Origin of the sequence: Parabacteroides sp. Marseille-P3160 (assembly GCF_900162725.1) — a bacterium.
Lineage (GTDB): Bacteria > Bacteroidota > Bacteroidia > Bacteroidales > Tannerellaceae > Marseille-P3160.
In genome coordinates this window covers 2,472,629-2,530,299 of the sequence record NZ_LT799418.1, presented here as the reverse complement: position 1 = coordinate 2,530,299, position 57,671 = coordinate 2,472,629, and the positions used below count along the sequence as shown (strand labels likewise).

The window sequence follows — 57,671 nt, the reverse complement described above, 5'->3', positions numbered from 1 at the left end:
TCTCATTTATATTATAATCAATTAAATGATAATGTCTATCTTTGGATGGAGTTCTCATAAAAGATCCATTACCCCGTAAATCGCTGATAATAGGATTAAGTGAACATCCAACATTTGGTCTCAAAAATAAAACACATCTATTATTTTTGATAACATACCCTATTTGAAACGAAAGATTGTCCTTGTTAGGGCCAATAATATTACTGTTAATTAAAGTCACTTTATTTCCATTAAACTTCAGGTCCAATTCAACCGAACATTCATCCGAAAGATCAAGTCTTAACATACTAAGTGAAGAAGAAGCTATTAACGCACCCAAGGCATGCCATTCTACATCAAAATAATTCTGACTCATAAAAACCAAATCATCATTCACCTTATTCCTTATTCCCTGCAAGAGAGAAGCGTCATAAGGGTTCAACAGGTAAGGCCTTTTTACCACATTATTTATAAAAGTAAAATCTTCCTTCGTATCATCGCTTATAATTAAGGGATTAACATCAAATATCTCATAGCCTACCTTCGTCGTTTCAAATATTGAGTTGGATATTCTAACCTGAAAAGGTACCGTAGACTCATTATCTTTATGAATAAAAGAACTTCCGAAATTTTCTAAATATGAAAAATGAATATTTTTATCTATTATGAGAGTAGGGCTTTTGTCAGACGATACAACAATTGACTTGTCTACTGTATCGAAATATATTTCATGCAGGATAAAAAAGCCACTACTTTCAATTCTAATTCCTTCAGTAGAGAGGAAATTATTTGAATTAAGGTTAAGTCCTCCTGTTGTAACTTGAGCAAGTATATGAACATTATTCAAAATATGACCTGCAGATTTAGTAACTATAGCATACTTCGTACCATAGATAAATGTATTGGAGATTTTTATATCATGGCAAGAGTGATCAATATATATCCCATAAACTTCTTCATTAGATGATATACCTTGTATTGTTACATTATCTATTTTCGTATCGGAGCTGCCGGTTCCTTTAAAATCATCAGTTACATGAATCCTGATATGGGTTTTATGACCTTTAAACAAGCTGATAGATCTTAATGAGACCAACTGCTTTAAACCATTAACAATTATTCCATTGTCTGCATTGGAACAATCAAACATACCACCTTCAATATAAGAAAAACGTCTATAGCTCCTATCCGGAGTACTCATCTCAGAATAACCTATTTTCAACAAAGCTTCTAGTTGTTTATCGCTTTTGATTAATGCATTTTTATCAAAGATTATATTGACATTTTTGGTATAATCATAAGGTAATATTATCGCTTCGGAAAGGTTATAAGTCCCTGCAGGGAAATAGAGCGTCTTACCAAAAGATTTTCTAACTAGATTATTTAATTCTGGTCCAATAATCGAACCATCATTTTTTACTCCAAATTTTACTACAGAAATAATAGTATTTGTTTTATCGTCATTCTGTGCATACAACAAAAACAATAAAGGAGCAAAATATAAAACGAATATGCAATAATATATTTTTTTTACCATACTATATAATTTTTCCCAATCAAAGCCTGATCGGATAACTAATTAAAAAATAAGCAGATTATTATATAAGAAATTTACGTTTGAGGCATTAAACGCACTTTTATCAAAGTCCTTTCTTTAGCTCCAAGAGTAAAAGTAAAACCGACTCGCAAAGTTCCATCATTGCGTTCATCATAATAATATTCCGGTTCATTAGACCATATATGCATTTTTATATTTTTAGGAGCATCAACAATAAGATGTAAAATTTTTCCATTCTGTGACAATTCAATAATATTTTCCTTCAATACTTTTGCAGAAGCAGGAGTACACATTGTCCATTGTATAAAAAGATGATGCCTTTTGAAAAACATACAAATACATTTTCTCCAGGCATCACCTCATATTTTCTAATTATTCCATCCTGTTGTTTGAATAATATTTGAATTCATTTCACACTCAGTAGCAGGTATTGGCCATGTAGCAACGTAATCACCTAAATATAAATAGGAATAAACCAATGTACCCCATACTTCTTTTAATCCGCCACTTTCAGTAAATTTCTTTTCTTTCCATGTACCCCACCTTATTTCATCAAAATAAGTAACGCCTTCAGCCGCAAATTCCCATCTTCTTTCATTTTGAATACGTTCTCTTAAATTGGCTTGATCAGCAACAAGAGTATAGGAATTACTATTTAGTAAGGCAACGCCTGCTCTCTGTCGAACCAGATTCACATATTGAATAGCTTCACTGGTCTTTCCTTCCTCATTCAAAGCTTCTGCTAAGCCAAGAAGAACATCCGCATAACGAATAATTGGAATATCAATTGGCGAACGATCGCGTGCTGGCATTTCGGAAATACCTTCTGCAACAAATTTTCTAAACAGATAATGGTATTTAGTATTTGTATCCGAGCGCAAATCATACGGTTCAGCAGCATCAGATCCTCTATACGGCCATCTTAAGGTATAAATATGTTCCACTCCGGAAGGTGCTCCTAAATAAGTAGAATACGGTGTAATAATAGTTGCTGCCAAACGAGGGTCACGTCCATTATAAGCAGCTAAAATACGTTCTTCATTTCCTCCTGATAAATATTTATCCATATCAGAACCATAAACTTTCATTTTTGTGATTTCACTTTCTGATAGACCATCTCTTAAGAAATATACTGATCGAGCAACAGGTGTCATTTCATTATAACCAGGAATCAGATTATTCCAATCAAACGGTCTCCCGTCTTTCCATTCATAAGTATCAACAAAATCCGTGCTGGGATAATAGTCATTCCAGCAAGACCCAAATGTAGTTCTTGATCCCATTTTGAAACTCAAGTTATTCCCATATCCCGACTGATCTGTACATTGGACCGAAAAGATCATTTCCTTAGACTGTTCATTTTCTTCTTTAAACAGAGCCTTGTAATCCCCTTCAAAAAGAGAAAATCCGAAGTCGCCTACACGTTTAAAATCATCGGTTGCCTTACTGTAATTCTTTTGCCATAAATACACTTTACCTCTTAATGCATAGGCTGCACCTTTGGTAATACGTCCAAAACTTGAATTGCCCGATTCATAACGTTCAGGAAGATTCGCTTCATTTACACAATCTGTCAAATCAGAAAGTACACTTTCCCATATTTTTTCCTCGGTTTCACGTCCTTTTGTACATTCATCCAATTCTACCGGTTCAAGATAGAGAGGTACTCCCCTATATAACATGTTCAATTTATAATAAAAAAATGCACGCAAAAATTTACATTCTGCAATCAATCTTTTCTTCTTTCCCTCATCCATATTGGGAACATCCGACAGATGAGCAATAGCATCGTTTGCCCTATGTATACCTTCATAGTGTTGTTTCCAACAATCTGAATACATCGTCGAACTAGGGGTTGCATTTCCTATCAAATTCGGCCATGTGGAACTCCAATTACCTCTCGAATCTGTAGAGGTTGCCATACAATCATAATCATTTGGATTAAAGGCTACATATTCATAATGTAACGCATTATATACTCCTAAAACACCCATGTCCGCTAAACTTTCCGAGGTCCACATACTACCTGAACTTACAGAGTCATACGGTATCGTATCTAATAAATCTCCACGACAGCTATTTAGGGAGATCAATGAAATTATGATCCAACAGATATTTATTAATCGTTTCATCTTACAAGTTTTAATTAAAATGTGATATTGGCACCAAATGAAATTTGTTTAATCGAGGTATACCCTGGAGATGCTCCTAATTCCGGATCTTGTCCGGGGAAAGACGTTATTGTAAATAAATTCTCTCCAGAAAAATAAAGTCGTATAGACTGCGTAAGGACTCTTTTAGCAATAACTGAAGGAAGTGTATAACCTACTGTTAAATTCTTCAATTTCAAATAATCCCCGCTATATAAAAATAAACTACTTTGTTGTGCATTTTGTGACGAACTCTCATTACAGGTCAAACGCGGATATTTTGCATACAGATTTGTTCTTTCATCATTTGGATTGGCCGGATCATAAAAATAATGATTATAGGCCACGTCTTTCATTAGTCCATACCCAATACGCGTTCCGGTAGAATTATATCCAACTACTGGTCCCCAAAGTAAATCAAAGCCAGCAGCTCCGGCCCAATTCATAGAGACATCTATATTCTTATAGCTTGCGCCCATTTGCAAACCGAAATTAAACTTGGGGAGACTGGATGAGCCCATAAAATTGCTATCATATGAGTTTCCATAAATGCCATCGCCATTTGAATCCGCATAAATATAATCTCCATACCAAATTTTACTTTTATTGATTGTTTGATTCGGATAAAAATTATAACCTGCAGCAACCATTGCAGTTAACCAACTCATATCTTCTTCTGTTCGTATCATACCATCTTTAGGACCTCCAGCAATATTAACTGAACCATCCGCATTAAAATGAGATCCATTCCCGCTATATGGCTTTAATAAATAATATTCATTCATCGTTTTTCCTTCTACTACACGTGTCGCACTTCCTGTAGAAACATCACCAATATTTGTTTTGTAGGTTTTTTCTCCATTTTCGCCAACAACCCAACCTGCCTCATAAGTACCTTTATACTTTGAAACCTCATTCTTGTTATAAGCTAAATTCCCTTTTATAAAATAATCAACAGCTCCCTTTCTGTCACTCCAACCTATTGTAGTTTCAATTCCTCTATTTTTCACTTCCGCTATATTTTTGTATGGCGCAGTTTTAACACCCATTGTTAAATAAATAGAAGGTTGATATAATATTCCATCAGTAAGCTTGTGATAAGCATCTAATTCTACAGTTAATCTATTATGTAACATTAACATGTCTAACCCTATATTCGTAATGGCTGTGGATTCCCACTGAAGTAGAGAATTCGCAATAGAATTAGCTGCTAATGCAGAAACGGCTGTTCCTCCCAAGGAATAATTAACGGAATTGTATGTTGCCTGATAAGCATAATTTCCAACACTGTTATTTCCTAATTTTCCCCATGAAGCACGCAGTTTTAAATTATCTAGCCAAGAACGGCTTCCATCCATAAATGCTTCTTCAGAAATACGCCATGCACCTGAGAAAGAAGGGAAAACGCCAAAGCGATTAGACTTATCAAAGCGAGAAGAACCGTCATATCTCAAATTTGCTTCAAATAAGTAACGTTGCTTGTATGCATAATTTAATCTGCCAAAAAACGAACGGGTAGAATAATCAGATGCACTACCACCAATCGAAACCATTTCTGTAGCTGCATTAGGGACTGTAAGAGAAGGATCGATCAGTCCTTTCTTGGTAGCATTATTGCTATACGAGTAGTAATAAAATTCTTCGTGACCCGCTAATGCCTCAAACGAATGATCCTCATTTAATAATTTACTATAATTTACTAAATTTTGAATTGTCCAAGACCAATTTCCATTTGTGGAAAAAGAAGTGGTTAAATTCGCAGGNGGAGATCAATGAAATTATGATCCAACAGATATTTATTAATCGTTTCATCTTACAAGTTTTAATTAAAATGTGATATTGGCACCAAATGAAATTTGTTTAATCGAGGTATACCCTGGAGATGCTCCTAATTCCGGATCTTGTCCGGGGAAAGACGTTATTGTAAATAAATTCTCTCCAGAAAAATAAAGTCGTATAGACTGCGTAAGGACTCTTTTAGCAATAACTGAAGGAAGTGTATAACCTACTGTTAAATTCTTCAATTTCAAATAATCCCCGCTATATAAAAATAAACTACTTTGTTGTGCATTTTGTGACGAACTCTCATTACAGGTCAAACGCGGATATTTTGCATACAGATTTGTTCTTTCATCATTTGGATTGGCCGGATCATAAAAATAATGATTATAGGCCACGTCTTTCATTAGTCCATACCCAATACGCGTTCCGGTAGAATTATATCCAACTACTGGTCCCCAAAGTAAATCAAAGCCAGCAGCTCCGGCCCAATTCATAGAGACATCTATATTCTTATAGCTTGCGCCCATTTGCAAACCGAAATTAAACTTGGGGAGACTGGATGAGCCCATAAAATTGCTATCATATGAGTTTCCATAAATGCCATCGCCATTTGAATCCGCATAAATATAATCTCCATACCAAATTTTACTTTTATTGATTGTTTGATTCGGATAAAAATTATAACCTGCAGCAACCATTGCAGTTAACCAACTCATATCTTCTTCTGTTCGTATCATACCATCTTTAGGACCTCCAGCAATATTAACTGAACCATCCGCATTAAAATGAGATCCATTCCCGCTATATGGCTTTAATAAATAATATTCATTCATCGTTTTTCCTTCTACTACACGTGTCGCACTTCCTGTAGAAACATCACCAATATTTGTTTTGTAGGTTTTTTCTCCATTTTCGCCAACAACCCAACCTGCCTCATAAGTACCTTTATACTTTGAAACCTCATTCTTGTTATAAGCTAAATTCCCTTTTATAAAATAATCAACAGCTCCCTTTCTGTCACTCCAACCTATTGTAGTTTCAATTCCTCTATTTTTCACTTCCGCTATATTTTTGTATGGCGCAGTTTTAACACCCATTGTTAAATAAATAGAAGGTTGATATAATATTCCATCAGTAAGCTTGTGATAAGCATCTAATTCTACAGTTAATCTATTATGTAACATTAACATGTCTAACCCTATATTCGTAATGGCTGTGGATTCCCACTGAAGTAGAGAATTCGCAATAGAATTAGCTGCTAATGCAGAAACGGCTGTTCCTCCCAAGGAATAATTAACGGAATTGTATGTTGCCTGATAAGCATAATTTCCAACACTGTTATTTCCTAATTTTCCCCATGAAGCACGCAGTTTTAAATTATCTAGCCAAGAACGGCTTCCATCCATAAATGCTTCTTCAGAAATACGCCATGCACCTGAGAAAGAAGGGAAAACGCCAAAGCGATTAGACTTATCAAAGCGAGAAGAACCGTCATATCTCAAATTTGCTTCAAATAAGTAACGTTGCTTGTATGCATAATTTAATCTGCCAAAAAACGAACGGGTAGAATAATCAGATGCACTACCACCAATCGAAACCATTTCTGTAGCTGCATTAGGGACTGTAAGAGAAGGATCGATCAGTCCTTTCTTGGTAGCATTATTGCTATACGAGTAGTAATAAAATTCTTCGTGACCCGCTAATGCCTCAAACGAATGATCCTCATTTAATAATTTACTATAATTTACTAAATTTTGAATTGTCCAAGACCAATTTCCATTTGTGGAAAAAGAAGTGGTTAAATTCGCAGGAAGAGTTGCAGGGCTTTTTACAGTTCCATCACTAAAACTCACCCGATCAGCGGGAGTAGACCAACTCCTCTTTTCAATCCATTGGCGGTTATAATTTAAATTAAAGCTATAAGTAAAATCATTCAAGAATTTCATCTTGGAATACAAGGTTGTATTTATTTGAGAATTTTGATTTGTCCCATTGGCCGTATTAAGCACATATAAAAGATTATTTGCAGTCGCACTCTCTTCTGATGCTTCAGGCCAACCGTATACTCCATTATATATAGGGGTCACCCCCGGAGTCGTCAGGTTAAGATAATTATTTGCTCCTGAGAAATCTCCGGGTTCTTTATCTTGTAGAGAAGCATAAGTTCTGTTCCCTATATTTAACCAGTCTGTCACTTTCACATCAACATTCGATCGGAAAGAATATCTTTTGATTCCAGTTTTATCAACTAATCCTGGATTATCCAAATAGCCTGCAGAGACTAAGAATGAAACTTTGTTAGTACTCCCATTTAAGGATATGTTGTGTTCATTCATCAAATTACTTTTGAACAATACTTTCTGCCAATCAGTATTAGGATACGCTATATAATTCGGATAGCCGAATTCATTAATGCCATTACTATCCTTTTCTTTTTCACGCCATAAATCAATTGTAGTTTGCTGGAAATTGATAGCTTGTCCTATATTAGTTAGAGACTCGTTCATCCATTCCATGTAATCTGCATAATTAGTTACTTGGTCAATTAAATTAGTAGGGCTTGAGAAAGATAATCTAGCGCTATAAGAGACATTTATTTTATCTTGGTTCCCTTTTTTAGTCGTAACAAGCACTACTCCATTTGCTGCGCGCGAACCGTAAATTGCTGATGATGCCGCATCTTTTAAGATGGAAATACTTTCTACATCCGTTGGATTTACTGCATCTAAAGACCCTTCTATCCCATCAACAATAATTAGAGGATCGCTATTATTTAAAGTCCCGACCCCCCGAACTCGAATAGTAGCGCCATCACTTCCCGGATTTCCAGATGACTGGCGAACTTGCACTCCTGCACTTAACCCAGATAGTGCAGAAGAAATATTTGTAATGGGTCTGGACAAAGCTTGTTTGTCAAAATTAATAATAGCGATCGAACCCGTTAGATTGACCTTTTTCTGTGTTCCATATCCAACAACGACAACTTCCTCCAAAGCCTTCGTATTTTCCGATAGAATAATTTCAATCTCATTTTTTTCTTTGGTTGAAACTTCTTGCATATTATATCCAATATAAGTCACAGCCAAAATAGCATTGGAAGAAACTTCCAATTGGAAGCGTCCCTCTATATCCGTGATTATTCCATTGGTTGTGCCTTTTTCTACTACATTCGCTCCGATGATAGGCTCTCCTTTGTCGTCTTTCACAACTCCGGTAATCCTTCTCCTCGAAGATAGAACATTGACTTGCTTTCGGATAATAATATGCCCGTTGGCAAATGTGGCCACACTGTTTGTTCCTGTCAAAAGCTGGTCTATCACATTTTTCACATTCGATCTTTTCGGAATATTTTGCAAAACTTGCGAATCGTTTATTTCCGATACATTGTAATCTATGAACAGTCCGGTTTGTTGCTCGATTTGCTTGAAGGCGGATTTTAAGGTTAAATTATTTCCCGACAATTGCACCGGCTGTTGTTGGGCGGATAATAACGAACTGATGAACAAAAAAATCCCCATATAAATAAGTAACGGGCGGGGTTTTCCCGTTTTTACGTGTATTAGATCCATAAAGTTTTTATCTTTGTATGTTTGATAATTGAATATTTATTATTTATCAACGTATTACGTTGCTTTACTCAAAAAAAGTATCATTCGATTTCAAATGCCGGGAAGAGGGATTTTAGCAGTTTCTTATCTTTCCGGCTTTCTTTTGTACATGGTTTTCGCCCTCCTCTGCTTTAGTTTATAAATACGACATTATCTTTTACTTTATAATTCAATCCGACTAACTGTTGCAAGATGTTTAAGACATCAATCAAGGATTCTCCAGGAGCAAATTTGACATTATAATAAGCTCCCGCATATTTCTGCGCATTGTAGTGGATCACAATATTAAACTTCCGTTCCAAAGAGGCCATCAATTGGCTAAACGAGGTGTTTTCAAATATCAAATAACCGCTGCGCTCCATACCGTATAAGGCGGCATCAACCGTTTGTATCTTGACGGTCTGATCCTGGCGGGAGTAAAGCAATTGGTCGTTAGGTCTCAGAATGGATGAGGAAGGCGATGCTCCTTTCGTATCGACCCGGACACTCCCCTCTTCCAAAGTCGTCTTCGTATACAAACCGTTCGGATAGGATTCGACGGTAAAAAGCGTACCTAAGGCCTCCACGTCTAAGTGAGTTGTTTTTACAATGAATGGTTGCTCTTTGTTTTTTTGCACTTTGAAGGAGGCTTCCCCGTTCAGGTAAACCGTACGGGTGTCCATATGCGTAAAATCTTTCGGATAGACAAGCAGCGAACCGGCGTCCACCCAAACCTGCGAACCGTCAGGTAAAGTTAACAGCTTGCTTTCCCCGTAGGGAACAAACAACTCTGCCATCTCTACGGGTCGCGCCGGTTTCAAACGATCCGTCAGCCAGAAAGTTGTGCCGGCCGTCAACAGCATCAATGCCGCCACAGCGGTATATTTCATCCATCGGCGATACAAAGGAAGGGTACGTCCTTGAACGGATTCGCTCTGCAACTGTTTTTGTAAGGCGTTCCAATCGGCATAAGTCGTATCGGTCACTTCCTTAGGGGATTGCTCCCATAGTTCTTGCAAGGCTTCCGTTTTTTCTTCTTTTTCATCATCTGCACGTAGCCAACGGGCAAACAGGATTCGTCCGTACCGAGAAAAATGTTTTCCGAAATAAAGTCCTATGATTCGTTTGATATTGTTGTGTTCCTCCATAAAATATCCGCTCTTTATAAAGGAGTCGGTGAATCTCCCGTTTACACACAATCCGGAATGCAAATTATTTAATATTATCCCGTTTCAACCGGGAAAAAGCGATCCGGGGCAGGGGAAGAACTAAGCAAACTCTCCTTCAGAATTGAGTGCTATGAAATGTTTCGTTCACAGTACTCATTAAACAAATTCACAGTACTCATTGGAAGAATCCATAGCACTCAATACCCCGAATAAGCAAAAAGCGAAACCCAATCACCTACAATTAGTGATTCGTACCTTCAAACAAATCATGATCTTCCTTAGCCTGGGAACCTTTAATATTGAAATTATTGAAAGTATAATTAAGAGTCAACGTAATAAGCGGATAATCCGGACGGATACGGGTAATCGATTGCAAATCGGAAGTAATGATCTTGCTTACGTAGCGGGCGGAATTGAAAGCATCACGCAAAGACAGGGTAGCTGACAATTTCCGCTTCAGCAATTGTTGTCTCACGGCAAAATTAGCATACCAGAAAGCATCCGTACGTCCTTGCGTCGTAACGGAAGGGCCGACAAAATTGGCATCGAGCTGTACACGGGTATATTTAAACAGATCGAAAGAGTTATTCAGCATAAGGTCGTAATTCGTACTCTTCTCATTTTCGCCGGTTGCTTTGTACTGGTTCTTTACTTTATAATGATACAAATTGCCGTTCAGATTGGCATTCCACCAGCGCGCAAGCTGCACCTGTCCGCTCAATTCGAGACCGGTGGAATAATCATGCCCCACATTCGCCATCGAGTCAAGCGTCACCCCTGCCTGGTAGGGAATGCGCAAACGTTCGATTTTATCTTTGCGGCTCCGGTGGAAAACCGTGGCGGTGACCGTATGTTCCCCTATATTCTTTTTATAATTCAATTCATAGGAGTGAATGTATTCGGAACGTATATCCGGATTACCGATCTCTGCCGTATAGTAGTCACGGTAAGTGATATAAGGTTCCATATAGAATAACTGCGGCCGGGTAATACGGCGCGAATAAGATGCCAGCAGCTTATGATCGCCCGGAAACGTATACCCCAGATGTACGGAAGGGAAAAGTTCGAACTTATTATACGTACGGTCTTTCCCGGAGATGGAACTGCGAAGCACCCGATGGGTATGTTCGCCGCGCAGTCCGGCCTGAAAATCAAAGGAGCGGAAACTCTCTCCCCAAATCGCATAGACGGAATGGATCCCATGTTGAAAATAAAAGGTATTATAGATATCTTCGCGCCAGTAGAACTCCTGTTTTGCAGGATCCCAGAATTGCATGCTGTAGTCTCCGTCTTCCAAGTAAGAAAAATATTGGTATCCCCCTTCCATACGCCCGGTTTTACTATAAGGATAGATATAGTCGAGGTTGCCGCGTACAGTCCATCGATGTTCGTCCTCCCAGGCACGATGCCCCTGTTCACGCTCGTTAAGCCTGTTAAACAGGTCGCTCTGAAAGTACTCCATGGCATTTCCTCCGTATTTCAGGTAAAAACTACCGGTCAGTTGGTGCCCTTTGTCATTAAATTTATGGTCGAAGCCGACGGATCCTTGAAAAAAGGTTTCATGCAGGTCATAATCGTCGCGGCTGACATAATCGCCCGACTCGAATAACTGTCCGCCCGACATACGTTTCTCGGTATAACCCAGGTTTCCCTTCCGGGTACGTCCTCCGTAACCGCCTTCCAGGTCGGCATTGAATGTCGTATGTGATATCGAATACATCCATCCTGTTTTCAATGAATAATTAAAATTATTGCTCTTTCGCGGACCGGTAGAATGGGAAGTAGTGGCCGTGTCGGACACAATCGTTGTCTTCTCCTGATCGAAATCGCTTTTACGCAAACGATCACTCCAAACTCCGCCGACATACCAGCGAGACGCCTTCTTCTGCCGGGTAAGGAGAAAATCGACGCCACGCGACCCAACGGTGCTCCCCGTCAGGTTAACCATCCCGCTAAATCCTTGCGGCGTGTGTTTTTTGGTAATAATATTGATAATACCGACATCTCCGCCGGTATCGTGACGCGCAGAAGGTGTGGTAATGATCTCGATATTTTCGATTTGCCCGGCAGGTATTTGCTCTAAGGCCTGTGAGCCGGTGAACAGGCTCGGCTTCCCGTCTATATACACCGCAAAGCCACTGCTACCCCTGAATGTCACCTCCCCTTCGGCATCCACCCGTATAGAAGGCGTATTTTCCAGGATATCGACAGCTGATCCTCCACCGGCCAATAAATTGGAAGACGCCTCTATCACCTTTTTATCCAGTTTATAAATGATCTGTTTCTTTTGTGCGACGACTTCCACTTCCTTAAGTCCTACTTCCAGCGGTTTCAGGGCAATTACTCCCAGGTCGGTTACCGAATTGCCCGGGCCGGTCACGACATTCATCCGATTGTAGATATCATATCCAACCAACCGTATCAGCAAATTATACTTACCGTCTTGCAGATCGGTAATCTGAAAACTCCCGTCCTCTTTGGAAAAAACATGGCTGACCGGATCAGATTTTCCCTCATGATAAAGAAGTACATCCGCAAAATCGACCGGCTTATTACTCTGAGCATTAATTATTTTCCCTTTGATCCGAAACGCCGGATTTGCCGCGATTGAAAGACTAAGACATAAGAAGATTAACAGGAAAAATCCATTTCTTTTTTCCATTTTTACTCACCATCAATGATTATTTGTTAACAATTTGCGAAGATATGTATTCATTCGGACATAATATCCCATCTTTTAAAGATTATTTAATCTTATCTGAAAATACTTTTTCTTCGGCGTATAAACGGCCGATCGTTCGAAAAACAAAGTAAAACCGGCTTCAAAATCGAGTGCACTGCTTTTTTCATTTCAGTGCACTGAATGGATAAATCGAGTATACTCGATTTTAAGGCTTTGCCAACACTTTGTTAATGCATTGATAATAAGACAATAAACAGATAGAGCATTTTGCGGAGAATGGAGAGCGCGGAGGTCAGGTGGTTTTCCACCGTTCGTTTGCTAATGCCCAGACGGGTCGCGATCTCGCTATTGGAAAGCCCTTCTTCCCGGCTCATCCGATAAATCCGGGCGCGCTGCGGAGACATATGTTCGACCGTCCGGTCTACGATTGCTTGTAGTTCACGGGCAAACAAAGCTTCTTCTTCGGATTTGGAAAGAGATGCTTCCAGCAAAAATTCGTAGGTATATTTTTCCGAAACGACCCTGCGGTCAAAATAATCACAGACGGTATAACGCGCCATTTGGAAAAGATAAGAAGAAAAAGATTTTATCTCCTTCAACTTTTCGCGGTTATTCCACAAGGAAAGGAATAAATCTTGCGCCATATCGCGGCTGATTTCCGAGTCATGGGTCAAACCGACAAGGAAATAAACCAACCGGGGATGGTATTCAAGAAACAGCACTTCGAAGGCTTTCATGTTTCCGGCGGCAATCTCTTGCAAGATATTTTTTTCTTCCGGGTCTTTCATAACGGGTGCGAAATAGAGAAAAAAAATCAGAAAAAGCAAAAATAATGAAATAATATTCTTCTTCGGCAAAATAGAAATCTTTCTATTATCCGGGGAAAAAATATTGTCATTAGGGCATTAAAAGCCTGAAATACCAGGGAAGGATCTTAAACATTTTTCTTTAGGGTGAAAAAGAACTCCGTCCCTTCTCCGGGCTTGCTCTTGGCAGATATATGGCCTTTGTGGAAAGCAACGGCATTCTTTACGATCGAAAGCCCCAGTCCGGTACCTCCCTCCTTTCGGCTTCGGCCTTTGTCTACCCGGTAAAAGCGCTCGAAGATACGGTTCAGATGCTCTTCGGCAAAACCGACACCATTGTCTGCAAAGCGGAAATAGTAGTATTGGTCTGCCTCGCGATAGCAATTGATCGTAATCTTGATGCCTTCCCCCGCATAAGCAATGGAATTGTCGAAAAGATTCCGGAAGATAGAATAGAGTAGCGAATAGTTACCATAAACTTTCGGATCGCCCGGCAAAGAATAGTCTACAACAATATTTTTATTTTTAATTTGGATGGAACACTCGTTAATAATTTCATGAATCAACTTTGTAATACTTACTTCGGCCAGATCAAACATATCTTTCGCCTCATCCAGCCGGTTCAATACTGAAATATCCCGCAGCAACCCGGCCAGACGGGTACTTTGCGAATAACAACGTTCCAGGAAGAAATGCATTTTCTCCGGAGACAAATCCGGTGTGGAAAGAATCGTTTCCAAGTATCCCAGGATACTGCTTACCGGCGTTTTCAACTCATGCGATACGTTTTGGGTCAGTTCCCTTTTCATGCGCGTTTCCTCCTCCTGGCGGGAGATATCGTTGATTGATAGCTCGTAACTATTATCTAAAAAAAGAATACATTCTACCTGGAAAATCTTTCCGCTCTTCTCAACGGTTACGGATTCGCGCAACACTTTCTCCCTTCTCGACAATTGGGCGATATGCGTTCTCAAGAACGTACGGATCGGCTCCAGCTCCGGAGTCTGCAAGGTATCCTCGATCTGCCGTATCTGGGCATCCGAAATAATATTGATCAACTGAAGGAACAGGATATTGGAGTATAATTCCTTTCCGTCGGCGGTAAACATTGCGAAACCGTCTTGCGAATATTGGAAATGTTTATTGAATTTTTCGCGCTCCATCGACAACTCTCTCTTTGTCTCCAATTCCCGGTGGTATATTTTGATGATATTCTGCGCGATATCTCCCAACTCGTCGTTGGGAAAAGAATAATTGGCCGACTCGACCACATCATTATTCTCTACATTATTCTCGACGTCTAAAGCAAACGAACTGAGTTTGGAAAGCGTCCGTCCGATATTGGCTGAAAAATGCAGTAAGACAAAGAAAAAAAGGGTAGTCATCAGGATCAGGAAATAAAGATATTCCTTCCGAACAGTCCAGATGTTTGAGATATACCGATCGTATGGCAAGGCTGTACGATAAACAAAATCGTCGAACCTATCGGCCGAATAAAAGTATTTTATACCGTTCGAGGTGGACGTGCGGACGGCGGAACCTTCGCCTTCCTGGCGCGCTTTTCGCACCTCGCTCCGGCTATAATGATTCTCGAAGTCTTCTTTATCGGAAATATTATCATAGACTACGTTTCCTTCGGAATCGATTATTGTCACACGTAAATCTTTCTGGGGAATCTCTTCCAGAAAGAGCGACACGGTCCTTTCTATATTGCCGGTACGGATTATTTGCTCATGAAGCTGATAGTTATAGTTACTCAGGATCCCCCCCAACTTATCCTGTGACAATTCATACTCGCGCTGATAATGAAAAAGCAAAAAGCAAACGATGAATCCCAGGAACATCGTAAAAATGGACCAGAACAAGCGTTGGCTGAAGCGTATCTTCCGTCTGATTTTATTATTCGTATTTGCCATCCGGTTCTTTTTTCTCAATCAATAGATTTGTCTATCGCTGCCGGCTCCCGATTAGATGGGAATGCCGGTAGCGGATGACAAGCGTTTAAACAGGCTATGCAATCAAGGATTAACGGCTGGACAAACATAGGTCACAACCGTTTTCTTGCTGAAAGTCGTATCCCGCATACCTGTCGTTTCTTCCTTGTATTGCTTGAAATGAGGCGTTTCCATATGTGCCTTGTGTGAAGGCGTATCTTTCCAACGCTCAAATAAGAACAGTTCGGTACTGTCGGTCAGCGACCGAAACGTCTCATACTCGATTACTCCCGGTTCTTGCAAAGTACCCTGCCGGCATTTTTCGAAAGCCGCAAGGTAAGCGGACAACGATTCCGGTTTTATTTTCATCGGAATGTTCATCACGATTTGCATGGAATCCTTACTTATCCCGCAACATCCGTCGCCGGCAGCTTTTTCGGCAGCCGGTTGATTGCAACCGGACAATAGTATCAGGCCGCAAGCTAAAGAAAACAACATTTTTTTCATACCAATCAAATTTGTGTCAATAATTTCCACAAATATACAGACTTCTTGCTTTTAAAACTTGTCGCAGGCAAAAGTTTTATTTATATAGTACCAATTTCTATTCCGTTTTCACACTGTTGACCGGGTTGGAGTTGGCAGCCCGCCAGCTTTGCCAAAAGACAGTCACAAAAGAAATCACAAGGCAAATGCCCCCCGACGCGATGAAAAAGAGCGGACTCAAGTCAATCCGGTAATCATAATCCGACAACCATTTTCGCATCAGGTACCAGACAAGCGGCGTCGCGATGACAAAAGCGATGACGACATAGTTCAGGAAAGTAAAAACCAGCCGCTTCAGTATTTGTGCATTGGTGGAACCGAATACTTTCCGCACCCCTATTTCCCGCCGGCGTTGCTGGATGAAATAGGTAGATATCGCCAGTAATCCCAAGAGAGAGAGCAATAGGGCAATACCGGCAAAAAGCGATACGATAGTTGAAGTTTTCCGCTGTACTTCAAAGGATTCCTGAATCTGCTGGTCTATGTATTTCCCGGTAAATTCCAAACGTGTCAGCCGTTCATACACCGACTTGATTTCATCATACGCCACATAAGGGTCTCCCTGCACCTCAACTAACAGATTCCAGGTTGGAACATCTTCCGTTTTATGGATCTGGAATATAACGGGGCTTTGGGATTCCGCAATATTCCTTAATTTAAAATCACGGATCACTCCGGCTATCGGGATCTCCTCTTTATAGAATTTAAAGGAAGGGGCATCTTCCTTGATACCCAGTTCACGTAAAGCTTGTTCACTCAAGTACCACAGCCGATCGGAAGAAAGATGATTCTCTCTCAGTTTTTTAATACCCAACATATCGAAGCCTACACTATCCGTAACAATTGTCTGGAAACTAATTACGCGATCTTCATACGTAACCGTATTGTTATTGCCTCGTGTAAAAGGAGTTCCCGCACAAGGCGCTATCCGTTTGACGGAAGCCAACTGCCGGAGTTCATTAGAAAGGGTCTTAACCTGACTTTTTTCTATTTCGATAGAGATGTCCATCAGATTCGTAGTATTATAGCCCAGAGGAGCTTTGATCAAATGACGAACCTGTGAGACCATAATCAGGGAAGCTGCTACCAAGGCGATAGTGATTATATTCTGAAAAACAATGAAGAACTTGCTGAATACCATTTTCGTCTTTGTCCGAAAGCCTCCCCTGACTACCTCGATGGGCTTCGTTCTCGAAATGATAATCGCCGGCAATAATCCGGAGATGAACCCGATCAAGAAAATCAGGCAAAGGGTAATTCCGACGGAAACCGGTGTGATAAAATCATTCAGATAAATTTGCTTTGCCAACAAGTTTCCGGCGAACGGTGCGCAAAGATATGCCATAAACAAACCGATACCAAACGAAAGAAAACACAAAAGCATGGATTCCAGAATCAGTTTTCCGAACAAATCGCTTCGGGAAGAACCCAACAGTCGGCGCGTTGCCATCTCCTTCGCTCGGAACCCGGTCTGTGCGACGGTCAGGTTGATATAATTAATAATCGCAAAAATCAGGATCAATAAACCGACAGATAGTAAGATAGAAACTAATTTCTTATCACCCTGCTGCAAGAACAAAGCAGGCATATCCGAAAAATAAATATCTTTCAGAGGAGTCAACACCACTTTATTAAGTACTCCGTTTTTATAAATCCAGGCAATCTCTTTAAAGAAAGAAAGCATATCACCCGTTTTAGTCTGTATGTCGGCTCCCTCTTTGGCTAAAAGAAAGAGAATGCAACTTCCAAAGTTACTAAAACGTTCACTATCCATACTGGAATTGAAATATTTGATATTATCGATCCGGACAAGAATATCGGAGGTCGGTATCGTCGAGTTTTTAATATCCTTCATGACGCCGCTTACGGTAACCAGGACGGAATCGTTTACTCTGATCATTTGCCCTAAGGGGTCACTGCTGTGAAAAGCTTTACGCGCAAACGTCTCCGAAATAACCGCATTACCTTTCGATATCAGGACATTCTTCTGATTACCTTGCAACAATTGGAAAGAAAACAGATCGAAAAAGGTGGAGTCCACAAACAGCAAATCGGCATTAAAGTTCTCTTCCTTAATCAGCACCGGGGCATGTTCCCAAGTAGTGACCGGACAGACCTTCTCCACTTCGGGATAACGTTCCTGAATCCGGTAAGCCAATCGGAAAGGCCCGAAATGTTCTTCCTCATTCCCCAGTACATAAATCCGGTCTGCTTTCTTCTGGAAACTGTCGGTTGAAAGTTCCTGTATCGTATAAGTCGCGATCAAGATCACAAACATCAATGAAATGGATAAACCGAAAACATCGATTACCGTATAGAGCTTGTTCCGGCTTAAGAATTTGAAATACGATTTGAAATTGAATAAGTTTTTCATTACTATTTTTTGTTTTATTCCGTTTTGATACTATTCACCGGATTCTCGTTCGCCGTCCGCCAGCATTGGAAAGAAACGATAGTGACAGTGATCAAGGCAACGACTAAAAAAGCGAGCACAAAGACCCAAGCATACAACGGAGTCTTATACGCAAAATTTTCCAGCCAGCGACGAACCGCCCAATAGGCAACGGGTGAGGCAACTACAAAACAGGCTGTTAGAATAATAAAATACCTTTTGCAAAACATCGCAAGGATTTGCTGTGTTGTTGAACCAAGTACCTTCCGGATACCGATTTCCTTCCGCCGGTATTGGCTTTCGAAAACAACCAGCCCGAATACGCCTACGATAGAGATAAAAATAGCCAATAAGCTAAAAAGAGTGATCAGTGAAGTGATTCTCTTTTCTTTCACGTACGTATTATTCAACACTTCATCATAAAAACGGATATTGAACGGATAATCCGGATCGAACGTTTTCAAGGTTGCTTTCACATGCGTCATGGCGGCATGCAAATCCGCTCCGGCTTCCACTTTTACATAAGCATAATCCGGTATGCTTCCTCCAAAATTATCCCATTTATCTGTCCCCCAGACAAAAAAAGCCATGGGAGCTACTTCCGTTCGGAAGGAGGCAAACTTGATATCCGGTACGATGCCGACAATCTGGCTACTGTCAAAACTTTCCCCGACCGCTATTCCATATTTTTTGCGGGCGGCTTCATTAAAAATATAAGCGCCGTCCCGCGTAAGTTGATCTTCTTCCCGGAAATCCCGTCCGTCGATTACCGATATCCCCAGGACTTTCAGGAAATTAGGCTCCACCGGAAGGCATTGGAACTGAATATTCTGATCCCGGTAGCGTCTCCCCCAAGTCATATATTGATCTTGGCTTGAAAGCAAGTGTTCCCCATAAGTTATACCTTTCACGCCGGCCAATGATTTCACTTGGTTCGTAAAAGATTCTCTGGCATCCAAAACTTTATTGCTAAGATCCGTAACGATTATTGCCTCTTTATCGTATCCCAATGACGTATGTTGCATATAGCTATTTTGAAGATACATAAACATGGCACTGATAATCAGTGTAAATGAAGCGAAAAATTGGATACTGATCAGTGAATTCCTAAGTTGTTTTCCTTTGGGAGATAAGCCGAAGCTGCCTTTCAGCACCAATGCGGGCGGAAAAGAAGTAACATAATACGACGGATACAACCCCGCCAGTAATCCCAATACAATGGACAAAATACCGGTCAATCCCAACAGGAACGGAGAAGCCGACAAATTCAGGTCGGCATCTACCAAACCGGCTACCGGAGAAACGGATAGTCCATATACCAATCCGAGAGATAACAGAAAGGCAATCATACTAATCCCCATCGCTTCCGCCAGTAAAGCCCGGCGCAAGGCCGAATCGCTGCCGCCCAAAACCTTTTGAGTATTAATGCTTTTGATACGTACGGGCGTCAATGCCATATTAAAATTAGTAAAATTGATCCCGGCAACGAAAAGGATCACAATGGCAATGGCAAAGAGGATGAAAACCGTTTGCCGGCTTGCTTTCGGAGTAAAATCATACAAGACATCCGTAGTGAAATGCAATTGGGTTAAAGGTGTTAAGCGGATATCCGTCCGGGCTGTTTCCCAATTGCTTTTTTCTCCAAAAAGCGACTGGGAATCAAAATGCGCCTTAAAGTTCTCCACCAAATCTTCTGCCGACTCCGGAGAATCGGTACGGATATAATAACAATAATTCCAGTTCTTCCAATCATGAAGGTTTTCCTGCTTATCGAGACAAGCATAGATCACATTCGAGACAGAAGAATTTTTTGGAAAATCTTTATAAACCCCTTCGATTATCAGCGTCCTATCCTTGTCATCCTTTACTACCAATCGTTTTCCGAGAGCCGGCTCTTCTCCGAAAAATTTATGCGCCAGGCTTTCGGGAATAAGCGCCGCTTCAGGATCGTCTAAAACCCTCGCTTTTCCCTCCTCCATCTCAAAATGGAAAATATCGACAAAAGAAGGAGTGACATACCCGAACGATTCCTTATAATAATGGATCGTATGGTTGCGCTCCACCGAAAAGAAATCCTCCGAAGATGATGCAGATTGGATTGCCCCGGCCTTGATGTGGGGAGAAGATTTTGTAAATGCATCCGAAAAAGGCCGGGAAGTTACCGCTACGGGAGTTCCATCCATCATATATTCCACCCTATAGATGCAGTCTGCCCTTTGATGACAACGGTCGAAATTACGGTCGAAACTGACTTGCATCAGGATGACAATAAAGGCGGCAAAAGCAATCGAGAGCCCCAAAACATTCAACAGGATCGCCAACTTGAAGCGACGAAATACGCTCAGGAAATTTCGTATAACGGTTCTCATTTGAAATTCTTTTTATTCCGTTTTAATACTGTTCACAGGGTTCTCATTGGCTGTCCGCCAGCTTTGGAAAGAGACAGTGGCTACGGTAATGAGGGCGACAAGCAGAAAAGCAAGGACAAAGACCCAAGCATATAGCGGCGTCTTATACGCAAAACTTTCCAGCCAGCGACGGACGGCATAGTAGGCTACCGGGGCGGCTATTACAAAACAAATCATAAGAATAACAAGATACCGCTTGCAAAACATCAGGAGGATTTGCCGGGTCGTCGAACCCAACACTTTCCGGATGCCAATTTCTTTCCTCCGGTACTGGCTTTCGAAGACAACGAGTCCGAAGACGCCGACGATGGAAATAAAGATGGCCACCAGACTGAAAAGAGTGATCTGGGAAGTCAATTTTCCTTCTTTCACATACGTATTGTTCAACACTTCATCATAGAAACGGACAAGGAAAGTATATTCCGGATCGATAGTTGTAAGCGTTGCCTTTACATGTGCCATTGCAGCATATAAATCACTGCCCGCTTTTACTCTGATATAGGCATAGTGAGGTTGAGATCCCCAATTCTGCGTACCCCAGACATAAAAAGCCATAGGCGTGACTTCCGTGCGGAAAGAAGCGAATTTGACATCCGGCATAACGCCGGCAATCAACATGCTGTCAATAGACTCTCCCACAACCAGTTCGTATTTCTTCTTCGCCGTTTCGTTAAAGATAAAAGCCCCCTGCCGGGAAAGTTTATCTTCCTCCCGGAAATTACGGCCTTCAATCACCGGTATTCCCAATACAGTCAGAAAATTAGGATCTACCGGCAAGCACTGGAAATTGATATCCTTATCTCTATACCTTCGCCCCCAACCCATATATTGGTCTGCGCTGGAAAGCAATTGCTCCCCGTAAGTAACTCCGTCGATGCCGGAAAACGATTTTAATTGATTCGAAAAGGCGTCTTTACTTTTCAGCACCTTGCTATTCAGGTCCGTAATAACAAGTGCGTCTTTATCGTATCCTAACGACGTATGCTGCATATAATGATTCTGGAGATACATGAACAGGGCTCCGATAATCAGGGCGAAAGAAGCGAAGAACTGAATGCCGATTAATGTATTTCTCATTTGTTTTCCTTTCGGTGTCAAGCCGAAGCTGCCTTTCAACACCAGAGCCGGCTGGAAAGAAGTAATGTAGTAAGAAGGATATAATCCTGCCAGGAATCCGACGAAGAGAGACAATACGCCGGTCGCACCGGCTAAGAACGGATGAGCGGACAAGGATATGTCGGCATCCACCAAACCGGCTATAGGAGAGAGTGATGAGAAATAGACGATCCCGAGAGAAAACAGATAAGCGACCACACTAATCGCCACCGCTTCCCCCAAAAGAGCTAACCGCAAGGTGGAATCGGCACTGCCCAATACCTTTTGCGTGTTGATGCTTTTGATACGCATCGGAGTCAACGCCATAGTAAAGTTGGTAAAATTAATTCCTCCTATTATCAGGATAATAATAGAAATAGCAAAAAGTACGGCCACCGTCTGCCGGCTCGACTTCGGCGTACCGTCATATGTTACATCCGTCGTATAATGCAATTCCGTCAAAGGAGTCAGGCGCGGACCGGTATCCGAGATCTCCCAACTTCCTTTTTCCCCTAAAAGTTGTTTGGGGTCAAAATTCTTTTTAAAATTAGCAATCAACTCGGCGGGTAATGCCCCGGAATCAGTTTTAATGAAAAAATGATAATTCCAATTTCCCCAGTTCTGTACATTTTCCTTGGGATCAATGCTTTCAATAATTGTATTTTCAATGGAAGAATTTATAGGGAAGTCAGTATAAACACCCCCTACTTTCAGATTTCCTTTCTCCAGCATTAATAATTTGCCGACCGCCGGCTCCGTTCCGAATAGTTTTTGTGATAAACTGGCCGGTATAAGTACCGTTTTAGGCTCTTCCAATGATTTAGCCGTACCTCCCTCCATCTTAAAATCAAAGATATCGATAACGGAGGGAGTCATCTGCCTGTAGAGTTCCCTGTAATTAAATTTAGTGCCTTGCCGTTCAACCGAAAAAAACAGATCATTGGAAAAAGGATTCAATATAGCTCCCGCCTTGATATGCGGAGAGGATTTTGTAAACGCATCAGCGAACGGACGGGAGATGACCGCCTGATAGCTACCTTCATAGCCAAACTCCACCCGGTAAATGCAGTCTGCATCCTTATGGAAACGGTCGAAATCCCGGTCATAATCGACTTGCATCAGGATAATCATGAATGCCGCGAAAGCGACAGACAGTCCCAATAGATTCAATACGGTCGCCAACTTGAAGCGACGTAGTACACTAAAAAAATTCCGTATAATTGTTTTCATCTGAATACTTGTTAAAAATAACTTTCGGCCTTCACAGGTGGAAAGTCGGTCATTACTAAAAGTGTGTAATCTGCAATTCTCAAATGAACTCGCTTACGGAGGTTACAATCTGCCCGTCGAACAGATTGACGACACGATGGGCAAACGAAGCGTCATGTTTGGAGTGTGTAACCATCACGATCGTCGTTCCCTCTTTATTCAATTCCGTTAATAAAGACATCACTTCGGCACCGTTCTTGCTGTCCAGGTTACCGGTCGGCTCATCTGCCAGAATCATTTTCGGATTGGAGACAATGGCACGGCAGATCGCCACCCGTTGTTGCTGACCTCCGGATAACTGTTGCGGAAAATGCTTCTCCCGATGGCTGATATTCATCCGTTTCAGGATTTGATGAACCTTCTCTTTCCGTTCCGACGCTTTGATGTTCAAATAGGTAAGTGGCAGTTCGACATTTTCAAAGACATTCAACTCGTCGATCAGGTTGAAACTCTGGAAGACAAAGCCGATATTTCCTTTGCGCACCTGTGTCCTCTCTTTTTCTTTCAGATGCCCTACTTCCTTCTCGTCCAGATAATAATCACCGGCCGTCGGATTGTCCAATAACCCCAATATATTCAACAGGGTTGATTTACCGCAACCGGACGGCCCCATGATGGCCACAAACTCGCCGTTTTTCACTTCCATCGACACCTTGTTCAATGCGATCGTTTCCACTTCTTCGGTACGGAAAAACTTACTTAATCCTTCAATTTTAATCATGACTCTCGTTATTTAATTTGTTACTTATTCATTTTGTTTATTCATTCGCTTTCAAACTCTCCACCGGATTCTGGTTGGCCGCCCGGTAACAATCCAGACTGACGACCGACAAGACAAGGGCGACAACCGCCACTGCACAAGCGATAAAAAGAAAAGGCGTCAGTTCACTTTTTTCGGCAAACTGCTCCTGCCATTTGACTGCCGTAAAGTAAGCCCCTACTCCTCCAAGTATCACGGCCGGAATGGCAATACGGATGATGTCGATTATAAACAGACGCAGAATTTTTTGTATTGTTGCGCCATTCACCCGGCGAATCGCAATCTCTTTCCGTCGACGATTGATTTCGTCGTTAGTATATCCTATCAAACCGATCAGGGAGATAATCAAGGTTGCTATCCCTCCGATCATCACGGCATCCTGAAATTTACGCGCTCCTTCGTAAAGATTGATCATCTCCGTTTTATAAGGTGTAACTACAATATCTTTATCCGGCAACACTTTCCCGAACGTCTCTGTCACCTCCCGGATCAACTCCGGAGTGATCTCCTGTAATTTGACCAGGATATTAAACGCCGGTTCCTTGGTAAAGAATAAGGCGGTCGGACGAGGATCGGCGTCAGCCAGGGAAGAGATCTGAATATCGCGATAAACTCCGGCGACTGTCATACTGCCATGTTCGCTCATAATGATGGTTTTGCCGACAATACCGTCTTTCCAATTCACTAATTGACAAACTTTTTCGGCAAAAGCCTGACTAACCAAAACCTGCTCTTCGGTAGAAGTCTCGTTATTGAATCCGTTTCCTTCCACGATCGGTATTTCCATCAAAGGCAAATAGTCGCCATCGGCATAATACATGTCCGCATAATTAAACAGCTCGCGATCGTTTCCGGGAACAGAGACATTATTTCCCGACATATGTGTAAAAGGCAGCTCCCAACAACTGGCTACCGCTTTTACCTTCGGATTCCGCCGAAGTTCCTCCATCACCCGCGTCCGGTCTTCCGCTTTTGTACCACTTAGATCACAATACAGCAGATTCTCGTAATTATACCCCGGGTCATCGTGAATCATCATCTGGTATTGACGTCCGATGATAACCAGCAAAGTCACCAGAAAAGTCGTCGCCACAAACTGGATAAAAAGCAAACCGAGCTTCCAGTTCCGGCGGGATTCCTTCAATGTCCGGAAAGCGGCAGCTACCGGAATCCGGGAAAACAAATGGGCGGGTACCAATCCGGCCACCAGATAAACCAACAAACAGATGCCGGCAAGCAACAGAGCCGAATCAGGGGTGAATAAAGCGGTAACCGACGCCCCCACCATTTTCTTAATAGTCGACTGAAAAAGAAAAATTAAAAATCCGGCCGCCAGCAACGATAACAACAAATGCACGCTCGTTTCCGACAGCATCAGCGAACGAATTTCCTTTTCCGAAGCGCCGTAACATTTATAAACGGCCATTTCCTTGGAACGACTCACCAAGGTGGAAATCACCACAAGGACATAATTCATCACGGCCGTAAACAACAAAGCAAAAGCAAGCAAAGACAATAAAACGGACATCCGCTTTGTCCCCGGATCATTCGAATGCAACTTCTCCAACGGCAAGAGCGAATAACTAAGTTCTATTCCCGCTTTCTTGATTTCCTCCATCGGCTGATGCCGTTCCTGCATCTGACGGATTGCCGGGGCAATTTTTTCAGGTGTTACACCGGGTAACAATTTCACAAACCCTTTGTAACGATCATTACCTACCCAGTTATCCCGGCCATCCCAGAAAAAGTTCTCGATCGAAGCCAGCGAAAGAACCACATCGTAATGAATATGGGAATTTTCAGGAACATCCTCAAAAACTCCTCCGATTGTAATCACTTTTCCCGGATAATTGTCCAACTGTATCGTTTGCCCTATTATATTCGCCGCGCCTCCCATCTTTTGGGCTATAGAGGTAGAAATCAAGGCATACAGCGGGCGGGACAGTACTTCCCCGGCATTTCCTATTTGCATCGGACGAGGCAAAACCTCAAAAAAATGTTCATCCGCCATAATAAAATCGGCCGTATATTTTTTCTTGTCTATCGTATAGAAAACAGCATCCTCTTCTACAAAAGTAGTAAAGCGTGTAGCCGCTTCTACCTCCGGGATATCTGTTTTCATTCCCGGAGCGATCGCTCCGGACACTTGCCCGTATTCTTTGGGAGGATCATTTTCCCGATTAATATTGGATTGAATCATATAGACTCGATCACCATCGGGGTAAAAATTGTCATAAGTTTGTTCGAAATAAACCTTGGCAATCAATACCAGCCCTAAAGCTAAGCCGACTGCCAGCGATTGAATTTTGATACCGTTATGTCTCCCTTTCTTGAAGAGGGAACGGAAAGCCAATATAAAATCTTTTTTCATCGTTTCAATCTTGTTTTAATACATCCACCGGATTCACGGACAAGGCTCTCAGTGTCACACCGGAGGTTGCCAGTACAGCTGTTATCCCCTGAATGAGTACAGGCACTACAAAAATGGTCCAGTTTAAATTAATCACATTATCATACGATTTGAACAATTCGTGCGCGATAAGATAGGTAACCGGAGCGGCCAGAATACCGGCAAAGACAACCCATTTAATCACGTCTACCGAAAGTAACCTGAAGACATCGCTGCGAGTGGCTCCGTTAATGCGCCTCAGGCCGATTTCCTTTGTACGGCGTATCGTAGCATACAAGTGCATAGCCATCAATCCCATCATCGCAATAAAGACGGAAAGCAGGGAAGCGATCAGTATGATCTTTACATAAATCTTTAGTTCTTTAAACTTATTCGCGTAAACATCTTCGCTCCAAACGGAATTGACTGTAAAGTCCGGATCGAATTTACGAAAGACTCCCTGTATATACCGCTCCGCTTCCATCCGACTCAGCCTATCACTTATTTTTATGTAGATTAAAGACGGATAACTTACCCTCGACAAAATAAGAGGTTCGATCTTATTGAGCGGGTTCCCATAATAAAAATCTTTTACGACCCCTATTATCTCTATTCTACCTCTATAGTAAATCGTTTTGCCGACTACAGGCGGTTCCAGTTCCAGTTTCTTGACAGCGGCCTCATTCAATATCAATTGGCGTATGCTATCGTGCGTCGTCTCTTTATAAAATGCTCCTTCAGCCAATTGGAATCCCATCAATTCGCAAAGCCCGGGAAGTATGCGGTACTCATTGATCGCCAGCGTCGCTTCGTCCGTTTCGAACTTTTTGATGCCTTGCCCGCTACAGCCCCCGCCGATCTGGTGATGCGCTCCGCTGACCATTTTGATATCCGGATTTGCAAGCAATTCCTGTTTTACAGCAGAATAACTCCTGGCGATCTTATTGTTTCCATAAACAGTCACCACATTCTCCGGCGAATATCCTAAAGGTAAATGCTGCAAATGCGCAATTTGCTGGTAAATGATCAGAATAAAAGAGATCAGGATAATGGAAATAAACGACTGAAGCACCACTACGATCACATTCAGCCTACGCTTTGAAAAACGCACTTGCTTATGCAGTATGGCTAACGGGTTAAAATGACTCAGGTAAAACGATGGATAAAACGCTGACAAAACAATGGTAAGAATAAATAAAACGAGACCTCCGAGAATGAATAACGGATTAAGAAGTTGTTTCATCTCAATCTCCCGGTTTATTAATTCCGAAAAATAAGGCGCTAATACCGCAGCAAGTAAGAAACCTACTACAAAGGCAATCGCGACAACAAGGGTTATTTCTGAGAAAAACTGCCGGACAATATCCGTCACCTGCGCCCCGGAGGTTTTACGTATGCCGATTTCTTTCATACGGGTTTCGCTTTGGGCCATAAACAGATTAATAAAATTCGTAACGGCAAGTATCAGAATAAAGATGGCAAGCGTCGTTAGCAGCCAGACAAAATGCATGCTACTCGATTTGCCCCAAGGATTTCCGGCTTCGGATTTAAGATAAATGTCGGTCAGTATCTCGGTCTTGCCGGTTATTACTGCATTAAATTGTTTTCCGAAAGGTTCGATAAGGGCGGCATACTCCTTTTCTATCGCAGCCCTGGTCTCGTCCAGTGAAACATTGGGACGAATAAGGTAATAGGTATAAAATTCCAATCCGGCATTATTAATCCAATCCATTTTTTTTATGTTAGCCAAGGCATCAAAAGTGAGGTGTGTATTATACGGATAGGCCTTGACAACAGCCGACACCACAAAAGTATCGCTTTCCGTACGCAATTCCTTACCCATCGCCTCATGCACGTCACCAAACATCGCCTTTGCCTTTTCTTCGGTCAGCACGATCGAACGCAGGTCGGCCAATGCCGTCCGCGGAGTTCCCTCGACAAACTTCATTCTAAACACATCGAAATAGTCGGCATCCGCCATAAAGAAACGGATATTTGTATAATGTTCAGTACCATTTATAAATTCCTCCGTCCCCATATTATAAAGCTGTACGGCAGCTTCCACTCCGGGCACCTTCTCCGGAAGCTGCGTATAGGCTCCCCTTAAATTAATCGGCAGATAACCGGAACCATTATTCAAGAAAAAGTCGCTGGTCATTAAACGGACAATGCGTTCATTATTAGGTATATGTTTATCATAGCTCAGTTCGTTAACGACAAACAGGATCAATAAGATTGAAACAGCCAATCCAATAGATAAACCGATAATGTTTATCCATAAAAAAAGACTTGTTTTCTTATATAACCGGAAAATATTCATAATATCTTTATTGAAGGATTAATATTTCATTGTCCTTGTAACTTTCATATCCTGATATGATTACCCGTTCGCCCGGTTCCAGTCCGTCTAACACTTCATAATATTGCGGATTCTGGCGGCCGATCTTGATTTTACGCCGATAGGCTTTTTTGCCGTCTTTATCCAGCACAAAGATCCAGTTGCCGCCTGTATTCTGGAAGAATGTACCGCGCGGGATCAGAATGCTCTCCGTCGGTTGCCCCAGTTCCAGGTTGATGTAATAGGTCTGTCCGCTGCGGATATTGCCCGGCCGCTCGCCGACAAAGACAAAATCGGTACGGAACTTGCCGTCCCGGACTTCCGGGAATACTTTCCGGACTTTCAATTGATAATTCGCCCCCTGTCGTTCGAACGTGGCCGGTAGCCCCGACTTTACCCGGTCGATATAATGCTCATCCAACAAAGCTTCGATCTTAAAATCGGACAAGTCGTTGATCTGGCCGATTTTTTGTCCCTGCGATATGTTCTGCCCCAAAACCACATCCAACAGACCCAGTTCGCCGTCAATCTGGGAACGGATATTCAGATGCTCTTTCCGCTCACGGATTAAAAGTACATTGCGGCGCATATTGTCCAAATTATCTTCCAACTGATCCATCTGTACGGAACGATAGATGGAATCCTGCCGTAGACGTTCAATCACCAACTGCTGTTTTTGTTTGGCCAAATCATAATCCTCCTTTGCCTGAAGGTATTCTTCTTTCGCTATCAGATTTTCTTTATATAGTTGTTCCTGTTGTTGATAAGTTCTGAATTTACGGGTGACATCCAGATCTAATTGTAGTTTTTCCGTCCGGTTATTCAATTTATCCTGTTCCATAGTGACTTGCGTATTCCGGAGGAAGTTCTGTTTTTCCGCCAGTTCGGCTTCCGCATTCAGGATTTGCAGATCCATATTCGAATTGCTCAACCGGACAATCACATCCCCTTTTTTTACCGTGGCTCCTTCTTCAACTAATCGCTCTTCAACGATCCCTCCCTCCTGAGGACTGAGTTGAATGATCGAGATCGGTTGTACCTGTCCATCGACGCGGATAAAATCGTTGAACATCTCCTTTGTCACATTTCCGATGCTCAGGTTGCGCGCCTCAACCTTCAAGGTGGAGGCATGATTTCCGAAGATAATCCAAAGGACTAAAAGGAGAAATACGCCGCCGCCGATGAGGTAGGGAATATGTTTCTTTTGAATCCCCTTCTTTTTTTCTAATTGAATATCCATCTTTATCTCTTGTGTTTAATTAATTTACGTTTTTATTTTCATTCACCGGTTCAATCAAAGGAAGTCCTTTATAGTAATCGACCAGTTTACATTTGACCAGATACATCAGCCGGCGTTGCAACAGATTAGCTTGCGACAAAAGCAATGTATTGGCGCTCGTCTGCAAGTCCAGCGAACTCATCACCCCCTCCTCGAATTTACGGTAAGTGATCTGATAAGCCAGTTCGTTTGCTTTCACCTGCTTATCCATCTGGATTACCTCCTTGGCAAAGCCGTCGCGATCCAAGACAGCTTGTTCGACGGCAGTCTGCAATTGGCGTAGCGTTTCCGTCTGCATCTCCTGCGCAATCCGCACCTGATTGCGCGCCCGGCGTACATTCGTCCGGCGGTATAGGCCGTCGAACAGGGGAATATTCAGCGTAAAGGAGAGATATTCGCCCCGGTTGTTTTTAAATTGATCCTTGAAGACAGGCGCCTCACTCTCTCCCGACAGCATCCGGAAATAATTGGTTGATATGCCGGCCGAAAGGGATATGGTCGGAAAGGAATATCCTTTGTAAATCAGATGTTGCAGCCGGGCCTGCTTCAAATCCAATGCCGCCTTGACAGCCGTCGGATTAGTCTCCGCCGCCTGTGCATAAATGGCGTCTACCGATTCGGGAACCAGCAGTTCTTCCACTTCGCGGATCACGGTGTCCACCTCGATTGTCTGATCTGCAGGTAAATTCATATAATTCTTTAACGAAAGAAGGGCGGTCTGGTGCAGGTTTTGTTGGTGAGTCAGGTTGTAATCGTCGGCCGCCACCTGTGCGTCGAGTTGGGAAACATCGGCCTTGCTTTTCTGCCCCAACTCTTCCTGCCGGCGCACCTTGTATAACGCCCGGTTGCTTTCCGCCAGTTTCTCACCCGCCAGCTTCACCATTCCCTGATAATAAAGGACATCAATAAATGCCTGCATGGTATTCAGGGCGATATCGTCTTCCGTTTTCCGTTTCTCCTGCAGCCCGATCGAGCGGTTGACCCGCGCCGAACGCAAGGTATTGATCAGCACGCCGCCGTCGAAAACCGGCAGGGAGGCGCTCACCGAATAAGCATTATTAAAGGTAGAAGTATTGGAATAGGTATTGGTCTCCGGATCGATGGAACGTCCCCAGTTATAAGCTGCGCCGACCGAGGTGCCGACTGAAGGAAACAACGAAGCGATAGCCGACTGGTATTCGGCCTTATAAGTATCATTCGTATACCTTTGTTGCCTGCTTTTCGGACTGTTTTCAACCGCATAACGCATGCAGTTGTCCAGCGTCCATACCTTTTCCTGTGCGCACACAGTCACCGCTAATCCGGCGGAAATAAGAATGGTGTATGCTAATTTTTTCATCTTCTTGTCGTTTTTCTACCCATTACCATGCAAATGACATGCCTAAAATGATACTATGATAAAAATCAAGCCGATAACATAAACAACGACCAGCCCGTCTGTCCAAAAATTGGACAACGCTGTCCAATTTTTGGACAATAAAAGAAAGGATCGGAAACGTTCTATGCACCGGAAGGGAACCCTAAGAATGGCCTTCCTTGTTTCAAAAAATTGTAGTCAACTATAAATTATTACTTATGACAAAATAAGTCAATGTGATTTATAACTAAATAATAAACACGTCAACCTAACTTACAAGTTAGAGAAAATGTAGTCAAGTAAAATCATTAAATTACACTCAACTTAGTGTTTGATGGCTATAGAACACGTGTTTGACGGCTATAGAACACGTGTTTCACAGATATAGAACACGTGTTTCACAGCCGTCAAACACTAAACATGATTTACCAAACACAGACAACCTCAAGCATCATCCACAAACTTCCCGCGGCTCAGATCTATTCATTATTCATCAGCCTATCGGATGTTAATTTCTAGTAATTTTACTTTTTAAAGTGGATTCGACAAATTGTTTATATACAAGGTAGAAAAGTGCTTTTAATCTATGGTTTACTCTATTCCCCTTCTTCTCAAGAAGCAGAATATGTTAACTGTTATTAGGATGGAACTCCAAAATTAATCAAATTTTAAACAACAAACAAAAATTAAGGCATTTTTTTCAGCAGCATAATTTCCTTATTTTCTTCTATGTTTCCATAGAGAGGAAATATTTTATCTTAATTGATACAACTTTATGAATATTGGGTTGCAACAATCGACATCATGCTTTTCGGGTATGTGAAATCCCATTTTCTTATATTCCGCTTCTTGAGAAGAAGGAGGATAAAGTAACCATTAAAGGGTAACCTTAAATCAAGAAAATGCGCAAGCGTGCGTCATTAGTATAATTATCAAATTTATTATTATGAAGAAAAAACGAATTGCCTTAATGAAAAGGGTTTTGGGTTTAACCCTTTGCTTTTTTTGTATAGCCGGAACGACCGTTCCTCTATACGGGGAAAACCTAACAGGTGAAATAAGCCAACAAACCCGAAAAGTATCCGGAAAAGTTACGGATTCAAGTGGGGAGCCACTTCTTGGAGTAAACGTTATTGTCAAAGGTACGACCAACGGTACCATTACGGACCTGAACGGTGGGTATTCGCTAAATGTCGAAGCGGATGCCATCCTGACCTTCTCATATATCGGTTATGTAGCACAATCATTACCGGTAACAAGCAATATCATGAATGTAGAGATGAAAGAAGACCTTCAACGGCTCGATGAAGTTGTAGTCGTAGGTTATGGAACACAACAAAAAAAAGACATCACCGGATCTGTAGCTGTTGTCGACACCAAAGACCTATTGAAGACAACCGGTTCATCTGCTGCACAGCAATTACAGGGAAAGGCGGCCGGCGTATACATCGGCCAGTCAGGCTCACCCGGTTCAGCCACTATGGTACGTATACGGGGTATTAATACCGTAAACGACAACGGCCCCCTCTATGTGATAGATGGCGTTTCGACACGGAACCAAAATCTTAGTACATTAAACCCGAACGATATTGAAAGTATGCAGGTACTGAAAGATGCCTCTTCCGCTGCTATATACGGAGCCCAGGCAGCAAACGGTGTCATTCTGATTACGACAAAGAAAGGAACCGCTTCCGGACAGCCCAAAATAACATATGACGGCTATGTCGGATTTCAAAAAACAGGAAAAAGGTATGATGTGCTGAACTCGGAAGACAGGCTTAACCTGGAATGGGAAGCTAAAAAAAATAATTATTCCATCTTAGGAGTATCTAACAATCCGTCGCATGTACAGTTCGGCACAGGACCCACACCTGTCATCCCAAATTTACTGACTCAGGCAGGCTCCAACGGGCGTCAGGACATTGATCCCAATGCATATAGCTATCCGGATAATACGATGGCCGAGTTTTCCGATACTGATTGGTGGGAAGAAATAGATCGTGCAGCCTTGATGCAAAATCATCAGATATCTGTTGCAGGAGGTACCGATAAAGGGCAATATAACTTAAGTGCAAATTATTTCCATCAGGATGGTACATTGAGAGACACTTATTACAGAAGATATCAGGTACGGGCTAATACCTCATTCAATATTCGCCCCTGGCTTCGCGTTGGTGAAAATATCACGTATGCATTTACAAAAGATAATGGTTTAACCTCAAGCTCCGCTGAAGATAATATGTATTCATGGAGTTATCGTGCCTCACCATGGGTTCCGGTTTATGATATAGCTGGCAACTATGCCGGATCCAAAATGGCAGGAACCGGTAACTTTCAGAATCCGGTAGCTATACTAAACAGAAATAAGGACAATTATTGGACGAATAACCGTCTTTTTGGAAACTTATGGGCAGAAGTAGACTTATATAAAGGATTGACATTCAAGACTAATTTCGGGCTCGATTATAGGAATAACTATTCTTATGCCATGTCCAAGAAAAATCTTGAATTTTCAGAAACGACGGGGCAAAACTCTTTTGAAGAAAACTCCGGATATAACTACCGGTGGGTATGGACGAATACGGCAACCTATGATGTCGCTTTTAATGACGTACATAAATTAAAAGTATTGGTAGGCACCGAAGCAATCCGCGATGGCCTTGGACGTTCGATGAGAGCTAAAAGATTTAACTATTTATTCGAAGATAACAAAGATACATGGACCATTGATATGGGAGAAAGCAACGACCAACGTGAAAATGCCTCTTCCTATAACGGCGAATTTGCATTATTCGGTATTTTTGGCCGGGCTGACTATTCCTTCAAGGACAAATACCTGTTTACCGGGATTATCCGCCGGGACGGTGTTTCCCGATTTTCCAAGTCGAACCGCTATGGGACCTTCCCTTCCGTTTCGGCCGGTTGGCGTATCTCCGAAGAAGCTTTTATGGAAAATACAAAAGATTGGTTGGACGATCTGAAGCTGAGGTTCGGTTACGGACAGACCGGTAATTCGGAACTTCCGCGTGCGACAAATTATGCCTCCACTTATACAACGAATCCCAGAAGGACCGATTATGATTTATCGGGTTCCAATACTTCGTTACAAAGCGGATATCGCTTGGGTACGTACGGAAACGACAATACAAAATGGGAGTCGACAGATATGTATAATATAGGAGTCGATGCCACCTTTTTAGATAACAAGTTCAATGTCGGTATCGAATGGTATTACAAAAAGACATCGGATATGCTTGTCGAAGCCTCATATTCCGCCCTGGCAGGCGAAGCCGGAAAGCCTTACATCAATTATGGAGATATTAAAAATACGGGTATTGATTTCAATTTGAACTACCGCGATTCCCGGGGAGACTGGTCGTGGGATATCGGACTGAATGTTTCTCATTACAAAAATGAAATTTTAAAATTATCCGAATCGGATGATGCCTCCATCTGGGGAAGCGGAGCCCGTATATCCGGTGCAATCACCCGGACAACAAAAGGGCATCCGATCTCTGAATTTTACGGATATCAGATAGACGGCTTTTACGAAACTGTGGAAGATGTTTTCAATTGCATGCCGTTAGGTAGTACCATTACGACAAACGAAGAAGCGCAAAGATTCATCGGGAAATTCAAGTTCAAAGATACGGACAATGATAAGACATTGACTTCCGATGACCGTACATTCATCGGTTCTCCGCATCCGGATCTTATACTAGGGCTGAATACAACCGTGACTTGGAAAAATTGGGATCTGACTACTTTCTGGTATTCAACCATCGGCAACGATATATTCAATAATACAAAATATTTTACTGATTTCTGGTTGTTTGAAGGGAACCGCTCTTCACGCATGAAAGATCTTTCCTGGACAGCAGGAGCAGACAACAGCAAAGCAATACTTCCTATCCTTGACTATGGGGATGGATACTCAGGTACAAATTCCAATTCTTATTATGTAGAAGACGGATCTTTTCTACGTTTGAAAAACCTGGTCTTGGGATATACATTTCCTAATCAATGGCTCAAGAAAGCAACCATCAGTAGCTTAAGGATCTATTTACAAGCCGAAAACTTATTTACGATCACGGGGTATGACGGACTTGATCCGGAACTAACCGCTGCAGATACGGGTGCAGGCAACGGAGCCGACTTGAGAAGAGGCCTTGATATGGGAGGTTGGCCGACTACCCGCCATTTCTTATTCGGCGTTAACTTTTCCTTTTAATCGAACAATTTCAATTTTAAATATAAAAAGCGATGAAACATAAATATATAATAATCAGCATAGTGTCCCTGATACTTCTGATTTTACAGTCGTGCGGAGACAGTTTCCTCAGTAAAAATCCTCAGGGAAGCATCAGTCAGGAAGCGTTGGAGAATCTGACGGGAATCGAATTATTGGTAACCGATGCGTATGCTTCCCTGGCAGCCCGTACGGACAACTATGAGCCTTATCAGGCCTCTCCCTTCAACTGGACGTTCGGAGGAATCTACGGAGGCGATGCCAATAAAGGTTCCGATCCCGGAGACCAGTCGGTAGTCAACGAAATTGAAAGATATAATATATTATCCACCAATATATATTTGTCGTCCAAATGGGGATGGGCATACAATGCGGTCAAACGGGTGAACATTGCCCTGCAAACCATAGCTAAGGTGGAAGGTATTGACGATGCGACGCTTACTTCCAGATTAGGCGAGTTAAAGTTTTTGAGAGCTCTATTTTATTTCGAAGCGGTCAGGGTTTTCGGCTCCTATATACCCTGGGTGGATGAAACCAATACGGAGAATGATCCTAAGGTACATAACGACATAGATATATATCCGAATATTTTGGATGATATCAATGAAGCAATAGAAAACCTACCTAATACCCAATCCGAAGTGGGAAGAGCAAATGTATGGGCGGCATACGCATTAAAAGCCAAAATATTAATGCATAAAGGTGACTTGGCAGCAGCAAAACCCATCTTAAAAGAAATCCTTGAGAACGGCGTTACTTCTAACGGGTTACATTATGCATTGGAAGAGGATCTGAATGCAAACTTTAATGCCTTAACCGAAAACGGCAAAGAATCTATTTTCGCTGTACAATATGCAGCCAAATTAGACATGGGAAATGCGGCATTTTGCCTCAATTATCCACATAACTCCGGCCCGGGAGGTTGTTGTGGCTTTTATCAGCCATCGTTCGAATTGGTAAATTCCTTCCAGGTAGATGCAAATGGTTTACCATACCTGAACGGAGAATACCGGACAAAACCGACAGTCTCTAGAAGAGGGGGCAATAATGAAGCGGTAGGAGTAAACGACAATACCATACCGGTTGATCCCCGTTTGGATTTTGCAGTGGGGCGTTATGGAATTCCATATAAAGATTGGGGATATCCTGCAGATGACTGGGTTCGAAATCCCGTAAACGGAGGTATCTTCATGCCCAAGAAGCATGTATTCAGTAAAGCTGAAAAAGAAGCCGGAATGACCACCTTTTTCGATGGTTGGGCTCCGGGATCAGCCATGAATATGGAATATTTAAGTGTTAGGGACATGATATTATTATATGCCGAATGTTTGGCGAACGACGGGGAATTAGTCGCGGCTATGGAGCAAGTGAATAAAATCCGTACCCGTGCCTCATTAGACGTGAACATAATAAAACTGGGAAACGGTGCGCCTGCTGCTAATTATAAGATCGCAACTTATCCTTCCAGTCACGCCGCCTTCAGCAACAAAGATCTCTGTATCAAAGCTATTCGAATGGAACGTAAATTAGAACTTGCCATGGAGAGCGAACGCTGGTTCGATTTAGTTCGTTGGGGAGGTGATTATATGGCCAGTGAATTGAAAGCATATATTGATTATGAAAAACAATACATCAGTAAATTTGCCGGCGCCTCTTATCTGCCAGCCTCTAAAACCATGTTCCCAATACCTGACGATCAAATCCTGATCATGGGAAATGATGAGAACGGCAAACCATATCTGGTACAACAGGAACCTTGGAAATAAAAAGCTAAAAGATTATCGGGGATGCGTCGGAAACCGGACGCATCTCCGGTATCAATTATTCTTATTCGTTATAAAATGAACAGATATCCTTTTCTTATTCTTTGTTTTCTCCTTTTCTTCATTAATTCCGGATGCAGAAGAGATGTGGGTGATTTTGTTTTTAGCTGCAGCATAGAAAGCGTAACGAACTACAAAATTGTAATTACAATAAAAAGTGATCGGACGTATGCCATCGAAGAATTCCATTACTTTTTTGATAACGCATCGAAAAAGAAAGATCCGAAGAATTCAAAGGGAATATTAACAGCCAAAGAGTTTGATCAAATCAAAACTTTAATAGAAAAAAGTAACCTCTTTCATCTGAAAGATGCTTACGGATTTGATAATCCCAAATTAGAAACAAGCGCTATCTTATATCAGGTTTACCTGAAATCTGCCGATAAAGAGAAGTTTATTTCCATGAAAGAAGTCAATGCCGATCAATTACCCCCGTCATTTATTCAGTTGGTTAAAACCGTAAATGATTTCATGTCCCATGCAAAGGCAATATCCAAGCAGGAAAGTATTTAGCAGGAACCTCCTTCTCAGGAGTTTTTACGGTAGCTCAATACCGCCCAGAGACTGCAGAAAAGGGCAAAGGCCGCCAAGACGAGCAGGTGTGGGAGGAGATCGGAGAGGGAACTTCCTTTGAGGTAAATCATACGCATGACCTCGACAAAATAACGCAAGGGATTGATGGCCGTTATCGCTTGCGCCCAATCCGGCATACTGGTGATCGGAGTGAAAAGCCCGCTCATCAAAACAAAGATCAGGGTAAAAAACCACATTACAAACATGGCTTGTTGCAAAGTATTGGAATGGTTGGATATGACCAACCCCAGACCGGATACGCTCAGGACATAAATAGCTGCGAATAGATAGAGAACCGCCAGGTTTCCCTTCGGTACCAACCCGTATCCGCCCGCTGCAATCAGGATACAAATCGTCAGCACCACAAATCCGGTTACCCAGTAGGGAATCAGCTTGGCCAGTATAAAAACAAACTTATTGACCGGAGTGACATTGATCTGCTCGATCGTTCCTGTCTCCTTTTCCCCGACAATATTGAGTGCAGGCAAAAAGCCCCCGAGAATGGTGAGAAGCATAACCACTAATGCCGGAATCATAAAAACTTTATAGTCCAAATGCGGATTGAAACGCCCTTGGGAGGCAAGGGTAATCACCGGCGCAATCTTGCCGCCGGCCTGTAATCCGGCTTCTTTCCGCAATTCGACGGCATAATCGTTCAGGATGGAGGACAAATAATAAGAGCCCAACCCTCCTTTCATGCTATTGACGGCATTCGCCGAAACCATCACCTTTGCCGCTCCTTCGCGAACTAAGTTTGTTTCAAATCCGGGTTCAATATTCAGAATAATATCCGCCTTGCCGGATTCCACCGCCTGCAAGGCTTCTTCATCGGAAGCGGAAACATCCGCCAACCGGAAATATCCCGAAGCCACTGCCTTCCGGATTAAACGGCCGGAAAAAGTGGAGTGGTCATTATCGACTACACTCAGGCGCAAGTCGCGGATTTCCTGATTGGCCGCCCAAGGAAGAACCAACAAGATCATCACCGGCATAAACAGGATCAATCGCGGAATGAAGGCATTGCGCAAAAGCTGCTTAAATTCTTTTTCCAACAGGAAACGTAACATAATATTTAATTAATAATTAATTATTTAGTCTGATTTTAAACATCTTAAGGCTGATTGTAACCAAGGCGGCCGCCATAGCGGTCAGTACGGATAATTCCAGCCAGACCGCCCTGAGGTCAAGCCCCTGGATCATTATCTTACGAACTGCCGCAATATACCACCGTGCCGGAATCAGAGCAGAAAACCATTGAAGCAACGGCGGCATGCTTTCGATCGGAAAAATCATTCCCGACAGCATCATAACCGGCGTCATCAGTCCGGCACCGGAAACCAGCATCGCAGCGACCTGTGTCTCCACGGCCGAGGAGATCATCAATCCCAAAGCCAAAGCTACAAGGATAAAAAGGATAGAGATTACAGCAAGGCCGAAGAAACTTCCGGCAATCGGGACATGCAAAACAAAGACCGAAAGCAGGAGGATCGTCCCCATATTAAAAATAGAGATGACCAGATAAGGTACCGCCTTCGCCAGAATAAGATAAATCGGAGGCATGGGGGAAGCAAGAAGAACCTCCATCGTTCCCGTCTCTTTTTCCCGTACGATCGCAATGGAAGTCATCATCGCACAAATCAACATGACAATCAACCCCATTACGCCGGGAACAAAACTATAAGCGCTCTTGATCTGCGGATTATATAACATACGTGTCTCAAGGAGGATGCGGTAGGGAATGCCCTGCCGTTCCGTCAACTCTTGTTGGTAAGAACCGATGATGGAGGAGGCATATCCGGTCAGGGTTGTCGATTGGTTCGGATCTGTCGCATCGGCAAGAAGCTGGACGGAAGCCTCGCCGGTATGTTGCAGCTTCTCCTGAAAACGATCGCCGAAAACCACGACCAATTGAGCCTCTCCTCTCCTGAAAATTTCATCTATCGTGTCAGGGGAATCTAATATCCGGACAATTGTAAAATAACGGCTGGCCTCCAATCGTTCCGTCAGTTGGCGGGTCGCCGCATCTTTTGACGGATCGAAGATAGCGATCCGCACATTATTGACCTCGGTCGTAATAGCAAAACCGAAAAGGATAATCTGAACGACAGGCATCACCAATAAGATCATCATGGTTCGCACATCGCGAAAGATATGGAAAAACTCCTTTTGTATAAAAGCGGCAAATTGTTTCATTTTAATCGACTTTACGAACCGCCTTGCGGGCCAGTTGTTGAAAAACATCCTCCATATTGGCGGCCCGGAATTGCTGTCGCAGGGCGGCCGGGCTATCCAGCGCTTCGATTCGCCCGTCCACCATAATCGAAATACGTCCGCAATATTCGGCTTCGTCCATGTAATGAGTGGTGACGAAAACGGTAATTCCCCGGTTAGCCGCCTGGTAAATCAACTCCCAGAATTGACGGCGGGTAACTGGGTCGACCCCTCCGGTAGGCTCGTCCAGAAAGACAATCTTCGGCTCATGGAAGATAGAAACGGAAAAGGCCAATTTCTGTTTCCAACCCAACGGAAGCTTTCGAACCATTGTGTTCCGTTCGTCGGCAAAACCTAATTCCTTCAAGATCGTCTCCGTCTTCTCCCCGATCTGCCGGGAAGACATTCCATAAATTCCTCCGAAGAGCCGCATGTTTTCCCAAACTTTCAGGTCTTCGTAAAGCGAAAACTTCTGGCTCATGTATCCGATATGCTTTTTTATCTCTTCCGATTGCCGGTAAATATCGAATCCTGCGACCGTCCCCTTTCCCGAGGTCGGACGGCTCAAACCGCAAAGTATCCGCATGGCTGTTGTTTTACCGGCGCCGTTCGCCCCGAGGAAACCGAAAATCTCTCCCGCTCCCACTTCAAAGGAAATATGATCTACGGCAGTAAAGTCGCCGAAACGTTTGGTCAGTTTTTCCGTATAAATTACCGCTTCTCTCATAAGGTATCCGTTTGAGCAATTTGCATATAATAATCTTCAATTGTCGGAACGAGCGTCCTGAGCATAATCTCCCTGTGCCCCCGTTCTTGCAGATAGCGCTCCAACTTCTCTTCTGCAAAATCCGCCTTTACGGTAATATGGTGAAATTCACCGAAAGTAAAGCAGGTCTTTACCTCCGGATATGCCCGGAGATCGGTCAGTAACGGATACATACGGTTACTCCTTACCCCCCAGAGGCTTTCGGTGAACTGCTCCGTCATTCGTCGGGGCGTATCGATTTGCAAGAGCTTCCCTTCACGGATCAGGGCAATCCGGTCACAACGCGTCGCCTCATCCATATAAGGAGTCGAGACAAGAATCGTAATTCCCTGCTCTTTCAAATGCCGCAATATTCCCCAAAATTCCTTGCGCGAAACCGGATCGACTCCGGTAGTCGGCTCGTCAAGGAAAAGAATAGAGGGCTTATGAATAAGGGCGCAACTCAATGCCAGTTTCTGTTTCATTCCTCCGGACAGTTTGCCGGCGCGGCGTTTCCGGAACGGTTCGATCTGCTGATAGATTTCCCTCACCAGATCATAGTTCGCCTCCACCGTCGTATGGAAGACCGTCGCAAAGAACTTTAGATTTTCCTCTACCGTCAGGTCGGGATAAAGCGAAAATTTGCCTGGCATATAGCCTATGCGGTTCCGGATCGCCCGGTAATCCTTTACGACATCCAGGCCGTCGACCGCTGCCTCTCCGTTATCAGCCAGCAAAAGCGTAGTCAGGATGCGGAAAAGCGTAGTCTTCCCCGCCCCATCCGGCCCGATGAGACCGAAAATTTCACCCCGGCGTACGTCAAAGCTGATTGAATCGAGCGCCCGTAGGTTCCCGTAAGACTTACTGATATTTCGTAACTGAACAGCAGGCATCACAGCGTTCTTTTATTGAAATTTCACTTCTCCGTACATTCCTTGTTTCAGATAACCGTCGTTCGAGACAGCAATCTTAACGGCATAGACGAGATTGGCACGTTCGTCGCGAGTCTGGATCGTCTTGGGAGTAAATTCGGCCTGATCCGCAATCCATGTCACCTTTCCGGTATATTCGCGGCGATCCTTCTTTCCCGAATCCCCGTAGACCTTTACCTCCTGCCCGATCTTGATTTCTGTCAGTTGATCAGCCGTGATGTAAGCGCGAAGATACAGATGAGCGATGTCCGCCACTTTGAAAAGCGGTTTGCCCACCGTTGCCAATTCTCCCTCTTCGACATACTTGGCAAGCACGGTGCCGGTAATCGGAGAAACAATAACCGATTTGGCAATCTGGTCTTCCAGTTGCGCAACCTGCAAGTCTAACGAAGCGACTTCTCCGGAGAGGCTGCTGTTGGCATTCTGCAGGCTTTCCTTTTGCGCCGCCAACTGTTTCCCGGCAATCTGCCGTTCGGCCCGGAGGTCATCCAGTTGCTTCTGGTTGGCGGCATCCGCCTTCACCAGGTTCTCGAAACGTTCCTGTTCCCTTTCCAAGCGGGCAATCTGCTCCTGAAGGGCGGCAACCTGCCGGGGAATACTCTGATAACGGCTTTGAAGCGCCTCTTTGCTGGCAAGCAACTGCTGCTTCCGGAGGGTAAGCTGCACGGTATCGATGAAACCTATCGACGACCCCGGCAAAACAGTATCCCCTTCTTGTAAATTCAGTCTCATGATTTTTCCATTTGACTCTCCTGAAACAATCACTTCGGTTGCCTCAAAAACGCCGGACGCATCATAGTCTCCATTTCCATTGCCGCAAGCAAAAAAACAAAACGCCAGGCTGATTCCCAAAACGATTTTTATTGTCTTCATATAAGGCTTAATTATTCGTTGTATATTTTTTGTTGTACATAGAAAGCAGATATTCCATTTCATGTTGGATTTTCTCCTGGCGCGCCAAGCTTTCATCGGTCACTTTCTCCATCCAATCCGTTATTGTCATCATCCCATTGGCCACTTTCGCCTCTGCCGATCGTTTCACATTTTCCCGGAGGCGGATGATTTCATCATCGTATTCCAGCAGGTCCTTGTTCTTGCGTATTTCCTGCTGTTGCCGGCTCAACTCCATTTCCGTATTAAAAAGGAAGGTTTCCCTTTGCACCCAAGTGTTCTGAAGGGATGTCTCGATAAGCCGCCGTTCGTTCTTGCTCGTATAAAGGCTTCCGAAGTTCCATGACAAGCGGATCCCCCCTATGGCATAGGGGGAAAAGTCACGATCCAGCATATTCAACCCCGGACGACCGTATCCTCCGGTGATGAAAAGTCCGAATTTGGGCATATAACCGACCTTGACGCTTTCCCGCTGTATGTTCAGCAGTTGCTGCTGCGCTTCGAAAAAAGACAATTCCGGGCGATGAATTTCATCTGAAGTCAACAAGGGTTCTTCCGGTTTTACCAAGGTTACCTCACCGGTTGACTGCTGTCCGGTCAGATGAGCCAGCATTTCGACATAGGCCGTCCGCCCGGAGACAAGTTGCGTCTCCTGTTGAATGGCTTTCAATTGCTCCACGCGCACCGCATCGAGATCCGCTGCATTCGCCATCCCATTACGGAAAAGACTGTTGACACGCTCGTAGTTCCGCTGCAGTTCCTCCTGCAACAACTTATTCTGTTCCCGCTTGGCATCGAGCAGCAAAATACCGAAATAAAGCTGATTGACACGGTCGTTAAGCGCATAAAGTTCTACTTCCAATTGTTGCTTGCTGAGATAGGCCGACGCTTGTTCTATTTTTTTCTTTGAATGGGTAACGCCGCCATCCCAAAGCGATTGGCTCACGTCCAGCGTCAAGCCGTATTGATCCTTGTTCATTTCCCTGACACCCGGAATATCGACAGGGATCCGGGTTACATCCGTCTGATAGGATGCTTTGCCCGACAAGGAGACCTGTGGAAGATAAGCCTTTCCGGCATTGGAAAGTGTATATTCACTAGACTTCCGGATCAGGTCATATTGCCGTACCTGCGGATAATTCGCCAAAGCCTTTTCCCGGCAGGAATCCAACGTCCATTGCGCCCCGGCCGGACAAAAACATCCTCCCATAAGCGCTAATGTAAAGATTAATTTCATTTTCATTCCTTTTACTTACTTTTGTGTTTAACAATCATGTTAATGCACGGGCAAAAAAATATCAAGCCTTTAAACCATTAATAATAAAGGCCGCATTACTTTCTTTACGCAACTTCAAAATCCGTCGGATCACATCTTGATCCAAGTTTAATTCGCTGATCAGCGGATGAGCTAAAAAAGTAATCACATTCAACGAAATAATATTCAATATAAGTTCAAGCGGCTCTATAGGACGAATCGTCCCTTTAGCCGCTTCCTCTTTCATTTCTATTCCCAGCCGGCTTAAGATCCCAAAGGCAATCGGGAAAACCCGTTCCTTAAGTTGCTTACGGCGTTCGGGAGCATTAATGACTTCCGAATAGATAAAAAATAAAAGCCTCGGATTGGCTGCCACAAAATCAAAATGCGTTTCGACGGCAATCCGTATTTTATCGAAGAAGGGAACTTCCTGGCTGAATACTTTGGAAAGAGAAGTGGCCAGTAGCTCTATTTTCCTCTGGAAGACGATGTTGAACAAATTCTCTTTCGTCCGGAAATAATAGTGTAGCATGGCATGGTTAATCCCGGCCCGACTGGCAATCTCGGTTGTCTTGGCTCCGACAAAACCCTTTTCCAAAAACACCTCTTCGGCTGCTTTCAGGATCGCTTGTTCCGTATTTCTGTTTTCTTCCTTTTCCATCAATCAAACAACAAACAAGTTTAACAACCTTGTTAACACTGCAAATATAAGAATCTTTTTCATACAGGCATCCTTTCCGTATAAAAAACGATAAATTATATGAATAAGGAGATTTGCGTTTCCAGGACTTCATTTCCTTTTTTTACCTACTTTTGTATACGGATAACGAATATAAAGAATAGAAGAATGACACAAATACAACTTTATCTGGAAGGGCTTCCCCAAAAGACGAAAGACAAATTCACGCCGCTGTTCCACGACATCGAAACGTTCTATCAGGCCATTTACCTGATTGTGCGCAACGAACATGTCATCGAACAGGAAAAACCGGAACAGACGGATGAACGGCTGAAACGAATCCGGGAGATACGAAACAAAATAGAGAAAACCGTCTCCGGTTTCGGGATCGACGGAAAAGAGATCATGGCGGATATCGCCGGCGATTATTTTGATGACTACGTGAAATATCATGTAAAAGCGCCGGAAATCGAGGATGACGTTTTCTTAGGGATTGTCAGAAATATAGATAAACTGTAAGGAGAACGGCTCCTGCAAATCATACGAATGAAATTAAAACTGCAACTCCTTCTCGGACTCTTCCTGCTGATAGGCTGCAAACCGGAGATGCCGGTTACTTCAATCATTACGATCGAAGGCGACGGCGTCATGACGGAAGTCAACCCCATGCTATACGGGGTAACGCTGGAGGAAATCAACCACGGCATCGACGGCGGGCTTTACGGCGAACTGATTCAAAACCGTAGTTTCGAAGACGGTATCCTCCCGATTCATTGCGCTTACGACCGGAGACGGAACGAGCTGATCACGCCGAACGGTTGGGCAATGCCTTTCCTTCCCCCGGATTCGATCCCGGGATGGCGCGCATTGACGCCCGGAACACTCCTATGGGTCGACCCCAATCAGTCGCCGAGCGAGCAAAACAAACGCTCCCTGCTCATAAAGACTGATGAAATCGGTGGAGGAATCGTCGCGGAGGGCTACGGAGGCATCGCCTTGAAGAAGGGAGAGGCCTACAACTTGTCACTTTACATCAAAAGCGTTGCCCCCCGGAGCCAGTCGCTGGTCGTCTCCCTGCGAGACTCCTCGGCCAAGACGTTGCTCAGCGACGAATTCCAACTCACTCCGATGGCGGACTGGAAACGGATCCGCCACACCTTCACTGCTACGGCAAATGCCGATCATGCCGTACTGGTCATCTCCTCCGAAACTCCCTCCGCCGTTTGGCTGGATATGGTATCGCTTTTCCCGCAAAAGACCTTTATGAACCGTTCGAACGGTTTGCGGGCCGACCTGGCCAAGGCGATCGCCGATTTAAAGCCGGCCTTCATCCGTTTTCCGGGAGGAAGTTTTGTGGAAGGTTATAATCTGGGTACCTATCCGACTTTCGGAGAGACCGTAGGGAGTCTCCTTGACCGAAAGCATTTCTGGACCATCTGGGAATACGGGACAACCAACGGGATGGGCTTCCATGAATACCTTCAGTTCTGCGAAGATCTGAAAGCGGAGCCGGTATATGTCGTCAACATGGGAATCACCAATCAGGATCGCCGTCCGCGTTACGAAGATATCACGAAAATGGACGAACTGATCCAGGATGCGCTCCATGCCATCGCCTATGCCAACGCCCCGGTAGATTCCATCTACGGAACGATGCGTGCCCGGAACGGACATCCCGAACCATTCGGACTGAAATATATCGAAATAGGAAGCGACAATTACGGTTACGAATACAACCGGCGTTTCTACCTTTTCCGCCAAGCCATCGCCGAAGCTCATCCGGATATTACCATCATCAGCAGCGCACAGACCCTGCAAAGCGTCCGTACCGACTGGGTAGACCGGCACTATAAAGGAAGCGAAAACTTCTTCCTCTCGAGCATCCAGCAATATGCGCCGGAACATTATCCCCGCCGGGCTCCGGTGCGGTTCATCGGCGAATTCGGTTCATCCCTGACGCCCGAAAGCGGTAGCCTGCAGGCTGCTCTCGCTGAAGCCTGCTTCCTTGTCGGCGTGGAACAGAACCCGAACAGTGTAAAAGCGATAGCCTACGCCCCCCTGCTAGCCAATAAAAATTTCAAAAGCCACGGCGTGGCACCGATCCAATTCAACACCTCCAAGGTTGTATATACGCCCTCTTACTACCTTTTGCAAATGTTCGGGAACAACCGCGGGGAATGGTTGCTGAAAGCCGACACGAAGACCTATTCCAAACCTTTGGTTCATGCCGGAAGAGCCGGCGTCGAGCTCTTCGACAACAGCTACGAAATCACGAAAGTCAGCCTGGATGACCGGGCGGTGACGGCAGGCTCCGTCCGGAACGGAGGATGGGTAATCGACAACGGCCGGCTAATACCCGACGCCAACCGTTGGAATTATCTATTGCTGGGCAAAGACACGACTGCTTACAATTATATTCTTTCGGCGCAGATCCGCCGTACCAAAGGCAGCGGGGGAATCTTGTTTCGCCTACGCGACATTGGGCGTCCGGAAGGACAAAACGACTTCATCGGGTGGAATATCGGAACCGGTGCCAGCGAACTGTTTCGTCAAGCAGGCCCGGTGAAAGACACCTTGTGTTCTCCTCTTGACTTTACGATAGAAAATCACCGGTGGTATAGCCTGCGGATGGAATGTAAGGACGACCGGATCCGCTGTTTCATTGACAACCACTTGGTTCATGAAGTTACCCTCCCCCCGATTCCCTCCCTGGCATCGGTAGCGACGCTGGATTCCACGAACCACAAGTTGATTATAAAAGTAGTCAATACGACCTTACATGAAGAGCGGACAGCCTTGAACATACACGGCCTGAGCGTCAAAAACGAAGCGACAGTTATCCAGATGGCCGGTGAGCCGGAAGCGAGAAACAGTTTTGATAAACCGGCAGCTATCGTTCCGGAGGAGAGGCAAATCACCTTTTCCATACAACGCCCGATTATCTATGTATTCCCGGCACAGTCCGTCACCATTCTCAAACTGATGATAAATAATTGAGAAAGGTCAGAAATCCACGACCAGGCGCACGTTCAGCTGGCGGCCGGTCAGGTAGTTCGGCACAGCGTATTGCTGGTTTCGGATATCCGTCACCCAATAGTAGGAACTGACATTCTTCATATCGAAGAGATTGAATAGGTCGACCCCCAGCCAGATATTCTTGAAATAATGGAAAAAAGGGCGATCCAGGATAGCATCCCGCCCTCCTGCCAACTGGTAGGAAAAGCCGACGTCCACCCGCTTGTAGGGAGTCATACGATGATATCCGTCCTCATACCCTGTCCGCGGAGCCGTCACCGGCAGACCACCGGAAAGCATTCCCCTTAAATTCACCATGAACCGCTTATTCCCGGGGAAATACTCCTGATAAAAGGCGGAGATATTGTATTCCTGACTATTAGGCATCGGCACAGTTATCTGGTCACGGATGGTCTGCCGGGCCTTCATCAACGAAAAGTTAATCCAGGAATCCGTTCCCGGAACAAACTCGCCAAAAAGCTTCACGTCCATTCCGACAGCGTACCCCTTGGCGCTGTTCTCTCCATAATAACGGATCTTGACATTATCCACGGTATAGGGATTGAGATTATCCAATTTCTTATAATACAATTCGGTCGTCAGTTTAAAGTTACGGTCGAGCACTTTGAAAGCATAATCGCCCCCCAGAATAAAATGGATGGAGCGCTGGGACTTCAGTTCGCTGTTCAACCGGATGGAACTATTGCCGTCCGCGTCCTGTTCTTCTTTCCTCAATTCCTTATAGAAAGGAGGCTGGTAATAAACGCCGCTTGCCAAGCGGAAAGTAAAATTCTGGTCAAAGTTCGGAATAAAGCCTACGGAAGCCCGAGGACTAAAGATAAACTCCTTGTTATAATCCCAGTAACTCCCGCGAACACCTCCGATAACCGTAAACAGCCCCTGCGCGGTACGGAACTTGAAGACATCTTGCACATAAGCGGAGAAGCGGGTGCTGTTCAGTTCGTTGTTCGAATAAAGGTTGGCAATCACATTTACCTCCGACCCGGTATGGGGCAATAGATAGCCGGCCGAATCGCGGCTCTCCCATTCGTTGATCCGGTCGCTGACCTGCTCAAATTGCATGTTCGCTCCCCATTTCAGCGTATGGTAGTCATTCAGCGCCGCCAACCCGTAGTGCCCCACCTGAATAATATTCGACTGCAGCCGGTTGCGTGCATGTTCGTGATATCCGGCGATGGACTTGGTAATGTCGGATTCCCCGCTACCGCCGTTTTCCTCATCCAGTCCCGCTTCGCTCAGCCGGTAACGCCCGTTGATGTCGTAGGTCTCCTCTTCCTTGCTAGTGAACCCGGAGAATTGCAAGCCGACTTCAGACTTTTCGGACGGCCGGTGCTTCAACGTCAATGCCCCGTAAAGCGTTTCGAACTTATCCCGCTCCTTTCCGTCAAAAAATACGACAAACTTCTTTGCATCGCTCAACGTCCCGAAATTGGTTTCCCGGCTATGAGGAATAAACTTATAAGCATTGACCGAAAGATTACCGAGGAAATTCACCTCCCATTGCGGTGCAAACTGATAGGTCATATAGGTCTGCCCATCGACAAAATTAGGGTCGTATTCAGCATCGGTATCCATCGTTCCCAGCAGTGAACGGTTGGTTTTGTAGCGGATGCCGGTAACCTGCGTAAATTTCCCGCTCGAACTGCCGAAATAAGCGTTTGCTCCGAGCAGGCTGACGGATGCCGATCCCTCCGACTCCTTCGGTTTCTTATAGGTAATGTCCAACACCGAACTCATCTTATCTCCGTAACGCGCCTCGAAGCCGCCGGCTGAAAACTGTACCGATTCCGTCAGGTTCGGATTGATAAAACTAAGCCCTTCCTGCTGCCCGGAACGGATCAACAAGGGACGATAGACCTCCAACCCGTTGACATATACAATATTTTCATCATAACTTCCCCCGCGCACCGAATATTGAGAACTCAACTCATTGCTGCTCGAAACGCCGGCCTGCGTCACCACCAGGCTTTCAATATTCCCTCCCGAAGGATCCGGAAGGAGTTTCATCTTGTCCGCATCAATCGTCTCCATCGTAGTCGTCTGCCTCCGGGTGGTTGTCACGGCCACCTCTCCTAGCAAAAGGGATGTATGATTCATCTTAACATTCAACCGTACATTTGCCGTAACCTGCGGCAGGATACGTTCGGCCTTGTTATAACCCAGACAGGAAAAAATCAATGAAACAGAATCGCCGGGAGCGGTTTTCAGGGAATAGAACCCTTTTTCATTTGTCATCGTGGCGTTTACGGTACCTTGGATCCGCACGGTTACCAGTTCCAACGGACTCCCGTCGGCATCATGGACAAAGCCCGATATCTCCGCCTTTTTCTCCTGCGCCCCTGCCGGAAAACGGAAAACGAGTAATAATAGTAGTGCTGCAACCGCACGTATCTTCATAATTCGCATCTTTAATTTACTTTCTTAAACGTAGAAAATGCCGGAAGCGTATATTCTGTTGCAAAATTAGTATTCATGAAAGAGGATTCGTAACGCCCTCCGTCTCCCTTTTCGTCATTCATCAACTAGCAAACAAATACAAGAAGGTATATCAAAAACCTTACGCCCTTTTTGACATATCTACTACTTTTTCGGAATGCAAAAAACATTGCTATTCGGGTATTTACCTATCCTCTTTGTCTGTGTGCACTTTTTCCAGGCATCTATGCACTCCTCAAGGCTCCACTGTTTCGGTTCCTGCTAAGTAAAAAAAGAAAGAGCCTCCACTCTTAATGGCAAGGCTCTTCCAAGGTAAAAATCAATAATGGTTTTGCATTACATTTTTTATTGATGTCTTATTTTATTGGGTGTACGTGAATATATAAGAGCTTCTCCAAAATAAATATTTTTTTCAAATCCATTTCGAGTAATTTCCTAACAAGTTTTTTCCAAATGTTTGACAAACCTGTCAGGCTTTATCTACCTGACAGGTATAGATGTTCCTTTTTTACTGATATCTATTTGTATCCCACCAAACACGGACATTCATGCTTTTAGGATCAGAATTCTGACTGTTATTCAAAGATGGATCAGAGGCATTCGGATTAAGATTAATTTCATCATCCAAATAGCGAAGTCTCTTCACAAATTGTCCCTGCGGTACGGTGGAACTATTGTTTATCTCAATCGTTCGGAGTCCCTGATGCGTTCCGTCATATAACGGATAGCCCGTACGGCGGAATTCCGCCCAAGCTTCAATCGAATTCGGATAAAAGCCAATCCATTTTTGCGTCATGATTTTACGGAAATTATCTTCCGTATCCGTACCCCAGGCAACATAACCGCTATTAATATAAGCATTATCATTCTGGGTTGTATAATAAGACGCATCTACTACGCTACGCGTTTCGGCAAAAGACGCCAGGATACCATTTTCGTAATTGGTTCTGGCTACTCCTGCCCCGCTATAACCAAATAAGGCAGCCTCAGCTTTCAAAAAACAAACCTCAGCATAATTAAAAATAATCATTGGCAACACAACAACTGATGAGCCGCCATTAAAATCAGAAGCCGTACTACCAGATGCAACACTACCTTTTTCAGCTAAGTTCCAACCGGGAAAACCACGTAACCCCCAGATACAAGAATTATTTTCAACAGCATATTGATTCACAAAGGTATTTCGCCCATTGGGTACGCCTTGCCATTCCACAACAGGAATGGATTTATTTATATCTTGATATTCGTTGCCATATTGCCAAGCCTGTGTTTTACTGAACCACATAGAAATACGAGGGTCAACCACAGAGCTCTCCTTCAACATCATATCGATCATTGTCTTGCTGGCGCGGAATTCGTTCCAGAAAGCAATGATATAAAGCGAATGACCGTTATTAGTAAACGCCTGTGCAATACCGGCATTATCCGCATTACTCTCCATTAATGAAGCTTTCAAAGCGGCCTCAGCTTCTGTCTTGGATTTGTCAGGATCAATATAGCGCAAACGCATTGCATAACGCAGACGGCAAGCATTTGCTAACTTAATCCATCTAGACACATCGCCTCCATATATAATATCATTGGATCCAGGGTCTGTTTGCCCGGTATTGCTCGATAACAGTTCGGAAGCTTCCGTCAATTCCTTGAAAATATCATAATAGATATCTTTTTGAGAATCATATTTAGGAGTAATTTCACCCGTAGCGGCATTGAAATAAGGTACATCACCAAACATATCCGTTGTGCGGGCTGCCCCCATCGCAGATATAATACGCATCATCTGATAGATATTACTGTATTCCGGATATTTTTCAAGCATAACTTTGGTTTCATGCAATGGCTTAGCTAAATAGGTATAATAAGATTTCCAAAAGCCATCATTTGCCCAACTGTCGTTCCATTCGTAGTTACTGGTCGAAAAATAAGTTGCCGTATTTGAAATATACTGTACATAATCATTCGTATAGAGGTTATTGCCCACTTGATATTCCCAGGACCGGCAATTAAAGCCATATTCCTCCATCTTAGTCAATAACAAAGAAGGAGTTACTTCTGTTGCTGCCAAAGGGTTTGTATTCATACTCTCAAAGTCCCCTGTACAACTTACGATCATTATTGCCATAATGCAAGCAAGACCCATATTTTTAATATAACGTTTCATGATCTTAAACTTATTTAAAATTTAACATTAAGCGAAAAACCGAAAGTACGCGTAGGAGGCAATGCTGCATATTCAAAAGCCTGAGCATAATCTTCACGAGAGAAAGTAAATTCAGGATTAATCGGAGCTTTCTTATAAATATAAAACAAATCCCGCCCTACCGCTGAAATCTTAACACTTGAAATAGGCAGATGAGTCAACCATGCTTTGGGTAAAGAATAGCCAAGCGATAATTCGCGCATTTTTATATATGTTTTACTATAAATATATTCTTCACCTATTCCATAAGAACCTCCTATTCCATGATAATATTCTTCCGTTCCGATTTTTGTCGAATTAACTCCACCATTTTCGTTAACTCCTTTTAAAACAAGATATCCGGTAGGGAATTCCGTTGAAATATTTTCACGGTTAGCTGTTCTTTCGGAATTTCCGTAATAGTCAGCATATGCACTAGTTGCAGAGAGAAATTGTCCTCCGTAATTAATATCAAGTAAAGCATTGAAAGAGATTCCTTTCCATACAAGTAAAGAACCGATCGATCCATTCCAATCCGGTGTCATGTTCCCGATCACTTGATTTGATTCGGTTAGCGGCAATCCGGTTGCTTCATTTATAATAATATTACCTGCCGCATCTCGTTTATAGGCGGTAGAGACAATATCTCCATAACGGCCTCCTTCATTGACAACGACTTTTCCTATACGAGTCTCGCCTATAACAAATTGAGTCATGCCGTTCTTTGCGTCAAGTTCAACGCATTCAGTACGGTTTTTCCCCCAATTTAGAGTAATATTCCAGCTGAGATCTTTTGTTTGAATCGGAGTTCCTGTCAACATAATTTCCCATCCTTTACTTGACATCTTACCAGCATTGATCAATTTTGTTGAATAACCGGAAGAACCAGGTGTAGTAACAGATAAGATTTGATTAATTGTATTTGATGTATAATAAGTTATATCCAATCCTAAACGATTCCCAAACATCTGGAATTCCGTCCCGAATTCCCAAGACTTAGTACTTTCAGGTTTTAGATCCGCTAAAGGATAAGTAGAAGAAGAGGTCGCATTAATAATTGTCCCGTTCGTTTTATCAAGTGCATACGTATTTGTTAATCTGTAAGGGCTGGTATCATTACCGACTTGCGCCCATGACCCGCGTACTTTCCAGAAAGAGATTTGCTTAGGAAGCTGAAGCATTTCAGTTAATATACCGGATAGTCCAACGGATGGGTAAAAATAGGACCAGTTATCAGATGGCAAGGTAGAAGACCAATCATTACGAGCCGTAAAATCCAAATAGGCCATATTCTTGTAGCCAAAGCTAGCATTACCCAACAAGGAATTAACTCGTTTTTTATAATAACCTTCCCATGTAGTCTGATTATTTCCATTCGCCAGAGCACTCATCCCCATTAAAGTGAAATAGCCGGAAGAACCACCTACTGCACTGTACTTCCTGCTCGTCGTAGCCGTACCAAAATTTGCCAGCACACCAAAGTCTCCAAAATGTTTGTCAAAGTTAAGCATTAAGTCAGCATTGAATTCCTCGTAACTGGCCATTGATTTCGAATAATTTGTACTGGTAATCGTATATGCATAAGCTGTTGCCGATTTGGATTCGTCATTATACCAATCGACGCCTACACGGCCGGTCAACCTTAAATAATCTGTAATTTTTCCTACAGCCTGCACTTTTCCGATTAAGCGGTTACGCAACTCTGTACTTCCGTTTTCCGGCATGACCAATGCATAAGGATTATATATGGAAATACTTGTACCCGACCAGTTCATCGTATTTCCATTCATAATAAAATCTTTCAAATCTTGCAGTCGGACGCTACGAGGCATAAATACCAATGATTGCATGACTCCATATTCTCCCAGGCGAGGACGGTTGAGCGTTTTTTGACGCATATAATTCACCTTGGCGCTTAAATCTATGTATTTGCTACTCCATTGAGAATTCATATCGTAATATTGACGATTCAGGGAATGATTAGGAGTAATACCCTGATTACGAGTATCAGTAAACGAAATACGTGAATTTATTTTATCAGTACCTCCTGAAACAACCACGGAATTTGTATAATTTGCCCCCGTACGATAAAAATCATCAATATAATTTTTTTGCGGTAACATAGCATAATCAGCCGCATTCTCATCATTATATAACGTTTTACGCCAGTTCTCAATCATTTGCCCCTCCATCTTCGGACCCCAAGAGCCTTGAGAAGAATTGAATTGTCCTTGTGATCCCTGTCCATACGTATTTTGATAATTGAACGGATCATAGGCTTTAGAGATCGTCAGGTTTCCGTTGTATTCTATTTTCATATCTCCGGTGGCTCCTTTTTTTGTAGTGACAATAATAGCTCCATTTTGCGCACGTGAACCATATAAAGCTGCAGCATTCGCACCTTTTAAAACCGAAATGGATTCTATATCTTCCGGGTTAATCTGTGAAGCGCTTCCTTCCGTATCACGGCCGCCCCATTGGCTTGCAACTTCACCTGTATTATCACTAATAGGTATGCCGTCTACGACCCATAACGGCTGGTTGTTTCCGCTTAAAGAGGTTGTTCCTCGTAAGACGACACGAGTAGAACCACCGACACCCGTTGCAGATTGACTAATTTGTATGCCTGACACTTTACCTTGCAGCATATTTGCTATGCTTTCGGAACGATTTTCCACCATCCCGTCTGTCTTAATCTCTTGCATAGCGTATCCCAGCGCTTTCTTCTCACGTCTAATACCTAAAGCCGTAACAACTACCTCATCCAATGCTCTCGTATCTTCCAACAAGACGACATTTAAATATGTCCGTCCATTAAGAGAGATCTCCTGGGGTTTGAATCCCAAGTACGAAAATTCAATCACGGCGTTTGCATTCGGAATAGCCAAGCTGAATTCCCCTTCTACATCTGTTACTGTAGAATGTACCATCGTAGCATCGGGTATTCTAACAATTACATTCACACCAATTAAAGATTCGCCGTTCGAATTTTCCACTTTCCCTTTGACTTGTATTTGCGCCTCGATATTGGCACTGCATATCACCAAAGCACAAAAACTCAAGACGAATATGATACCGTTTCGTTTCTTCCTTGAAAAGGAATGATTTTGCTCTTTTTCCATAAATCAATTTTATTTAAGCAGAATTTATTTGTTGTTAATTTGTCTTTTGGCAACTATATCTGCCAATCGACGATATAGCTCTTTATCGGAAGGATTCTCAGAATAGTACAATTTATAGAATGCATCTCCACCCTGATAATAAGCTATATTCATTGTATCTAATGCGCCATATTTATTAAAAACATTTATATAGTCATTTAATCGATACGCCCATCCCTGTTTGGCTAATGCCCTCTCATCAAACTCAATTTCAAGGTTCATTCCATTATCGATCGCCGTTTGACAGGCCTCTTCTATTTGAGAAATAGGTATATCCTCTTTGAAGAAGTAATTCGGTTGATAATACGCCTTATCAAATCCCAATTCCTGCCATTTTTTATATCCATCAGATTTAAAGTAAGGAATCCAGTAGAAATTATAACCCTTTTGGTGTATATAGTCACTAACCTCTCCCGCTAAATCCCGGCTATTAGTTGCCTCTTCGGCAATCCAATAAAAACCAACCAAATCCAAATATTGAGGTGAAGCTTTCCGATATAGAGCCTCGGCATAATCGATATACCATTTACAAGCTTTAAATCTATCTTCTTTGAGTGAAAAATCCATTGACATATGGTGAATTTCCCCCCAATCCTTTTGATTGGGAATAGGCTCGGGAAGACATAATACCACTTTCTTTTTCTCTGTAACCTCCATCTTTGTTCCTTCAACTACTTTTTTAATCTGATCATTGAGTGCCATTACTGCATTTCCTTCTCGAAAGTAATTATCCAACAAAGCTTTCCACTCTACCTGACGCGCCCCTTGTTTCTCATAATAGGAGGCAAAACATCTTCCTTTTCCATCTTTAAATTCGAGGAAGAGAAATCCGTCGAACAACCATTTATCTTTCCCATTTTGCTCTCTGTAAGAAACATACGGAGCAAAATGTTCGGCCGTCCAATGAATATTCCGATGAACACCTCCATCGTAAATTAAAACCATATCCTTAGGATGATTTCCTATTTGAGAAATCTTTTTCTTATGATTATCCTTATTATTAGAACGATCTAATTTATCCTGGGACACGCACGAAGCGAATATGAAAAGCATCGCCAATGCGAAAGCAAATGCTTGTATTCTTTTAAAAGTCATTATTAAGTTATTATTTCTACTTTTTTATTTGATTCCTCCATACTAATCACACACAGTACATATTCTTTGAGTATCAACACTTTTACCTGTTTTCAATTTCTTCCGATCCGTGTTTCCGATTAATGTCTTCCAGTGTTTTCCAGCACTGGTACAACCCTCTCGGCACATGGAAACATCCTTTCCATTTGCCTCCTTTAAGCGTTAATAAAACTTCCCCCCTGCGATTCAAATAACCGAACCATTCGGGGTACTCCGGATCTTTAAAATGTGTCCAGACATAATCATGCACTTTTTCAAACCATTCCAGACATTCTTTCGAACCGGTAAGTTGATACCCTTTTAATAAAGAAATCAAGGTTTCAATGTGAACCCACCATAATTTCTGATCCCATTCTAATTGCTGGAGCGGATAGCCTTTCCTATCCATAAAATAAAAAATACCTCCGTATTCTTTATCCCAACCGTAATTAACCATACGCAGCGTAATATTTACCGCTTTTTCTATCAAATCGGGACGATTCAAACGCTTGCCCAGATCCATAATAAACCACATGGCCTCAATGGAATGCCCGGGATTGACAACACGCCCGTCAAAAGAATCGGACAGTTGCCCGTCCGTAGTTACATTTTCAATGATAATACCGTCCAGCTCCGGCCGGTAAAACATATCCATCACTTCATGAATGCAAGTCTCCATCAGACTTAACAAATATTCTTCACTTAACAAATGCTCTATTTCAAGCCCGAGATTACACAGGATCATCGGTAAGGCGAAGTTTTTAAGATCCCGTGTACCCGGATAAACTTTATTCCACTTTCCTTTGGGATTATCCACCTTCGACAATATGATATCGAAAGTCCTGCGGGCAATATCTGCATATTCCTGACTTCCGGTAGCGACGCTTAATTGCGCGAACGCCATCGT

32 protein-coding genes and 2 pseudogenes (1 of these 34 cut by a window edge) are annotated in these 57,671 nt (G+C 43.1%); 5 read left to right on the top strand and 29 right to left on the bottom strand.

All coding sequences use genetic code 11. The features are described 5' to 3' along the window. The 18 genes and pseudogenes from BQ8014_RS10030 to BQ8014_RS09940 all read right to left on the bottom strand — a co-directional run. Nucleotides 1-1,516, bottom strand: the 5' portion of a protein-coding gene (locus BQ8014_RS10030; RefSeq protein ID WP_080904218.1) for a hypothetical protein. The gene continues 26 nt to the left of window position 1, outside the view; only the first 1,516 of its 1,542 coding nucleotides appear in the window; it begins with the start codon at nt 1,514-1,516; the stop codon falls past the left edge of the window. A 74-nt stretch (nt 1,517-1,590) separates the two neighbouring features. Further along, entirely contained in the window at nt 1,591-1,869 is a 279-nt protein-coding gene (locus tag BQ8014_RS10025) for a hypothetical protein (protein ID WP_139785110.1), read from the bottom strand. 36 nt (nt 1,870-1,905) lie between these two features. Next, nucleotides 1,906-3,669 carry a RagB/SusD family nutrient uptake outer membrane protein gene (locus tag BQ8014_RS10020; RefSeq protein ID WP_080904216.1) on the bottom strand — a complete coding sequence of 588 codons (1,764 nt, stop codon included), beginning with the start codon at nt 3,667-3,669 and terminating at the stop codon, nt 1,906-1,908. Between the two features lie 14 nt (nt 3,670-3,683). Next, nucleotides 3,684-5,426: pseudogene (locus BQ8014_RS10015) on the bottom strand (SusC/RagA family TonB-linked outer membrane protein); the annotation flags it as partial. Between the two features lie 87 nt (nt 5,427-5,513). Further along, a complete protein-coding gene (locus BQ8014_RS10005) occupies nt 5,514-9,038 on the bottom strand; it encodes a SusC/RagA family TonB-linked outer membrane protein (RefSeq protein WP_234998020.1) in 3,525 nt (1,174 codons plus the stop codon). Between the two features lie 170 nt (nt 9,039-9,208). Further along, nucleotides 9,209-10,204 (bottom strand): FecR family protein, encoded by a 996-nt coding sequence (locus BQ8014_RS10000; RefSeq protein ID WP_080905915.1) that lies wholly within the window; start codon nt 10,202-10,204, stop codon nt 9,209-9,211. A gap of 262 nt (nt 10,205-10,466) precedes the next feature. Then, complete coding sequence (locus BQ8014_RS09995) at nt 10,467-12,887, bottom strand: TonB-dependent receptor (RefSeq protein WP_080904213.1); 2,421 nt, start codon at nt 12,885-12,887, stop codon at nt 10,467-10,469. Between the two features lie 248 nt (nt 12,888-13,135). Continuing rightward, nucleotides 13,136-13,696, bottom strand: coding sequence for an RNA polymerase sigma-70 factor (locus BQ8014_RS09990; protein WP_080905914.1), 561 nt, complete (start codon nt 13,694-13,696; stop codon nt 13,136-13,138). A gap of 146 nt (nt 13,697-13,842) precedes the next feature. After that, a complete protein-coding gene (locus BQ8014_RS09985; RefSeq protein ID WP_080904212.1) occupies nt 13,843-15,630 on the bottom strand; it encodes a sensor histidine kinase in 1,788 nt (595 codons plus the stop codon). A gap of 102 nt (nt 15,631-15,732) precedes the next feature. After that, the gene (locus BQ8014_RS09980; protein ID WP_080904211.1) at nt 15,733-16,155 is read right to left on the bottom strand and encodes a putative quinol monooxygenase; all 423 of its coding nucleotides are present in this window, start codon (nt 16,153-16,155) and stop codon (nt 15,733-15,735) included. A 97-nt stretch (nt 16,156-16,252) separates the two neighbouring features. Beyond that, on the bottom strand, nt 16,253-18,568 hold the full coding sequence (locus BQ8014_RS09975; protein ID WP_080904210.1) for an ABC transporter permease: 2,316 nt from the start codon (nt 18,566-18,568) through the stop codon (nt 16,253-16,255). A gap of 14 nt (nt 18,569-18,582) precedes the next feature. After that, nucleotides 18,583-20,955 carry an ABC transporter permease gene (locus BQ8014_RS09970; RefSeq protein WP_080904209.1) on the bottom strand — a complete coding sequence of 791 codons (2,373 nt, stop codon included), beginning with the start codon at nt 20,953-20,955 and terminating at the stop codon, nt 18,583-18,585. Nucleotides 20,956-20,967: 12 nt separating this feature from the next. Then, nucleotides 20,968-23,319 carry an ABC transporter permease gene (locus tag BQ8014_RS09965; RefSeq protein WP_080904208.1) on the bottom strand — a complete coding sequence of 784 codons (2,352 nt, stop codon included), beginning with the start codon at nt 23,317-23,319 and terminating at the stop codon, nt 20,968-20,970. 79 nt (nt 23,320-23,398) lie between these two features. After that, complete coding sequence (locus BQ8014_RS09960) at nt 23,399-24,079, bottom strand: ABC transporter ATP-binding protein (protein ID WP_080904207.1); 681 nt, start codon at nt 24,077-24,079, stop codon at nt 23,399-23,401. Nucleotides 24,080-24,116: 37 nt separating this feature from the next. Beyond that, nucleotides 24,117-26,489 (bottom strand): ABC transporter permease, encoded by a 2,373-nt coding sequence (locus BQ8014_RS09955; RefSeq protein WP_080904206.1) that lies wholly within the window; start codon nt 26,487-26,489, stop codon nt 24,117-24,119. Between the two features lie 4 nt (nt 26,490-26,493). Continuing rightward, entirely contained in the window at nt 26,494-28,827 is a 2,334-nt protein-coding gene (locus BQ8014_RS09950; protein WP_080904205.1) for an ABC transporter permease, read from the bottom strand. A 7-nt stretch (nt 28,828-28,834) separates the two neighbouring features. After that, nucleotides 28,835-30,085, bottom strand: a complete 1,251-nt coding sequence (locus BQ8014_RS09945; RefSeq protein ID WP_080904204.1) for an efflux RND transporter periplasmic adaptor subunit — start codon at nt 30,083-30,085, stop codon at nt 28,835-28,837. 19 nt (nt 30,086-30,104) lie between these two features. Beyond that, complete coding sequence (locus BQ8014_RS09940; RefSeq protein WP_080904203.1) at nt 30,105-31,463, bottom strand: TolC family protein; 1,359 nt, start codon at nt 31,461-31,463, stop codon at nt 30,105-30,107. 964 nt (nt 31,464-32,427) lie between these two features. On the opposite strand from BQ8014_RS09940, the gene BQ8014_RS09935 reads away from it, so the two are divergent. From BQ8014_RS09935 to BQ8014_RS09925, 3 genes are read left to right on the top strand one after another with little or no spacing between them, the layout of a single operon-like run. Continuing rightward, the gene (locus tag BQ8014_RS09935; protein ID WP_080904202.1) at nt 32,428-35,712 is read left to right on the top strand and encodes a SusC/RagA family TonB-linked outer membrane protein; all 3,285 of its coding nucleotides are present in this window, start codon (nt 32,428-32,430) and stop codon (nt 35,710-35,712) included. A 32-nt stretch (nt 35,713-35,744) separates the two neighbouring features. After that, entirely contained in the window at nt 35,745-37,496 is a 1,752-nt protein-coding gene (locus BQ8014_RS09930; RefSeq protein ID WP_080904201.1) for a RagB/SusD family nutrient uptake outer membrane protein, read from the top strand. A 21-nt stretch (nt 37,497-37,517) separates the two neighbouring features. Then, nucleotides 37,518-38,066 (top strand): hypothetical protein, encoded by a 549-nt coding sequence (locus BQ8014_RS09925; protein WP_080904200.1) that lies wholly within the window; start codon nt 37,518-37,520, stop codon nt 38,064-38,066. A gap of 14 nt (nt 38,067-38,080) precedes the next feature. On the opposite strand, the gene BQ8014_RS09920 is transcribed toward BQ8014_RS09925, so the two are convergent. The 6 genes and pseudogenes from BQ8014_RS09920 to BQ8014_RS09890 all read right to left on the bottom strand — a co-directional run bounded on the left by BQ8014_RS09920 (nt 38,081) and on the right by BQ8014_RS09890 (nt 44,821). Further along, the gene (locus BQ8014_RS09920) at nt 38,081-39,193 is read right to left on the bottom strand and encodes an ABC transporter permease (RefSeq protein ID WP_080904199.1); all 1,113 of its coding nucleotides are present in this window, start codon (nt 39,191-39,193) and stop codon (nt 38,081-38,083) included. A gap of 16 nt (nt 39,194-39,209) precedes the next feature. Then, the gene (locus tag BQ8014_RS09915; RefSeq protein WP_080904198.1) at nt 39,210-40,319 is read right to left on the bottom strand and encodes an ABC transporter permease; all 1,110 of its coding nucleotides are present in this window, start codon (nt 40,317-40,319) and stop codon (nt 39,210-39,212) included. A gap of 1 nt (nt 40,320) precedes the next feature. After that, nucleotides 40,321-41,975: pseudogene (locus BQ8014_RS20045) on the bottom strand (ATP-binding cassette domain-containing protein). A gap of 12 nt (nt 41,976-41,987) precedes the next feature. Continuing rightward, nucleotides 41,988-42,887: an HlyD family secretion protein gene (locus BQ8014_RS09900; protein WP_080904195.1), complete on the bottom strand. Its 900-nt coding sequence runs from the start codon at nt 42,885-42,887 to the stop codon at nt 41,988-41,990. A gap of 7 nt (nt 42,888-42,894) precedes the next feature. Beyond that, complete coding sequence (locus tag BQ8014_RS09895) at nt 42,895-44,148, bottom strand: TolC family protein (protein ID WP_080904194.1); 1,254 nt, start codon at nt 44,146-44,148, stop codon at nt 42,895-42,897. 55 nt (nt 44,149-44,203) lie between these two features. Continuing rightward, nucleotides 44,204-44,821, bottom strand: a complete 618-nt coding sequence (locus BQ8014_RS09890) for a TetR/AcrR family transcriptional regulator (protein WP_080904193.1) — start codon at nt 44,819-44,821, stop codon at nt 44,204-44,206. A gap of 186 nt (nt 44,822-45,007) precedes the next feature. Between BQ8014_RS09890 and BQ8014_RS09885 the strand changes: the two genes are divergently transcribed. Both BQ8014_RS09885 and BQ8014_RS09880 read left to right on the top strand, forming a co-directional pair. Further along, on the top strand, nt 45,008-45,358 hold the full coding sequence (locus BQ8014_RS09885; RefSeq protein ID WP_080904192.1) for a hypothetical protein: 351 nt from the start codon (nt 45,008-45,010) through the stop codon (nt 45,356-45,358). 27 nt (nt 45,359-45,385) lie between these two features. Then, entirely contained in the window at nt 45,386-47,836 is a 2,451-nt protein-coding gene (locus tag BQ8014_RS09880; RefSeq protein WP_080904191.1) for an alpha-L-arabinofuranosidase C-terminal domain-containing protein, read from the top strand. Between the two features lie 6 nt (nt 47,837-47,842). Here the strand turns inward: BQ8014_RS09880 and BQ8014_RS09875 are convergent, their stop codons facing one another. From BQ8014_RS09875 to BQ8014_RS09855, 5 genes are all read right to left on the bottom strand, one after another. Next, nucleotides 47,843-50,272, bottom strand: a complete 2,430-nt coding sequence (locus BQ8014_RS09875) for a TonB-dependent receptor (protein WP_080905913.1) — start codon at nt 50,270-50,272, stop codon at nt 47,843-47,845. 547 nt (nt 50,273-50,819) lie between these two features. After that, entirely contained in the window at nt 50,820-52,472 is a 1,653-nt protein-coding gene (locus BQ8014_RS09870) for a SusD/RagB family nutrient-binding outer membrane lipoprotein (RefSeq protein WP_080904190.1), read from the bottom strand. A 14-nt stretch (nt 52,473-52,486) separates the two neighbouring features. Continuing rightward, nucleotides 52,487-55,612 (bottom strand): SusC/RagA family TonB-linked outer membrane protein, encoded by a 3,126-nt coding sequence (locus tag BQ8014_RS09865; protein ID WP_080904189.1) that lies wholly within the window; start codon nt 55,610-55,612, stop codon nt 52,487-52,489. A gap of 24 nt (nt 55,613-55,636) precedes the next feature. Next, nucleotides 55,637-56,746: a DUF4855 domain-containing protein gene (locus BQ8014_RS09860; protein ID WP_200814389.1), complete on the bottom strand. Its 1,110-nt coding sequence runs from the start codon at nt 56,744-56,746 to the stop codon at nt 55,637-55,639. Between the two features lie 82 nt (nt 56,747-56,828). Beyond that, on the bottom strand, nt 56,829-57,671 hold an 843-nt coding region (locus tag BQ8014_RS09855; protein WP_200814387.1), incomplete at its 5' end, for an AGE family epimerase/isomerase.

Excerpts from the sequence above, each read along its gene's own strand:
- BQ8014_RS10025 (WP_139785110.1), bottom strand. The coding sequence starts at position 1,869 with ATGTTTTTCAAAAGGCATCATCTTTTTATACAATGGACAATGTGTACT.
- BQ8014_RS10020 (WP_080904216.1), bottom strand. The coding sequence starts at position 3,669 with ATGAAACGATTAATAAATATCTGTTGGATCATAATTTCATTGATCTCC.
- BQ8014_RS10005 (WP_234998020.1), bottom strand. The coding sequence starts at position 9,038 with ATGGATCTAATACACGTAAAAACGGGAAAACCCCGCCCGTTACTTATT.
- BQ8014_RS10000 (WP_080905915.1), bottom strand. The coding sequence starts at position 10,204 with ATGGAGGAACACAACAATATCAAACGAATCATAGGACTTTATTTCGGA.
- BQ8014_RS09995 (WP_080904213.1), bottom strand. The coding sequence starts at position 12,887 with ATGGAAAAAAGAAATGGATTTTTCCTGTTAATCTTCTTATGTCTTAGT.
- BQ8014_RS09990 (WP_080905914.1), bottom strand. The coding sequence starts at position 13,696 with ATGAAAGACCCGGAAGAAAAAAATATCTTGCAAGAGATTGCCGCCGGA.
- BQ8014_RS09985 (WP_080904212.1), bottom strand. The coding sequence starts at position 15,630 with ATGGCAAATACGAATAATAAAATCAGACGGAAGATACGCTTCAGCCAA.
- BQ8014_RS09980 (WP_080904211.1), bottom strand. The coding sequence starts at position 16,155 with ATGAAAAAAATGTTGTTTTCTTTAGCTTGCGGCCTGATACTATTGTCC.
- BQ8014_RS09975 (WP_080904210.1), bottom strand. The coding sequence starts at position 18,568 with ATGAAAAACTTATTCAATTTCAAATCGTATTTCAAATTCTTAAGCCGG.
- BQ8014_RS09970 (WP_080904209.1), bottom strand. The coding sequence starts at position 20,955 with ATGAGAACCGTTATACGAAATTTCCTGAGCGTATTTCGTCGCTTCAAG.
- BQ8014_RS09965 (WP_080904208.1), bottom strand. The coding sequence starts at position 23,319 with ATGAAAACAATTATACGGAATTTTTTTAGTGTACTACGTCGCTTCAAG.
- BQ8014_RS09960 (WP_080904207.1), bottom strand. The coding sequence starts at position 24,079 with ATGATTAAAATTGAAGGATTAAGTAAGTTTTTCCGTACCGAAGAAGTG.
- BQ8014_RS09955 (WP_080904206.1), bottom strand. The coding sequence starts at position 26,489 with ATGAAAAAAGATTTTATATTGGCTTTCCGTTCCCTCTTCAAGAAAGGG.
- BQ8014_RS09950 (WP_080904205.1), bottom strand. The coding sequence starts at position 28,827 with ATGAATATTTTCCGGTTATATAAGAAAACAAGTCTTTTTTTATGGATA.
- BQ8014_RS09945 (WP_080904204.1), bottom strand. The coding sequence starts at position 30,085 with ATGGATATTCAATTAGAAAAAAAGAAGGGGATTCAAAAGAAACATATT.
- BQ8014_RS09940 (WP_080904203.1), bottom strand. The coding sequence starts at position 31,463 with ATGAAAAAATTAGCATACACCATTCTTATTTCCGCCGGATTAGCGGTG.
- BQ8014_RS09935 (WP_080904202.1), top strand. The coding sequence starts at position 32,428 with ATGAAGAAAAAACGAATTGCCTTAATGAAAAGGGTTTTGGGTTTAACC.
- BQ8014_RS09930 (WP_080904201.1), top strand. The coding sequence starts at position 35,745 with ATGAAACATAAATATATAATAATCAGCATAGTGTCCCTGATACTTCTG.
- BQ8014_RS09925 (WP_080904200.1), top strand. The coding sequence starts at position 37,518 with ATGCGTCGGAAACCGGACGCATCTCCGGTATCAATTATTCTTATTCGT.
- BQ8014_RS09920 (WP_080904199.1), bottom strand. The coding sequence starts at position 39,193 with ATGTTACGTTTCCTGTTGGAAAAAGAATTTAAGCAGCTTTTGCGCAAT.
- BQ8014_RS09915 (WP_080904198.1), bottom strand. The coding sequence starts at position 40,319 with ATGAAACAATTTGCCGCTTTTATACAAAAGGAGTTTTTCCATATCTTT.
- BQ8014_RS09900 (WP_080904195.1), bottom strand. The coding sequence starts at position 42,887 with ATGAAGACAATAAAAATCGTTTTGGGAATCAGCCTGGCGTTTTGTTTT.
- BQ8014_RS09895 (WP_080904194.1), bottom strand. The coding sequence starts at position 44,148 with ATGAAAATGAAATTAATCTTTACATTAGCGCTTATGGGAGGATGTTTT.
- BQ8014_RS09890 (WP_080904193.1), bottom strand. The coding sequence starts at position 44,821 with ATGGAAAAGGAAGAAAACAGAAATACGGAACAAGCGATCCTGAAAGCA.
- BQ8014_RS09885 (WP_080904192.1), top strand. The coding sequence starts at position 45,008 with ATGACACAAATACAACTTTATCTGGAAGGGCTTCCCCAAAAGACGAAA.
- BQ8014_RS09880 (WP_080904191.1), top strand. The coding sequence starts at position 45,386 with ATGAAATTAAAACTGCAACTCCTTCTCGGACTCTTCCTGCTGATAGGC.
- BQ8014_RS09875 (WP_080905913.1), bottom strand. The coding sequence starts at position 50,272 with ATGAAGATACGTGCGGTTGCAGCACTACTATTATTACTCGTTTTCCGT.
- BQ8014_RS09870 (WP_080904190.1), bottom strand. The coding sequence starts at position 52,472 with ATGAAACGTTATATTAAAAATATGGGTCTTGCTTGCATTATGGCAATA.
- BQ8014_RS09865 (WP_080904189.1), bottom strand. The coding sequence starts at position 55,612 with ATGGAAAAAGAGCAAAATCATTCCTTTTCAAGGAAGAAACGAAACGGT.
- BQ8014_RS09860 (WP_200814389.1), bottom strand. The coding sequence starts at position 56,746 with ATGACTTTTAAAAGAATACAAGCATTTGCTTTCGCATTGGCGATGCTT.